The organism is Vibrio sp. S/42/10 (assembly GCF_029890535.1).
GTDB lineage: Bacteria > Pseudomonadota > Gammaproteobacteria > Enterobacterales > Vibrionaceae > Vibrio > Vibrio cyclitrophicus.
Genome location: NZ_JAKMZC010000009.1, coordinates 57672 through 114565 on the forward strand (window position 1 = coordinate 57672; position 56894 = coordinate 114565).

Here is a 56894-nt window from a genome sequence, read left to right on the forward strand (position 1 = left end):
ACGCTCCGCTGAGGTCAACTTGCTCATGCTTTAAAGCCTTTTCAATTAATCATGGTAGGGAATCTACACTTAGCGAAACAAATAGGAACTGCTGTGTGTGAGTCTAGCCTATTTGTGTGCTGGTGGCGCATCTTAGCACAGAGACTTGATGTTGCAGATACGCTATTCGAGGGATTAAACAAAACAGCCTACAATTTAATGTTGTAGGCTGTGGTTTTTGTAAGGACTGAATGGCGCTTGTTGACTTATAGGAATGTCAGATAAACTCTGTTGAACCTAAAATTGGGTTAATCAAATTTTCTCAATGTATAAGATCACTTCACCAACTTTGAAACCGAATTTGGACATTTCAGTTTTGTTAAATAAGCGTTTTTCGTCCATTAAGAACATCCAGTCATCCAAGACTACTTCATAAGTGCTGCCGTCTACTTCAATTTCTAAATCATATTTCCAATATAGAGCTGAACCTTGAGTTTCACCATAAGCGGTACCAACTACGTCATTGGCCGTTCCGGTATACGTGTTTTCTCCGGTCTTGATTAGGTTCCATACTCGAGTTGAACGCTCGCCATCAGCGAAAAAAAAACACTCTTTGATTACTCCGTTATTACCCTCCCAAGTGGCGATGAGTTTGACATCAAAGCGTCGCAATAAATCGCCCGAACGGTCGAGAACCATGCCATAGGCCTTAAGTTCACCGTTGAAAAAGGTTTCAAGCTTGAGCTCTGGAGTGGTGTTTGCGTGATTATCTAAACTCGCCGAACCGCAGCCGACTAGCCAAGTGAGTGACAAAATAGCTAGGGTGAATTTTAATATTTTTGTCTTTGGATTCATTTATTCAAACCTAAAAGTTGCTTGCGTAGAAGCGGCTCGGATGTGTTTTCAGAGAGCCAAATCGCCAGAAAGGCCTCGCCAAATTGTTTGTCTTGTATGGTGCCGATAGGTTGTTCATCGAAATAAAAACGGCTCACATTATCTTCAGCGACACGGATGGTTAGGGTGCTTCCTTCTTCAACGTTCGGCCACATTGCGTATAACGGTTTCAACCAACGCTGAATGTTACTGCTAGAGTAACCAAGTTTACTCCACTGATCTTTGGTTGCATTTACTAAGTCTTGACTATCAATAGATCGATAGTACTCAATTTTTAACGCCCGCTCCGAATTAGAGGGTGTGGTGTAGAACTCGGCCGAGTAAAGTGTCCAAAACAGGTAACTCATCTCGCCTTGACCACGCTTATTCAAATCATCGACGGCAGAAGCTTTCGAATTTCCGGTAAAAAGGAGTGCAGCGCAAACTAACGCTAAGGCGATTAAGCTGAGCAGTTTATTGTTAGTTTGCGGGTTTGACCGGTTTTGAGAGCTGGTTTGAGCAAACGAGCCTGGATGAATACGAACGCGACTGCTATCGCTCTCTGGTCTGAACGCTTGCGTCGGTTTGCGTGAATAAGCCATAAATCACCTCGTTGTTGCCATTTTAGGTTGGACCAAGTTGGAGTAGGCGGCCACCAGTAAGGGCAACAAAATCCCCCAACTTATTGCAAGGGCGGCAAGCACCCAAGCATCTGGCCAAGTAGTAATGAGGGCACCTGCTTTGATACCTCCCCAATAACTACTAGTACCTGCTACGAACCCTATGACAAACAAGATCACTTTCGAGCATTTTAAAAGCCAATTTAGGCTGTGATTGAAACTGATTAAAAACATGATCCACAGGCAAACAAGCCACACAGGAAACCAAGATTGATTAGCAATCTCTGAGTCGACTGCAAACACGCCGAAATGAAGTAAGAAGCTATCAAGCAACAGCCCTAACGGTAATAAAGCGAGTATTTTGAGGTCGCTTCTGCGGGTTGGAGAAAGAAGGAAGTGAACCACCACGATCAATGGGGTCACGAACGGGGCTTGCGCGGTAAAAAACGCACTACAAACCCAGGTCGCTTGAAACAGAACGAGATTAATAATCCAAAACCGTTTCATCTTTCGCTCCAAAGTAACGAGGTTTTCTTGCCACTAAATGGTGAGTGCTGATTACTCGCTCTTTGAATGCACCTTCACAGTAGCAGAAATAGAAGATCCACAAGCGCTTGAACTCTTCTGAATATCCGAGAGATTCAAGTTCGTCCCAGCTGTTTTCAAAGGCGATGTTCCAATCGCTTAGCGTTCGAGCGTAGTGCAAGCCAATATCATCGATCTCTTGAACCACAAGATCAGTGCTGGTGGCAAGATGCTGAGTCATGACTGAAACAGAGGGTAAGCAACCGCCAGGGAATATGTATTTCTGAATAAAGTCGACGCCTTTGCGATATTTTTCATAACGACTGTCGGCGATGGTAATCGCTTGAATTAACATTTTTCCCGAAGGCTTTAGCAGCGAAGAACACTTTTCAAAGAAAGTTTGCAGGTATTCATGACCAACGGCTTCGATCATTTCAATCGATACGAGTTTGTCGTATTCGCCAGAGAGGTTGCGGTAATCCTCTTTAAGTAGGGTGATTTTGTCCGTTAAACCGAGCGCTTTTACTCTCCGCTCCGCGAGCTCATGTTGCGCATCTGATATGGTGGTTGTAGTGACATGGCATCCGTAATGTTGAGCCATAAAAATAGCTAAGCCACCCCAGCCCGTACCAATCTCAACGACACTGTCGGATTCCGATAACTCTAACCGTTCACAAATGGTCTTCATTTTGTTCTGCTGAGCTTTAGATAAGGTCTCCGCTTCCTTGCTGTAGATAGCCGAAGAGTATTGCATTGAACTGTCTAAGAAGCGTTCATAGAGTTCGTTGCCGATATCGTAATGTGCGAGTATGTTTCTTTTAGAGCCTTGTTCAGTGTTCACATTCTTACGACGCAACAACAGGTTTTTGATGCGAGAGATCCACTGAGTTTTGTCGTCTAGTTCGTCAAGCTGCGCTTGGTTTCGAGCCATGATCTGAATAACGTGTGTGAGGTCAGGGCTTGTCCATTTACCGTCAATATAGGCTTCTGAAGCGCCGATACTACCGTTGATGACAACGTCTCTAAAAAAAGTAGCATCATGAATGACGATTTGACCTTTGAGGTCTGCTTCTCTGTCGCCGAACACTGAATGTTGGTCACGCTCAATCACTTCAAGAGTCGCAAATTGCAGACGCTCAAGAACTTTGAATATTAAAGCACGATATTTACAGTTGCTCGAAACAGCAACGGCTTTAGCTTGATGTTCAATATTGTTGTTTTGTTTTGCAAGCTGTTCCATGTCAACCTCGCTGAGAACTCATTCTAATTTTTCGGCCAACTAAAATTGAGTATTGCTCGTCGGTTTGAGATAACTCAGTTCTAATTGCCTTGTTGTCATTTAATTGCTTTTTAAGCGCTTAAGATGTTGAATCTGGGTGCGCTATAAACGGTACCTTTTTCAGGAATAGTTTGAGAGCCTGATAATAAATTCCCATCACGATCTTTATCGTCATTGCCGGAACTTTTAATAACGTCCGTCTAATATTTTTCTTCGTTACTGACTGTTTCGTCAGTGCTAGTGTTGCATCGAAAAGCTTATTGTCTCGGCGGCTTTCGATGTGTACTAATGTCCGTTTCGCGGGTGGCTTAATTTTCCAAAAGTAAGTCATGTCTAAATCCATGAACGGCGAAACGTGAAACTCTTTCTTAACTTTTAATTCTTGATGCATGTCGATGAGGTAATAATGTCGTTGTCGCCATGGTGTATTACTCACTTCGGCCAACATGTATTTGCAATCGCCAGTATCGTCATAACAGAAAAAACAGTTGATTGGACTGAAATAGATACCTAGACAACGGCACTGGGCTAACATCGTTACACGATTTGAATCTGACCAAACTCCACCAAGTTGTTGTACTTTGGAGGCTATACGTTGCTTGAGTGATTTTGGTTCATCATTCGTGAGATTTTCTTTTTTTTCAGCGAGATAATCCGATTCGACAAAGCGAATCAGGTTGTACCACTGAGTCCCAAACAGCGGACTGCGCGCTGTGGTTTGGGGCAATTCGTCAAGATCTAACCCCATCATGTAAAGCTGGTAGCTAAACTCGTGTGTGATATCACCAAAACGGCGATGTCTGACATTACCCCAATAGATACCGCTGAGCTCTTCACTCTTTTCGGATGCGATGCCCATTTCGGGTGTTAAGGTGTGAGTGTTCATAGTGTTGAACTCGTACTCAAATCTAAGCCAAAGCGTTTGGTTACATCGAGAGCACTGTGGACACCATCTTCGTGGAACCCGTTATACCAGTACGCGCCGGCGAAGTGAGTCTGGTTTTTGCCACAGATCTGTTCGCGCTTGTGCTGAGCTTCTACCGTGTTCGAGTTCAGTACCGGGTGATGATAAACAAAGCTGCGAATGATTTTTTCTGGGTCGATGGCTTCGCTTTGATTCAAGGTGACACAGAAGGTGTCTTGACTTTCGATACCTTGCAGAATATTCATGTTGTAAGTGACACAGGCTGGCCTTTTACTGTCGCCATCCAACATGTAGTTCCAACTTGCCCAAGCCAGTTTTCTGTCTGGCAATAAGCGAGTATCTGTGTGCAGAACTACTTCGTTACGGCTGTATGGGATCTCCCCTAGAACCTGTTGTTCTTGCTCTGTCGCATCGCCGAGTAAATGTAGCGCTTGATCTGAGTGACATGCAAATATCACTTCGTCGAAATTTTGAGTGCCGCCATCTTTGAATTCAATCGTTATACCTGATTCTTGGCGAGTCACTTGCTTAATCGATGTGTTCAAAGCGACGGGTTTGCTCAAGCGTGAAAGGATAATTTCCACGTAAGAGCGAGAACCCTTAGGAATCACATACCACTGAGGGCGATTCGCGATATCTAATAGTCCGTGGTTATAGAAAAATTGAATGAAGAACTTAAGCTCAAACTCTTCCATCTCTTTTAAGCTTGTGGACCAAATAGCGGCACCCATTGGAAGAATATAGTGCTGGCTGAAAAAATCTGAAAACTGGTTATCGCGTAGGAAAGTGCCAAGGGTTACATCAGGCGTGAATTTGTTACTTTCGAACTGAGCTTTACACAGCTTGTTGAACTTTAGAATGTCGGAGACTAAAGACCAGAACTGAGGTTTGAAAATGTTGCTTCTTTGAGCGAATAACGAATTAATGCTGTGGCCGTTGTATTCAAACTTAGTCGTCGTATTATGGACGCTAAAGCTCATCTCGGTTGGTTGTCTTTCTATGCCTAACTGCTCAAGCAGTTGGTTAAAGTTTGGATAGGTTCTGTCGTTAAAAACGATGAAACCAGTATCTATTGAAAACGCCGTGCCTTGATGTTCAATATCAACCGTGGCGGTGTGACCACCGACGTAGTCATTTTTTTCGAATACCGTTACGTCGTGGTGTTTATCTAATATGTGTGCGCAAGTCAGTCCAGAAATACCTGAACCTATAATGGCGATTTTCTTCATTGTTATACCATCCTTGAAGCGAGTTTTTGCCAAACTGAAGTTGGAAGCATTCTGAGTAGCTTCATCAACATAATGAATCGTCTTGGGAAATCAATTTCACTCTTTCCTTGAGCAATACCTTTTACAATTCTCTGAGTTGCAGCTTCGCTACTAATAATCATAGGCATAGAGAAAGAGTTTCGCTCGGTAAGTGGTGTCTCAACAAAGCCTGGATGCACAATTGAGACATGAATATTGTGTTTTGCTAGGTCAACCGACAGGGTTCTTCCTAAATACGTCAGTGCCGCCTTTGAAGCGCCATAAGCTTCTGCTCTGGGTAGAGGGAGAAAACTGGCGCTTGAGCTGACTAGTACCAAGCGACCACCAGGCTTAATGTTTTTTAACCACGACTTAAGCGCATAACCGATTGATATCAGATTAATATTGATAACACGTTCGAATAGCTCGGCATCAAAGTTAATTGGGTCATCAATGTATTCACAATCTCCGGCGTTCAAAATCAACAGGTCGAGAGGTTCATTTTGGTTGAGTTCTGGGAAATTATGGTAATCAGTTAAATCAAAACAGAGTGGCGTAATTGACGGATGGGACAGGTCTGTCTCGTGAGAATCAACGAGAGCCTGTAACTTTTCCGCGCTACGTCCGCAAGCGATGACTTGATGTCCTTGCTGAGCATAGTCCTTGGACAGTGATTGGCCGATACCTGAGGTCGCGCCAGTAATCATAATACGCATTAGCGGCTCGCTCTTTTCTTGATGGATTTGATCGCGCAGCCTAACACTGGGATATGTTCATATAGCATAGCGCCAACGTCGAGATAGTCTCTGTGATAGACCACTTGATCGTCGAGCATTTTCAGGTGGCTGTGCCCTTGCACTTCGATTGGTTTTTGACCGTTCAGCTGTTTGTGAGAAAACTGCATGGTCCAATATACTGACGCTTCATTATTTGCCTCAAAGGCGTGCTCGATATGAAAGTTACAGCTTGTCACTTGTGTATAAATGTTCTCAAAATAATGGGTTAGTTCATCAATTCCGCTGACGTGATGCAGCGGATCTTGGAATTCGACATCAGAGTGATAAACCGTTCTTAGTATGTCGAAACTGTCTGTTCCGAGTTCTTGATACATGTTGAGAAAGTTATTAAGCCAGAGAGAGTTATCCATAATCTACACTCTAATTATTTGAAAAAGGCTAAGGCTCTCAATCGTGCTTCTTTGTGTTCAACGATGGGTTGCCAGTATTCACTGTTTATTCCGTTTTTCTTGATGTAGTCATGCGGGAAGTGTACATGCTTATCCGGAATTTTTTGCAGCTCTGGTATGTACTTACGAATAAAAATTCCTTTTGGATCAAACTTTTCGCTTTGCGTGATTGGATTGAAAATTCGAAAGTAAGGTTGAGCATCACAACCAGTGCTCGAAGCCCACTGCCAGCCACCGTTGTTCGCACTAAAATCGCCATCGATAAGGTGCGACATAAAAAATCTCTCTCCCCAGCGCCAGTCAATCAACAGGTGTTTGGTAAGGAAGCTCGCCACCACCATTCTCAATCTGTTGTGCATCCAACCTGTCTCAACCAATTGACGCATTGCCGCATCAACCAATGGATAGCCAGTTTTACCTTCACACCAAGCTTTGAAACTTGGGTGATCTTGATACCAATCTAAGCCATTATATTTCTGTTGAAAGTTAGCACCTTTAACCAGTCTAGGATGGTGGAACATTAAATGCTTGTAAAAATCTCGCCAAATCAATTCATTGAGCCAAGAAAAAGCGGGCAGTTGAGTATCAAACAACAAATCGGGCTGTTGTTGAATCAGCTGAATCGCTAGCCAGCGCGGACTGACCGCACCAATCGTTAAGTATGGCGACAGGCCAGAGGTTCCTTTGATCGAAGGAATGTCTCTAAATTTGCCATAGTCGTTAACTTTGTTGGCTAAGAAGTTTGGGATCACGCTATTTAGTACATCTTGGCTTAGTGGCCAACGATCTGAATCAACACGCGGAAAGTCAAAGTCGTACTCATCAGAAAGCTTATGAGGAGTAAGATCGCCAGACAACTGGGTGTTAAGACGCTCGGTCTGTGTAGGCTCTGCTTGTATGATTGGAGCTGGGCTACACTGGATCCCTTTGACTTGCACTTCTTTTAACCAGGCGTTTTTGAATGGCGTGAAAACTTTGAACATCTCGCCTTGTTTATTCAAAACACTGCCCAAGGGAAGAATGGTGTCGCAGTCGGTCATTTTCAGTTTGATACCGCTAGCGATTAAACGTTTGTCACGTAACTGCTCGTCTACTTCAGGCTCAGAGTTAGTGTAAACACACTTGGCATCGAGCTCATTGTATAAACGAGTGAGTTGTGCGGCTTGGTCGTCAAAGTCGGTCGCTTTCAGATGCAGCAAAGTTATCCCAAATTCAGCAAGCTGCAATTCAAGTTGCTTGAGATGGCGATAAATAAAATCAGCTTTTATTGGTGCGAGATCATGTTGTTGCCATTGTTGCGGGGTTGAGATGAAAACGGCGTTAGTTACACCGTTTTCAACTGCCGCGACGAGCGCTGGGTTATCGTGAATCCGCAGATCTCGTCTTATCCATAGAATGTCGCTCAATATCCGTATCTCAGTTTAAGTTCTTGTGGATGAGGGTTCAGGTAAACCTGTGATTCTAAGTACTCGTTTGGGTATTCCATCAAGTAGTGGTTAATCAAGGTTAATGGGACTAACAGAGGAACTAGCCCTTCTCTGAATGATGAAATTTGATTGGTGAGTTCTTGTTTGTGAGCGCTGCTCAGCTGTTTTTTAAAGTAACCTTGCAAGTGATGCAAAGTATTAGCGTGGCTACCGCGATTCGCGTGATGAGATAATGCGGTCATCAACCCTTCAATGTATTGGTTTGCTAATTCATCAATTTCAAGTTCATTGCCAGCTAGCAATTTGCCAAGGCTCTTGTACCCTTCAACGTGGTGACACATCACCAAATACTTGTGCGCACTGTGGAATTGAATCAATTTGTGTTTGGTAACGCCCTCGTCGACAAGATCCAGCCACTTTTGATAAGTGAAAACTCGTGTCATGAAGTTTTCACGTAGAATTGGGTCGTTGAGGCGGCCATTCTCTTCAACAGGAAGTAAAGGGTTACCATCCATGATTTGTTGGGTGAACATGCCGACACCTGTCGATTCAGAACCGCGACCGTGGTGGTGATAAATCTTTACTCGCTCCATACCGCAGGTAGGACTTTTTTGGCAAACAATGAAACCAGCAATGTGCTGATTGGCCTTCGAGTAGTTTTGTCCGAACTCGATAAGTTCGTTGGTCACATCGCCTGAACCATCAGGACGAGAAACATGGATGACGTCATCTAACATTCTTGTTTGGCGAATAGTAGGACGAGGCGTTGGAAGGCCGATTGCCATTTCTGGGCATACAGGTTCTAACTCAACATAATCTGCAAGATCATCTGTACAAAAACGAGAGCGTTTATGACCAGTATCGAAGCGTACTTTGTGTCCTGCAACACATGCGCTGATACCTATTTTAATTTTCTTTTCCATTGGCCAACTCCTTTGCTCTTGCTCTGAGCTATTTATTATATTTCAACATTGCTAATCGTACTTACTGAGCCAAGTTGTTTTCAAGTCTCAATATTGTCGATGTTTTAATCCAGTGATATTAACGATTTACAGGATGGCTTAATGCCATCCTGTATATTTATAGCGTGCAACTGGATTAATAGATATACCTGCCGAGTGGATTGAATAACTGGCTTACACCTTTTGTGAAGTAAAGCGCATCACTCGAAACAGTCAAACAAACACAACCTTCTTTGGTCGCTGGTTGATGAGTATGATTACCGTCCAACCAGATGAAATCACCTTTGTTGTAGACGCCCATTTCATCTTCGAAGCTACCTTCTAAAAGTAGTGTGATCTCGAAGCCCTTATGAGTGTGGCAAGGTACCTTTCCATCTTTGTCGATGTGTAACAAACTCGTGTGGTGTGCCTCGTCATCAAAATCCAATCTCGCTCGCGAAATTTTTCCTAAATTCATCCAATCTTTTCTTGTCACCGAACTCAATGCTCTTGGAATAGTGAACGTGGTGTCGGCGATGGTTACTTTCTGCAGTTCAGGTGTCACCTCAACTGATTGAGATGGATCGGATGTTATCTGCGCTATAGCTTCGAAATCAAAATCACTATTTTCGGACAGGAATTTTTCTATATCCAAATCTATTTCTTCGTTAGAGAATGATTGATCTTCTGACAACACGCGTTGACCCGATTCTTCTGCATCAAAAACATTATTTGCCGCTTCTGCGGTCAATTGATTTACTTGTTGCTGGCAGTGTTCACACAGTTCAACGTGGCTTGATACGATCAAGGAAACTGAATCGGCTAGAGTGCCATCGACAAAGTCTTTCAACATTGCTGCGTTTGGATGATGTTTAATCATGACTTTGGTCCCCCATGTGAACCTTGAGTTTGGCTAAAGCGAGTCTTAGTCGCGATTTCACTGTTCCGAGCGGAACGCCGAGTTGTTGTGCGAGCTGTTCTTGAGATAGCTCCTGAAAATACACACCTTTGACAATCGTTTTTTGAGCTAGAGGCAGCTTCTCAATTTGAGTCATTACGTGACGACTCATCAAATGATCACCAAAAGGCAATTCTTCATTCTGAGACTCGGCCACCATCGCATCAATTGGCCAAATGTCGTCGGCGATCGTTTGTTCTGCTTTTGCTTTGACCTTTCTCAACATGTCGAAGGCAGCATTTCGCATCACGGTGTAAACCCAAGTGGTCGCTGCACCTTTCTCTTGGTTGTAAAGATGTGCTTTCTTCCACACATTGGTCATAGTGTCTTGAACTAGCTCGTTAGCCGCGGCTTCGCTACCTAACTTGTTAATGCCAAAACGTTTTATCTTCGGAGCGAAGAATTTGAACAAACAGGTAAAAGCCTGCTTGTCTCGGTCTGTACCAACCAAAATTAGCCAGCTTGAGAGCTCTGTAGGTACTTTGTTGTTGGTAGGTGAGTTATTGTCGGGAATAATGACTTGCTCCTTGCCTATCCCTAAACTTCTGCTTTCCACTTGCATAGCAAATTACCGCTGTTCGAATTTGATTGGCATTACGTGGTTAAAGAGGAGAGGGATCACTTTTAATTAAAATAATTTCTACTATACAAAATTATAGTGAATAAAAGTGTTTATTGCCCCGTAATGATTTGATTCAAAAAAGGAACTAGTGATGGAAAGCTGGTTGGCTCAGTGAATTTTGTTTTCTTTTCTATAGGGATAGGCATTATCTCAAGCAACCGAGCGCATATCCATTGTGAGCTCTCAAAATCAGGGGTCGGGTAGAGGTTTCTGATTGAGTCGTGGTCGCGAAACAGTTGCACCAAGAACGCTGTTACCACATTGGGGACTTTGTACTCAAGCTCAGGCCAGTGAGGCATTGAACTAAATCTACTCTTAATTAAACCGTCTTGAGAACGAAAAGACGAATGAAGTTGGACAAGCTCTTGTCCCTCGACATCGATTTCTAAAATTTGATCATCAGACATATTGAAATCGACAATAGAAACTTTTGTTCCCCAGTAACTATGGTGTTCTGAATTTGAATTGTCTTGAGTGGCGAGAATAAAACCATCCCCCTGTGCCGCTTGAGCGACCATGGCAAGGTACTTAGGCTCAAAAATGCGTAATCTTTGTCGGCCTCCAGGCAAAAGAAAGATGGGGAGAGGAAACACGGCGAGTTCTGGAGAAGACTTTACAGGTGTTTCTAATTCGTCTTTTGTCTGTGTGGTCTTGTTGAGTGAGTTCGGCACATAGTACTCCTTAGTTCAAATTTAATGTGAACAGATATACGGGGTATTTCTGGTGTTCGATCAATTTGTTGTAATGAGTACCTCTGAGCGTTTCTAGAATAGCTACTTTACTGAGGTCTGATCGATATCTCACGGAGGAGTGACTGAGTGAAAAATCGAACCCTATGTTTTTTGTTGCACCTGTTCATAAATTCATTGATTTAACCTTCTTTCATTGACGTCATTAGGTAATATATGAACAAATAGTAAGCGAGTGGATAGCAGCCAAGCGGTCCTTCTATCTAACGTTCTTCTTTACCTAACATCACATCAAAGGAATGGTCATGATTGTTATTTATGGTATCAAAGAGTGCTTAAATCCAATTAAGTTGCAGCTATCTAACGTGTTGCAGCAATGCTTAAACAGTGAGATGGGGTTGCCCGATGACAAGCGAGCCCATCGGTTTGTGCCGTTGGAAAGGGATGACTTCTTTTACCCAGAGGGTAGAACCGACGCATACACGGTTATCGAAATCAACATGATGGAAGGTCGGGCGGTAAATACTAAAAAGCGTCTGATTAAGAAAATATTCTCCGAAATAGAAAAGCAACTCTCTATCTCTCCTATTGATATCGAAATCACCATTAAAGAGCAGCCATCGCACTGTTGGGGGTTCCGAGGAATGACCGGTGATGAAGCTCAAGACCTTAAGTATAAAGTAAAAGTCTAGATTTAACCCTGTTTGATAGCGGCTTCAGAATTGGTTTCTAGGCCGCTCGCTTAACTCTAACTCTTTTGTAGAACTTTCGGCTTTTTGTCTCTTTAGGTCTTTAACTAACCCTCACTACTCTCTTTCAAATATTGATGCCAATTCGCGTTAATCACATCGAAGTGCTCCACGCAGAACTCTTTTCTATTTTTTAGGTAGTCATTTTCCACGTCATCGAGTAAGTTTTTATAAGCTTCAGGGTCGCTTCCATATACTAAACACAGAGTAGAGAAGTAACGTTGGAGATCAAAGCTGTGTTCATCAATGTATTCACCTAAATCGTAATATTCAGGACGGTCTTCTGACTCGAAAGCAAACATGTCAGCGGCACTAATTGCGGCATCTCCGCCGTGTTCTACATAGTTGAGCAACATGATGGTAGCGAGGTTATCAACGGCGTCCTCTTCCTTCCCCAAAATAGCAATTTTTTGATCTTCTATGTAAGCATGCCCAGCTTCGTGCAGTAGGGTGTGAAGTAAGGTATCGATAGCTCCAGTTTGTGCCGTTTTCCCGTACTCTTTTTCGTACTGATTCTTTTCAAAGTAAGTTAACGATTCAGCATAAAAGCTATAAGGGATGAGCACTTGATGCGTTTGTGGATCGTAGAGTGGACCGTCTTCGTTGCCATATTGAATGGTTAATGGGTTATTAAACATGAAGAGTTGATTGGATAGGTCAATCACGGTGTCGTTGACGCCACTAAGTTGAATCTCTTTTTTGATCTGTTGTTCTGCCTCAGTCTTAGGTGTCGAGTACTCAACAATAAGGTTATCAGGTAGCGTATTGACACGGGATGTTTCACTAGACACATAAGTTGTGGCGAACACAGAGCCAATGGCTAGGCTGTAGGTTAGTGCTCGTTTCTGCACGAGTTTAATGAATGTCATCGTAGATCCTTATGTGGTTGGCACTAAGTTCTTTTTGCCGTTGGATTTTTGGTGAGTGGCACAGACGAGTGAAACATCACTTATCGAGGGTTAATCTATTCTAGAATGATTATCGAGTGGTAATCAGTTTAGGTTATCTTTGATACGATTGGCTATTTGTCAGATAAATTTCGGTTCAGGTAAAGCCTTGTGCTATACTCCGCGCCCCAATCCGAATTGGCTTGTTTAATCTTAGGAAATTATTATGAGTGTTAAAAACGAACTTCAACAAATTAACAACCGTCTAGACAAGTGTCGCAACAAGTTAGCGGCTGCTAAAACTCGTAATGATCGTCCTGTTGTTCGTCAATTTGAAGATGAGATTAAGAAGCTAACTAAGAAAATTGCCCAGCTTAAACACAAAGAAAGCTTCGATGTGAATCAAGAGCGTAAGTCGCTGATTGATATGCCATTTAGCCGTGAAATTACAAAAGCTGAGCAAGCGGATATGGGCAAATTGAAAAAGTCTGTAAAAGGATTAGTGATTGTTCACCCAATGACGAAGATTGGTAAAGAGCTTCGCATTGAGGTTATGACAGGGTATGCCCCGAAAAAATTCTAATTACCAGCAATGGTAATAAAAAAGGAGCTAGCAATGGCTCCTTTTTGCTTTTTTAGGTATTCAAAAAGAGATTGAGCAGCAGTATCATTGCTGTCGATTTATACTTTTGGAGATTGATTGTTATCACAAAACCGTCGCTCTCTACTTAAAAGTTAACGTACTACTAACATGGTGCGGAGTGAACGCAGCAATGCGCTGGTTTTCTCATCCACAATTTCTTACCCATTCTCATAGCACAGGTAGAGCAGCACACATAATTACAGACAAAACCAGACTCATTAGGGAAGATGAGCACGCAAAACAATAGAGGTTATATGAATCAATTAATTTCAATAGGGCCACTAGAATCTTTCCTAATCGCAATTAGCGTTTTGTTTCTAGGTCATTTTGTAAATGCAAAGCTACCGGTTCTCAAAAAGTACAATATCCCTGAGCCCATCGTCGGCGGTTTGATCGTCGCTTTTGCTATTACTGCCCTACACTTCAACGGCGTTGACCTAGAGTTCTCTTTGCCATTGCAGAACACCTTCATGTTGATGTTCTTTGCGACTGTTGGCCTTGCTGCTAACTACACCCAGTTGATGAAAGGTGGTGCAAAGGTGTTTCTGTTCTTAGGGGTCGCTTCGATTTACATCATTATCCAAAATGGTGTAGGTGTGACATTAGCCACAGCCCTTGGTCTTGAACCTTTGATGGGCTTGATTGCAGGCTCTATTACGCTATCTGGCGGTCATGGTACCGGTGCAGCTTGGTCACAGACGTTTTCAGACACATTCGGTATTGCCAATACTCTAGAAATTGCGATGGCTTCAGCCACCTTTGGTTTGATTATTGGCGGCATCATCGGTAGCCCTGTGGCCCAAAAGTTGATTGATAAGAACCAACTTGAATCTGAATACGGTACTGGCACGCAAACGCACGAACGCTTCCCTGAACTCGTTACTTACAATGAGTACGAAGAAGACAAAGTGACCGCGAAGAAGGTGATCGAAGTATTGTTCATTCTTCTTATCTGTATCACGGGCGCGAAATACCTAGAGCAGTGGGTAGCGACCTTTGAAATTTCTTGGTTGATGATCCCTGACTTCGTTTATGCGTTGTTTATTGGTGTATTCATTACAAATGTTTTTGAAGTCACTAAGCTGCATAAAACCGATAGCGAAACGGTCGATATTCTGGGCACGGTGTCATTATCACTGTTCTTAGCTATGGCGCTAATGAGCCTTAAGCTTTGGAACATCTTTGACCTTGCGATTCCGTTCTTGGTTATCCTTGCGGTTCAGGCTGTGGTGTTGGGTATCTTCTCTTACTTTGTGACGTTCAAAGTAATGGGTTCTAACTACGACGCAGCGGTTATGGCGGGTGGTCACTGTGGTTTCGGCCTAGGTGCAACACCAACAGCGGTAATGAACATGGGTTCTTTGGTGAACCGATTCGGTCCGTCGCCACAAGCCTTCATGGTTGTGCCAATCGTTGGTGCCTTCTTTATCGATATCGTTAACCTGATCATCCTTCAAGGTTACATCTCGTTTATCGGTTAATGTTCGTCCTTGCTTAAATGCGATGAGCTAATCGCACCAAGATGAATACAAGAAAGCCAGTCGATTGACTGGCTTTTTTATTGTCTAGCATATACCGAACTTATAGATTTTATCTTATGTCGGTGAACTGGTCTGTAGTTCTTTAAGCAGAGGAAATGCTGCTTTAGTGTGTTCCCCTGTGACAATGAATCCGACGAGTTGGTTTGCCTCATTAAAACCTTTGGCGACAATCCCTTTTGGATCAAACCGAGTCTCCCAACTCTGAGCAGTTTGAATATCACGGCCTGCCAGCTGAATCGGATAACTAGGCGTTTTCACTTTAGTCATAATATGCGGCAAGCTTAGCTTTCCTTCACCCGTAGTGAGTTGTTTCGCCAATACGTTGGCCGCTAATATCGCGGGTTGCAGGTAAGCCATTACTCGTCCTTGAATTTCAGCACAATCCCCAATGGCATAGACATTTTTGATGTTAGTTCTCATTGCTTCATCAACGATGATACCTCTGTTCACTGCCATTCCTGTCTGTTGCGCGAGTGCTGTATTTGGCATTAACCCAGCTGCAGCGATGACCACATCGGTTTTGATTAATCGAGAAGAGGTCGTTTGTAACCTTACTCCGTCAGCGAGATAGGTGGCATGGCTTACCATTGCATCCGTCTCAACTGTCACACCGGCTTTACGAAGCTCTCGTTCCAGTTCTAGGGAGATAAAAGGTGGCACCAAACTACCTAATAGATAACTTGCTGGTTCAATGACCGTGACACTTTTCCCCGCCGTTTGAAGGTCGAAAGCTAACTCGACGCCAATGAGCCCGCCACCGATAACGGTGATTCGTTGCGCAGCGTCGATCTGAGCTTTGTGTTTTTCGAACTCTTCCAAGCTATTGAGAGTAATCGTTGCCTGAGCACTCAACCCCTCAGCAGCAGGTATGAAAGGCGCTGCCCCGGTTGCCAGCACTAGTTTTGAGTATGGGATGATATCATCGCCAGCGACAATAAACTGTTGCTCGGTGTTAATCTCGTTTACCCAAACGTTGGTTTTAATGACAACGTTATGCAGCTCAGCTAATTGTTGAGCAGTATTGATCGCAAGTTGCTGAGGTGTTTGAGCTTGACTGAATACATGCGAAAGATTCGGCTTACTGTATTCAATACCCGCATCAGCAGTGACTATTGTAATAGCGATATTTGGGTCAGTTTTACGGATCATCTTTATGGTTTGTAAAGCAGCGAAACCAGCGCCCACAAGAACAATGTTGTCCATATTACTTCTCCACAAACACTTCTTTGCCTAAATGGCATTCTGGGCAAAGGAAGTCATCCGGCACTTGTGCCCAAGGTGTTCCTGGTTCAATGCCTTGGTAGGGTTCGCCCAATTGTGGGTCGTACACCCATTCACAGACAGTGCAGCGCCAGCAAGTGCAATCTGCGCTGTGGTTTGGCTGGCCTTGAACTTGCTCGGGCTGTTTCTCAAGTTGTTTTTCGACGAGTTGTTGCTGATCGAATTGCTGCTGATCGAGTTGCAGCTCGTCTGTGTCATCGAGTGCGACTGGAGTGCTCGTTGGCGAAGGCGCGGTTTCAAGCGGTGTCACATTACGTGATACTTGCTTTGGTGCGCTGACTTCGTCTGGATTCACACGCCAAACCTCGGCCAGTGTCATACCATAATCAATACATTGACGAAGTGCGTCTGTATCTGGTTTCCAGTGGATATGCAGAGGTGCGCTCACTTCGAAGTTGGCTTCACGTAAGCGAGCATCGATGCGTTTTACTGCGCCGCCAGTCCACCCTGAAGAGCCAAATGCTGCGGCTCTTTTTTCTGCAAAGCGCAGGCCGTGTACTTCTTCAAGTAGTGCGGCGATTTGCGGCATCATCACATTGTTCATGGTCGATGATCCAACAAGTACGCCCTTTGAACGGAAGATATTGGCAAGGATGTCATTCTTATCGTGCTTAGAGATATTGTAGACTTTGATGGCTGTTTCTGGGCTGCCTTTACGAATACCCTTTGCGATCGCATCTGCCATCATGCGAGTGTTATTGGACATGGTGTCGTAGACAATGGTGATACGATCTTCTTTGTAGGCTTTTGACCACTCGTAATATTGCTCAACGATTTGAGTCGCATTGTCACGCCAAATACAGCCATGAGAAGTAGCAATAACATCGATTGGCACGCCTAAACTCAAGACTTCTTCTATCTTCGCTTTCACCAAAGGCGCGAAAGGCGTGAGGATGTTTGAGAAGTAACGCAGACATTGGTCATGTAGCTCTACTTGGTCTAGTTGGTCATTGAATAGGTTCTCGTCGCAGTAGTGTTGCCCGAAAGCATCGTTACTAAACAGGATTTCATCACCGGTTAGGTATGTCGCCATTGAGTCTGGCCAGTGCAGCATTTTCATCTCAACAAAGATGAGTTGCTTACCGTTACCGACATCGAGCGTGTCGCCTGTTTTAACGGTTCGGAAGTTCCAGTCAGGCTGGTGGTGATGGCCAACAATAGAGTTAACACCAGCTTCTGTGCAGTAGACGGGTGTGTTCGGAATTTTAGCCAGTAGCGCAGAGAGGGCGCCTGAGTGATCTTCTTCTGCATGCTGACAAATGATGTAGTCGATCTCGTTGATATCGATTTCCATCTCTAGGTTTGCAAGGAATTGTTCAGTAAAGCGATGATCGACAGTATCGACAAGCACCGTCTTCTCTTCACGGATCAGGTATGAGTTATAGCTCGTACCTTTGTTCATGTGGTATTCCTTACCGTGGAAGTGCTCGGTTTCCCAATCGTGGACGCCGACCCAATGAACATTTGATTTAACGTGAATAGTCATAATGATAATACCTTATTTAAATATCTGATCTCATCATTGCATTTGGTGTGCCATGTTTTTAAGTGATTGTTTTTAATTAGGTTAATTTAATGCTGGTAAGGATTTGTGTCATTATGACTTTTTTATATTTGTTGTCTTAATAATCCCTTAGTGTCATTTTAACTCACGCGAAATTGTTCTAGGTATTGGCATGCTTATGGATAAAGATAGATGAAACTGAGCCTCTATAAATATGACTAGCTGATTGGGAAAATCAGTAGCAGATACAAAAAAGGCCAGACAAGTGTCTGGCCAAAATATAAGGCAGTACGTTTAAGCATATTAAATGTAGTCATAACTAAAATTGGCGTTATAACTAATATTGGTTTTAAAGCTAAAATTGGTTTTCACACTAAACTAAATGAATGGTTCATTTAGCAAGGTTGTTCGTATCAACTAGAGAGTTGTTACAACTTGATCAACCGCTAGACGCGCTTTTGGTTTACCGTAGTTATAATCTTCGCCATCTTTGTGGTAACCAATCGCCAATGCAACATCAACAACATGACCATCTAACTCATCGGCAAATTCTTCACTGATCATTTTTGCGTCTACACCTTCCATCGGTGTTGAAGCGATGCCAAGACGAGCTAGCGTGTGCAGTGTATTACCAAGTGCGATGTAAACTTGAGATTTAGTCCAATTGCCGTTAAAGCCTTCTTCGTCTGTGTTCATTTCAGCGAATGCGTAAGCACCTAAGAACTGCTCGTACATTTCAGCGGGTAGGTGACCAGAACTGACTTCTGTGTCAGCACGTTTTGCGAATTTTTCTTTAGTGTACTTAGGGTCGTGAGCAAACAAGATCGTGTGTGACGCTTCTTTCGCATGTGGTTGGTTAAACTGGAACATGTTTTCGAAAGTATTGTGGAAGCGCTGTTTTGCTTCGTCACTCTCAATGATGATGAACTTCCAAGGCTGAGAGTTGATAGAAGAAGCTGACAAGCGAAGAGCTTCTTTGATTACTTCCATATCTTCTGCTGATACACGTTTGTCGGCATCGTATTTTTTAGCAGTGTAGCGAGTGTTCAAATCTGTGATGATTGGATGAGTCATGTTGGCTCCTAATATCTATAAGAATAAATGTTGTAGGGTTTAATGTTCAGTGACGTCAACAATAAACGGACAGCTCAGTTAAATCGAAACCTTTTATAAAGTCGTTTAAATGGCTATCGAACATGCCCCAAATACCGAATTACTGTAGTAGCTCGAGTCGATGGGAGTAAGATAATAGAAGAGTCGCTTGAGAAAAATAGCGAACATATCAAATCACTATGGTAGTTAAAGTCCATAATAAGCGAATTAATGTGATCTTGATTAGCTATGGTGTGCGAGTTTCAGTGACTTAATACGCCTTTATTCCATATTCACGCAATAATGGCGGTAATACCTTGTCGAGATTGGGAATATCTTCTGGGCAGATTTCGATTAAACCAAAACCATGCTCCTCGTAAATTTTCTTAGTGGCAATGCGCTGGTCTTGATCTATTGACCCATAATCCGTTCCCCAGAACTGAATGTACACCTTGCCAGTTGGCAGGTAGAAATCGCTCATGACTTCTTTTGCGATTGGGAGTGGACGTTCGTAGGCGTGGACTACTCCTGCCATATAGAGCCAGTTATCTATGATCAGCTCGCCTTTCGACCTAACATAGTGTCCGTCCAAGCTTCGGTGTTTTGCTTCGAACTTCTGACGAAAGCTAGAAAACGAAGCGTCGGTAGAATGGCTTTCGGCGTCGTGACCTAAAAATTCGACAACTGATTGCTTTAAGCGCTTATTACGCACCAAAGAGTCGTGCCACACCACAAACAAGTTTTTTGTTGCTTTATCTTCTCTCTGTTCACCACCGGCTTTTAAACCCGTAGAAGTCACATGCCAGCCATCTTCTTCTTTGGTTATCCAACCAAGCTCATTGAGTAGCAGGTTAATTTTCTTCGCGCTGAGTTGAAAAGCGTTGCCCAACTGAGTCGCGGTTAGCGTTTTACCAGAGAATGAATCTAAGTCGATGAGCAGATTCTCCGGCCATACAATAAAGACACCAAATTTTTTGTGCTCTACATATTCCCCTCCAAAACTTTCACCGCGCTCAGTGAGCACCCAACGTTCTTGCGATCGCACTATATAGCCAGCACTTTTTAGATCACTGAAGAGAGTTTTAGGTTCCACCCCTTTGTGTTTGGCGAGTGCTGATGTGGAGATTTTTTCTGGCATAGTTTTTCTCAAATAGCAGAGCAACCTGCTGGTTGGTGTTGAAGGGGAATTAAATAAATAGCATTTGAGTAGCTAAATACCATATCACATCCATCTAGTGTTCACTGCAGCGCTCTGGCCTGTAGTTTTAATAGTGCGCTATGTCTCATTTCATTTGAAGCTTAGGTTTTGTTTTTGTAATTAAATTACAAAGTCAAGTTTTTGGTTCGTACTGATGCATATGTATTGAGCATGATACGCTGTTATTTTGTTCACTAATTATAGATTTTAGATACCCTATTTTATTAAGTGTGATATTGATCACTATTTATTTTTAAGTATTACAAAACAAAATGTGATCAATATCACTCGATAATGAGTGTTATTCCCATTTAAATTGCTTTGTAATTTAAATTCATACCATTTTTGTGATCTAAGTGGCTATCGATAACCCGAAAGTGTTTTTTGTGTGTGACCACTGTCACTAAAATTGCCTCAAGGTGCATTTTCGAAATGTTGTGATACATTTTAATCGACTTTTGAATAAACACTTTCGGTCATTTGACCAACCAATACACTACGGGGTTCTACCTATGTTATCACCAGAAGCAAAGATTAAGGTTCAAAACTTTGGTCGTTTCTTATCCAATATGGTAATGCCAAACATCGGCGCATTTATTGCGTGGGGTTTCATTACTGCACTATTTATTCCAACAGGTTGGTGGCCTAACGAAACGTTAGCATCAATGGTTGGTCCTATGATCACATACCTACTACCGCTATTGATCGGTTACACCGGTGGTAAAATGGTTGGCGGCGACCGTGGAGCGGTTGTTGGTGCAATTACAACGATGGGTGTCATCGTTGGTACAGATATCCCTATGTTCATGGGTGCAATGATTGTTGGTCCACTAGGTGGTATCGCAATTAAGAAATTCGATGAAGCTGTTCACGGTAAGGTGAAGAGCGGTTTCGAAATGCTAGTGAACAACTTCTCTGCTGGTATCATCGGTATGATCTGCGCAATCATCGCGTTTGTCGTGATTGGTCCTGCAGTTAAGATTCTATCTGGTGGTCTTGCGGCCGGTGTTAACGCAATGGTTGAAGCAGGTGCTCTTCCTCTAGCTTCTATCTTTGTTGAACCTGCGAAAATTCTTTTCCTAAACAACGCAATTAACCACGGTATCTTCTCTCCACTAGGTATCCAGCAATCTGAAGAGATTGGTCGTTCAATCTTCTTCCTAATTGAAGCTAACCCAGGTCCTGGTTTTGGTCTTCTACTTGCTTACATGGTATTTGGTAAAGGTAGCGCGAAACAGTCTGCTGCTGGTGCATCTATCATCCACTTCCTAGGTGGTATCCACGAGATTTACTTCCCGTACGTACTGATGAACCCACGTCTAATTCTTGCTGTAATCGCAGGTGGTATGACGGGTGTATTCACTAACGTAATGTTTGATTCTGGTCTTATCTCTCCAGCATCTCCAGGTTCTATCTTCGCAGTTTTACTGATGACGCCAAAAGGTTCTTACCTAGGTGTTGTACTTTCAGTAATCGCTTCAACCGCTGTGTCTTTCATCGTAGCTTCAATCCTACTTAAGACTTCAGCTCAAGGTGACGACGAAGATTCACTAGAAAAAGCATCAGCACAAATGAAAGACATGAAAGCGTCTTCTAAAGGTGCGGTATCAGGTGCAAACGTGAACCTAGCTAATGTAGAAGCTGTGTACGTAGCGTGTGATGCGGGTATGGGTTCAAGCGCAATGGGTGCTGGTCTACTACGTAAAAAAGTAGAAACAGCAGGCCTGAACATTGTGGTAACTAACTATGCAATCAACAACCTACCAGCTGATTCGCAAATTGTTATTACACACAAAGACCTAACAGACCGTGCACGTAAAACCGTACCAGGTGCAATGCACATGTCTCTTAACAATTTCCTAGATGGCGCTGTATATGACCAGTTGGTTGTAGACCTTGTAGAAGCACAAAGCGGTGAAGCGAAAGTAGCAGCACCTGCGGCAGCGGCTCCAGCACAAGAAGGCAACAAACTTGCTCTGACTAACGACAGCATCTTCCTTGGTCTAAAAGCGACTCAGAAAAAAGACGCGATTAAGTTTGCTGGTGACCAATTAGTAAAACTTGGCAATGTGTCACCTGAATACGTAGAAGGTATGTTTGCTCGTGAAGAGCTTGTGTCTACTTACTTAGGCGAGTCTATCGCGGTACCACACGGCACAATCGAAGCGAAACAGTACGTACAAAAAACCGGCATCGTTTTCTGTCAATACCCTGAAGGCATTCAGTGGGGTGAAGATGAAGATGATATTGCGAAGATGGTTATCGGTATTGCAGCACAAGGCGATGAACACAACATGGTGTTGATGGCTATTACCAATTCACTTGATGACGAAGAAGCAGTGGAATGCTTACAGAACACAACTAACCCAGATGATGTTCTACGTATTCTAAACGGAAATTAATACGCTCTAGTCAAGCTCCTGAGTGAAGGAGGCCGGTGTCCCCCCACTGGCCTCATTTTCGGTCTTACTCTTTATCGGTTTAATAAAGATTCAGTCTGTATAGCTTACTGTTTAATGCCTAGAACCTAATTGGAAAGGGCATGTTGTTGAGTAGTTAGCTATCTAGATTCAAATATTTATAAGGTCTAAAATTATGAAAGCGTTACATTTTGGTGCAGGTAATATCGGTCGTGGTTTCATTGGTAAGCTTCTTTCTGATGCTGGTATGAAGGTTACGTTTGCAGACGTAAATGAAACGGTTGTTAATGCGTTAATTGAGCGTAAAGAATACCCAGTAAAGATTGTTGGAGAAGAGTGTGTTGTTGAGATCGTTAAAAACGTAACAGCAGTGAACTCAGCGACAAGCGCTGTGGTGGATTGCATTGCTGAATCGGATCTTATTACAACAGCGGTAGGCCCAACGGTTCTCAAGATTATCTCTAAATCTATCGCGCAAGGCATTGAAAAACGTGCTGCTGCTGGTAACACTGCACCAATGAACGTAATCGCGGCAGAGAACATGGTTCGTGGTACTAGCCAACTTAAAGCTGCAGTATTAGAGCACCTTTCTGATGAAATGAAAGCCTTCACTGAAGAGCACATTGGTTTCGTTGATTCAGCGGTTGACCGTATTGTTCCACCGGCAGAAGCTGGCGAGACAGACCCTCTAGCAGTAACGGTTGAAACGTTCAGCGAATGGATTGTAGATCAAACACAATTTAAGGGTGATATCCCAAACATCCCAGGAATGGAATGCACTGATAACTTAATGGCTTTCGTTGAGCGTAAACTGTTTACTCTTAACACTGGTCACCTAGTAACGGCATACCTTGGCGTTCTTGCGGGTCATGAGACAATCAAAGACTCTATTGAAGACGACGTAATCCGTGCTGAAGTAACAGCAACAATGGAAGAGAGTGGTGCTGTACTTATTAAGCGTTACGGTTTTGATCCTGAAGCTCACGCTGCATACATCCAAAAAATCCTTGGTCGTTTTGCAAACCCATTCCTACGTGATGAAGTAGATCGTGTTGGTCGTCAACCAATTCGTAAGCTGAGCCCACAAGATCGCTTGGTTAAGCCACTGAACGGCACATTAGAATACGGCCTTCCAAACGCTCACCTAGTAAAAGCGATTGCGGCAGCGTTCCATTATAAGAACGAAGATGACCCTCAAGCGGTTGAACTTCAGGCAATGTTTGCAGAAAAAGGCTTTGCAGAGACATTAGCATATTATTCTGAGCTGAATAGTGACTCAGAAGTTGTTAAACTAGCGGAACAAGCTTATCTAGCATTGAAATGATAAACCACCAAAGTGCCACTCCTGTGGCACTTTCTTATTGCCGAGCCGTTATGCCAATACAAACTAATCATGAAACAGAATTACTCGAAGCACTTTCCGAGGCTGAGAGTGCTGGCGCTTGCCTGATGGCCGCTTATGATGCATTGGATGATACGGTAGATTCGGTTTTAAAAAATATTTTCAAGAAAGACGATACTGCGATTAAGTTCGTTGTAGAACCTCTTCTCAATAGTGGCGGGCCGCTAGGGGAAATAATGATACGCGGAAAGTTGCTTCTGGGGCTTGGCGTGATCAGTAAAGAGCTTTATGACGACTTAGAGATTTTCGTGACCTTAAAAGAATGGGCGAAAATACAGGGTGATGACACCAGTTTTACTGAAGTGGATATCATCTTTGAGCTAAACAAAGTACATGCTATTCAGCGTATTATGCCTATTGAATACGACCCTGATATGGTGAAAACCATGTCTGGTCCAATGTTAGAAATGTTCTTGGGTCGACATAACCAGAAAGTGAAATCCACGATCGTTTTGGCTATTACAGACATCATTAACACCTTGTGCCGAGATAACGCGCTGAGTTCTTAGTTTTTGCTATTGAGTTCATAGCTTGAAGCTTTCGCTTGAGCTTACACCTAAAGTGTTTATTTAGCTTATCTAGCTTTAATTCGTTTTATCCATCTTAGAATATACCGTCATTGCGGTTTCTCTTGTTTGAGAAATCGCTTTTTTGTTTCTGCAGCCTGTTTAAACGAGCTTGTCGCTCTATTATCGATCCTGTTACTCACCTCCTCAAATTGCAGATACAAAAAAAGCCACATTCTGTGGCTTTCTCTATTCAAGACGCTCTTTCTATTAAAAACGCCTTTTTATTCAAGACAATCGATTATAGGTCTTGGATGTTTTCAGCTTCTAGCTCTTGGAAGTAGCGTAGAGTCTTAACTTTTAGCTCTTGTTGAGCTGGCTCATCAGCAACGATGATAGCTTTACGGTGCATCTGTAGAGCGGTAACAGTCCACATGTGGTTTACAGAACCTTCGATAGCCATTTGAAGTGCTTGCGCTTTGTTGTGTCCTAGAGAAAGGATCATTACTTCTTCAGCATCTAGAAGAGTCGCAACACCGATAGTTAGTGCGTATTTAGGCACTTGGTTAATGTCGCCATCGAAGAAACGAGAGTTCGCGATACGAGTGTCTTCAGTTAGCGTTTTGATACGCGTGCGTGAAGACAGAGAAGAACCTGGCTCATTGAATGCGATGTGACCGTCGATGCCTACGCCGCCCATGAATAGGTTGATTTTACCGTATGAGCGGATTTTCTCTTCGTACGCTGCACAGTGTGCATCTATGTCGTCAGCTTTGCCATCAAGAAGGTTGATGTTTTCAGCTTGGATATCAACGTGGTTGAAGAAGTTCTCGTGCATGAATGTGCGGTAAGACTCTGGGTGGTTAGGGTCGATGCCAACGTACTCATCCATATTGAATGTTACAACGTGCTTAAAGCTTACTTCACCAGCTTTGTAAAGTTCAATTAGCGCAGCGTAAGTAGTTAGAGGTGTGCTACCAGTAGGAAGGCCTAATACAAATGGACGCTCGGCAGTCGGAGCGAATTTGTTGATAGAATCTGCGATATGACGAGCAGCCCATTTACCTACTTTTGCTTTGTTGCTTAATGGAATAAGTCTCATTGATTTTGCCCCTAGAAATTAAATTTTATAGTGTTCTGAAACATTAATTCGCATTATAAAATAAGTTGTCATGTTCTGCTATTGTTTTAGGTCAATATTTTACTTTTTTCATTGTATTTGTGACTAGATCTCTCAGAATTGCATAATTATTGTATGGATATTTGGTGGCGTTAAACAAGATTAATACGTTTGTCATATAGCATAATATTGATTCAATTCAGCGTCTGAAAGGGTCGATAAGCTTGATTTGTTTGTGTACTTCGATGCATTAACAGGCCGCTAGAATAGAGTTCAGGCAGAAAAATAAGGGGGGTAATGTAGAGTGATATTGATTAAAGAAGGGGGGAAGGAGAGAAACGTAAATTCTACAGTGATGCAAGTACCGTTGAGGTTATGCCTGAGTCGAGGTGTCTCGGTGCTATCGTTATGAATTATTTATATATATTGGTAAAACCAGCCGGGTTAGCTAAACTTAACTGTTGCGAAGATAAAGTGTGTTGAAGGCAAAAAAAAGCCCAAAGTGATGAGGTATCACTTTGAGCTATTTTACTAATCTTCTAACACTAACTCACTTTCGTATTCTTCCCTAGGCACTTCACCGCGTTTGCAGCCGTTTAGGGTATGAAAGCGACGGCGTCCACGAGCTAGTTGAATGTACTTCAACCAAACACGCTCTAACTTGGACTTAGCCTTATGAGGGTGAGATAGCACTTTAATGAAGTGTTTTTCTTCAGCATTGGTTGGTGTGAGTTCACCAGTTTCAAGTGCAAGCATAGTGTCACCAAACAAGGTTAGGATTTCCTCTTCTGAAAGAGTAAAATCACCTGACTTAGCGAACCCTCGTGGGAATTTAATGGTGTCATAAAAACGTTTTTTTCCGTGTCGGAATTCGGTCTCAGACATATCAGCCTCAGTAATGTGGTTAGATAGAAATTAGTGTTTATTGTTCACGCGAAAATATTGTTAAAAGGCAAAAATAGAAAACAAAACGTTTTTGCCTTTACGATAAACAATCCTAGATCGGCTAGTTAGCAGATTTATTACAGAGATGTATTTGATGGATGTGAAAGTATTTAGAACCTTTCTTGAGGTTGCAAGGGTGCGCCATTTTGGGCGTGCAGCAGAAAATTTGTATCTGACACAGGCGGCGGTGAGTGCGCGTATCAAACAGCTAGAAGGCTATTTTGATACTCAGCTCTTCATTCGTGATCGCAATAACATCAAGCTCACCTCTTCCGGTGAGCGTTTGATTGGTTATGCGGAAGTGATGGTGTCTACCTTACAACAAGCTAAATTTGAGCTGTCGTTGGAGAGTGGTAAAGCTTTGCAGTTAACACTGGGTGGTACACCGAATATTTGGGATGCGTATCTGCAAAATTGTTTGAGTGTAGTAACCGATTCTTTTGGTGGTTATGGCTTTATGGCCGAGGTGATGGGGCGTGAGCAACTCAACCGAAATTTACTTGAACGCACCTTAGATATGGCTTTCGCTTTCGATCAGATCAAAGCGGAAGAGTTGAACTGTAAAAAAGTCGCTGATTTGGTTTTGGTGTTGGTATCAACGCAACAAGATGATCTGGAATCTGTATTCCAACATAAATATGTTTATGTCGACTGGGGAACGCGTTTTGGTTCTGAACACGCCGAGCGTCACCCAAAAGTGCCCGCGCCGTATCTACGTACCTCTACGGCTCGTATTGCCCTTGACTTCATTTTGGAGAAAGGGGGGAGTGCCTACCTACCTGTATCTCTGGTTGAACCTTTTATTGCTTCGGGTCAGTTACACAAGGTTAAAGGGGTTGAAGACTGGTATCGCCCTATTTACTTGAGCTATCGTAAAAGCAGTACTTCAGTTGACGCTATCATGCAGGTTGAGCAATTGGTTAATGAGATTGACCCATCAACGGCGTATACGCTTCAACAAGCAGCTGAGCAAGCTCCAAACGCTTAGTTTTAATTTCACGATGTTTTCATAAAAAAATGGCTCCTTGTTAAAGGAGCCATTTTTGTTTTTAAACCAGCGAGAACTTTATTTTTAAATCCGAGATCATCCCATTCTTTAAAACATAAATATTTTCTAAATCAAAGATAAGCTCTAAACCAAATCAAAAGTCAGTTCTAACCCACATAAAAGAAGTTAAGCCTGGTCAATGTGCCTTATTTGGCGGAACTATAAGTTCATTAGATTCTCGATTGACTCTTCAAGAGAGCGAGACATGTACGAATGGATTTGATTTCCATCGGTAGCATCAATTTCGATCATAGAAATTCCGATGTCGGCTTGATCCTCAAGGTAACTGAGAGATTGCTCGACTGATTGACTGGTGAGAATTTGTTGGTTTGATAACACAATTCGACACGTATGAAGATCCATAGCCTTTTTCCTTTTTATCCAATAGGTCTCTGCATCTTAATGTGCTAAGTACCAGTTGTTGACGTTGTTAGAAGTATCCCTTCTACCTATTAAAAATAGCTGAATTGAGTGAAAATAAAACTGTTTTTGTGATTTATTTAACCTTCACTTCCGAAAGTGGCTAGCGGCAATGGCGGTTCGCGGTAGACTTTTAGTTATTGGAAAAAGAGCAGCCGTTAATTAGAAGAGTATGACATGTTAAAAAATATCAATAACAACAGTGTCTTAACGACTGAGCAGTGTAGTTTGGCTCGCTACTCTCGAGATGCTCGGTTTGACGGCATGTTTTTTACCGCAGTAAAAACGACAGGTATCTTTTGTCGACCTATTTGCCCGGCAAGCCCGCCCAAAGAAGAAAATGTCGAATACTTTTCTCATCAAGCTCAGGCTTTGAAAGCGGGTTATCGTCCTTGTTTACGATGTCGCCCTGATAGCGCACCATTCTCACCCGCGTGGAAAGGCGTCGAAACAACGTTTTTGCGTGCTTTACAATTGATCGATAACGGTGCTTTGAATTCAGGCTCAATCGTAGAACTTGCGGCTCGTTTGGGTATCTCAGACCGCTATTTACGAACCTTATTCGACAATTACATCGGTGTGTCACCAAAGCAATACAGCCTATATAGCCAGTTAATGTTTGCGAAGCAGTTACTGCACACCAGTAGCATGAGCATTACTGATGTCGGTTTTGCGAGCGGCTTTAACAGTATACGCCGTTTCAATGATGCCTTTTTAAAAGAGCTGAAGCTCTCACCAAGCCAAATCCGACGCTCTAAACCCAGCAACTACCTGAGTAACCATATCCAACTTTCTTTTCATGGCCCTTTAGATTGGGAGCACCTGTTGGGTTTTTATCGACGAAGAATGATTGAAGGTCTGGAGGGCATCGGTGAAAACTATTATCAACGCACGGTGAATGTGAATGGTTCTAAAGGCTGGTTCAAGGCCACCTTAGTAAAAGAAAACCGCTTAGATATTGAATTTGAGTTGGACGATATAAGCCAATTAAGAAGTTTGATTGCTAACATTCGACGTATGTTCGACCTTGATGTCGATATTGCCAAGGTTGAGGCTTTTTTTATGACCATTGATCCTAACTTGGTTGCCAAGAGTGGTATCCGTATTCCTGGCGTTTGGAGTGCTTGGGAGGCTGGTGTAAGAGCGATTCTAGGGCAGCAAGTCTCAGTAACAGCAGCGATCGGCCAACTCAACTTACTGGTGCGAGAGATTTCTGGTACGCATCAAGCTTCTGTTTTACAAGAGTTGGCTAATTCCCAAGAGTGCTCTGAATTACAACAAATTGCTTATGCATCTGAGAAAGCGTATTTCCCAACACCTAAACAAATAGCTGATGCTGATGTGAGCTTTTTAAGAATGCCGGGAAGTCGTAAGGAAACTTTAAAGCGTTTTGCCGAATACATGGTCGACAACGAAGCCGAACACCCTTCTAAGTGGATTGACCTAAAGGGCATTGGGCCTTGGACGATTCAGTACGCGCTGCTCAGAGGGCTAAGTGAGCCTAACCACCTGTTGATTAGCGATTTGGTGGTGAAGAAGTTCATTGAGCATCGCTCTACGATTAATACAGAGAGTGTTTCGCCTTGGGGAAGCTACGCCACGTTCCACTGCTGGAATCAGTCTTAAAATAAAGAGTGCTCACAAATATCTACAATACACAAACATCTGTAGTACTAGGCTAGGAGATATTATGGCTAACCGTTTTACTTATTATGAGAGCCCACTGGGAACCGTGACTTTACAGGGGAACGATGAAGGGCTGCTCGGTCTTTGGTTTGAAACATACACAACCAAGCCAGATCAGTTAGGCGTTCGAGATGATGACTTTCCGATCTTTGAATTGGTTGCCGACCAGCTCAATCGATATTTTTCTGGCGAAGCCATTCAATTTACTGTGCCGATCTCAGCCAAGGGTACACCGTTTCAGCAGTCGGTGTGGCAAGCTCTCACGACGATTCCATACGGTGAAACCTGGAGCTATGCACAATTGGCTGATGCGATTGGCAATCCGAAAGCGGTGCGTGCTGTTGGTCTAGCGAATGGCAAAAATCCGGTGTCAGTGATTGTGCCGTGTCACCGTGTGATTGGTAAAAATGGCAAGCTGACCGGGTATGCAGGTGGTGTCGAACGAAAGCAACGCTTATTGGTTATCGAAGGAAGGGAACAGGAGTAGATAGGTTCTGTAGAGAATGTTGATTGGGCTTTATCGAGAGTGCATTGCTTTTCATGGTGCACAAATTGATATTGAGTACTAATGCCATTCATTGATGTATCGATTTATGGTTAAAAACTCATGGGCTAGGGACGTAAAGAGTGACTTTACAATAAAATTGGCGCTTTCTGGAAAATACTAGTTTAGTTGCATACTATTTAACTATATTCTCCAAGCAAGGATGCTCAAATGAATAGCCGTTATTCACTTATATTCTGCTGCAGTAGCGCATTATTGCTAACTGGCTGCTTAACCGACACGAGTCGCCCCTTCGAAGTACCACAGCTTGTTTTGTTCAAAGGCATGTATGAGAACGCTGAGAATGGCAGCTATTTAGTGTTCGAATCGGGGCAAGTGACTTATCAAACTATGGGTAATACCGTTACCCGCACGTATCGTGTCGAAGATGATTTGATCAACATTAAATTAAATTCCGCAAATAGTCGAGTTGACCCTGGATTGGTAATGCGGATTCAACATCAAGGTGCGGTACTCACCTGCAACCGCTGCCCAGCGATGCAACTAAGCAATGTCTGGACAAGGGTTGAGAAGCCTTTGGGCGAGTTGTCTAATTAGAAAAGAGCGCTGTTAAGCCATAAGTGAGCGACGATACTGACGGCATAACCTATCATGATCACTGGCATCCATTTTAAGTGCCCAAAGAAGGTGTATTTCCCATGCGCTGCCCCCATCAACGCCACGCCTGCTGCACTACCAATAGACAACAAGCTGCCCCCAACACCTGCAGTTAAGGTAATCAATAGCCAGTTACCTATTGACATCTGTGGCTCCATGGACAGCACCGCAAACATCACCGGAATGTTATCGACAATAGCAGACAAGATCCCGACCATGATGTTGGCCCAAATTGGGTCCCATTGGTTGTACATCACACCAGAGGCAAGCTCTAAGTAACCTAACAAACTCAAGCCGCCCACGCACATTACGACACCGTAGAAGAACAATAACGTGTCCCACTCGGCATGAGATACCCTACGAAATACATCAAATGGCACGACTGAACCTAATCTCTTAAGCGCGCCTTCGTCTTTGTTAGCAATCGCCACCGCTTTTTTCTTAGCGAGCGAATTGGGCAAGGTCTGGCGTAGGTAATACCCAAAGAACTGGAGGTAGGCGAGCCCCATCATCATGCCCATTACAGGAGGGAAGTGAAGCACGGCGTGGAAAGCGACCGCGGTACCGATTGTCATGATGAACAAGAAGACGATTCGCCTTGCGCCACGTTTTAACTCGATGTGTTGGTGCACAGTATCGGGCTGAGTGGTTGGAACAAAGTAAGACATGATCAGTGCTGGAACCAAGTAGTTCATCACTGAAGGAATAAATAACGGAATGAATTCGGTAAAACTGACATGTCCAGCCTGCCAAACCATTAGTGTCGTGATATCCCCAAACGGACTGAATGCGCCGCCGGCATTGGCAGCTATCACGATATTCACACACGCGAGGTTAACGAATTTTGGATTAGAGCCTGCGACCTTAAGAACCACAGCACACATCAATAGAGCCGTGGTGAGGTTATCGGCAATGGGGGAAATGAAGAATGCAAGAATACCTGTTAACCAAAATAGAGACCGGAAATTGAACCCTTTGCCTACCATCCACGCTTGCAATGCATCAAATAACCTCCTCTCTTCCATGGCACTGATGTACGTCATGGCCACGAGTAGGAACAGCAGTAGTTCAGCGTATTCTAGTAAGTTATGTTCAAGGGCTTGTTTGGCCACTTCGACAAGGTTGTGTTCTTGGTAAGTGAAACCAATGATAATCCAGATTAAGCCAGCTGCCAGTAACACGGGCTTTGACTTTCTGAGCTTTAGGTATTCTTCCATCATCACCACTATGTAGGCGACAACGAAAATGGTCAGCGACAGGTAGCCAGCAAACGAGTTGGTTAGACTGAGCGATTCCTCTAGCTGAGAAGTGGAAGCAGCTGCTACCGTTGAAAAGAAGAATAGAGAGAGAACAGCTGAAAGCTGGATACCTAGCATGGATTACGCTCCGAAGTTAATAAGTTATTAACACGGGTAAAAGCGTAGACCTAAATAAGCATGTGGGGTGTGATAGATATCTTAATAATTCAATAGATTATAGTGAAAAAGAAAGACGGTGGCGAAAGTATTAGCTTTGATGGATACTCCTGGCAACTCAGGCTTAGCATTGATTGCGTCGCTTCAAAGTACTGATGCTGGCGCGGGGCGATCGTTAACTTCTTCTCTTCAGGTACAGTACTGTTCACCCTTCCAGTTATGGATGGTTATTTGGCGGTAACTTCGTCAATTGGCCTAGCGGTTGCTGTGATGTTTATCTTCAAGTTTGTTGGTGCATACATGGGACCAATTGGTATTGAAGGTCGCTATATTCCAGTGATGATCGCGATTTCAGTATTGAATGCGTTTGGTGCGATGTTCTTGATGAATATTATTCTATAACTTTTGTAGAATGACAGTTCTCGAAACTTTTTAGGGTTTATGGTAAATGAATTGCCAATGAGACTTTTCAAACGCTAAAAAAAAAGGAAACCCCGTTTGGCTTTCACCAAACGGGGTTTATTCTTTTTGTAGCCATCCTGCTACTGCGCGTTACTAATTTTTCAATAGGTAACTGGTGCTCCCTGCATCATTCCTTGACGTGGCTAAATCCTTTAACCTATCCAATTCGTCGCCTTCCTAGCGGTGTCCTTGCTAACTCGTCATCCTGGCGAGTGGCTCTATCCTAGAGGAAAACTTCCATGCTGATCACTCATCCTAAGTCATCAAATCTTCGTCCTGAAGATACCTAATCCGTTAGGCTTTTTCCTGTTCCTGCCAACTCCCTGTCGACCTGTGTATTAAACACTTTGGAGGCTTTGCTCGCAATTGATGGTAAGAAATAAATGAATACGCTAACTGAAATAAATATGCGTAGATTCATACAAAACAAAGGGTTGGGTTTGTTTTTTAGGTGTTTTCTGCGAAGCTTAATTGTGATCTCTTACGTTACATGTAAGAGATCTCTTACATATTTTCGGGCTCAAATATCATTTTGCATTGACTGCACCAATGAATTGATGGGTAATGTATGACGAATTAACACCAAGTGATAGGGAAACATAATGGTTACAGCACTTTACGCAGCCTTGCTGACGGTCGTCATGATCTGGTTAGCGATCGAAGTTATTAAGCAGAGGCGAGCGAACCTGGTCGCTTACGCCGATGGCGGTGTTGAGTCGTTGCAGATAGCACGCTCGGCACAAAGCAACGCAATGGATTATATCCCCATTACAATTATCTTGATGGGGTTCTTAGAGATGAACGGAGCCAATGTTTGGTTTATTCATGTACTGGGCGTGGCTTTTCTTTTGGGACGTGTGATTCATGCTAAAGGAATTCTAGCGGAAAATTTTAAGGGTCGAAAAGTGGGTATGGTGTTAACGCTTATCTGCATGATCTCTTTGATTGTCCTAAACTTAGCTTACCTACCTTTTGATAAAATGTTCTAGGGAGCATTATGGTATTACGCCTTCCTCCTGCTTGGGCAATTGTCCTTGCAGGTCTGATACTCAACATCATGGCGATTGTTATGTCGAGCTTGGTGTTAGATAAACTTGAAGCGGAAAAAGCGGAATACAACGATCGCAAATACGGCAATGTATATTCGATACAACTAGCCTGGAATACGATCGAAACCCTAGAACGCAAGCGTGAAGCCATTCTAATTCACCTTGATAAACGACCAACAGAAGTGGCTCAACCTGCGACAGTTCTCAATGAAGCGTTGCGCGGCCAGCTCAGGCGCTGGGTGAGTGATGAAGTGCCAACGATTTCGTTGGCTAATTTACCCGAGATTATGGTGTTGATAAACCGTGCTCAAGAAGCACAACGAACACGAATCGACGATTACTATTTGGATAACCTAACCTTGGTTGAGTTAATACAAAGGCTCGATGAGAAAATGGCTTTCTACAAGAATATCGCGCTTTTTCTTCAGGTATTTGGTTTAGCACTGATCTTAGCTCGAGATCTGGCAAGAAGGCCTTAGTGGTTTGCTTTCCACTATTGGCAGTTATATAGCTAGCGAGACTCGCTTGGCAGGTGAGGGTGTTGCTGGCCTTGGTATTTTGGTAGCTGCTCTTTCAACCCTTTAAACGTACTCAGTGCGCTGCCGATCGATAACTTGTTCATCAACCAATTTGGTAATATCCCACCCGCGTTCGCATACGCAGTATAGGTAATGTAGGTATTGCCATTGGTAAGTGGTTGCAATGTCCAAAGTGCGTCCACATCGTAGATTCGAATATACCCTGATTCTTTTGCCAAATAGTTCGAAGCATCCTTAATCGATAAAACAAACTGTCCATCTTCGACGCTGTACTGGGAGTAGGTCACCATATCTCGATTTCTAGCAGGCCAAGGTGCTTTAAACTGGGTGTAGACGATGTTTTCAGTTTCAGAAATTTGCATTAACACTTGGCTTGCAGATACATTGTCTATCCAGTTCGGCACATTGTCGCTATCTTCCAGCAATAACAAAAAACCAGAATAACTGGTCGGTGTTTGCATTTTCGCTCGTATTTCTACCAAGCCTTCACTATGTGGCCTCTTATCAATGACGATTCCATCTTCGCTTTTCACAAATTGCCATGGGGCGGCATAGGTGAGTGTTGATAGAGTGTAAAGCCCGAGTGCAACAATCCTAGCTAATATCATTATTCTTCCTGAAAAAGAAAAGCTTATCTGTCAGAAGTATAGAGTAAAAATGAATTTGATTCGTGCTGAGGGCTTTATGCTTTTCTCTGATTTGAGTGTCACATCGTTGTTTATTGTGGTGTCACCATTAGTTGACTACTTATCCATGGTTAAATCGTCGACATGAAAACGGAAGCGTTCGGTCGCTTCCGTTTTTATTAATGGGCAATGGATAAACGTTGAAGGCTAAAATGAGTAGTGGACAAATTTATAGGCTAAAACTTGTCGACTAGAGCTTATCGACTAGAGTTTATAAGCTTCGACAGTTTTGATCGTCGTCCAGTTACTGTTGGCATCTTGGATAAATTCTTGTGTATCTTCCAACCATCGTTTTTGTACAGATTTGTCCAAGTTCAGATATAGCTTTCCATCTTCGACTTTCCATGCATTAGGGTCGGTCTCAAACTTCTTGCCCATAGCTACACCAAAGGCACAATAGCCACCGTATTGAGGCGCATAAGCTTCAGGGTTAGTACGAAACTGATCTCGGTTTTCACTGCTTGCGAACTGATAAATAGCGTTCTTATAAGTTGCTGTGAATTTTGATGAGCCTTGAACGGCGCCCGAATCAGTAAAGTAAGCTACTGGGTCATAGCCTTTGATCGCTATGTCATTGCTATCAACGCTCATGTCGATATCTGCTGCCATTAGCGAGAAGCTGGTACCTAGTAACGCTACCATTAGAGTGAGTTTTTTATTGGCTGGTTTGATGTATGACATAACAATTTCCTTGTCTTCTTTGGTTATCTTGTTTGAATAAATTAGCCCACTAGTCCGGTCTATAGAGGGACAAAAGAACTAAAAAGTAAGCGAATCGTTCGGAGGATGCATGGATCTGCTGTCACAACTAATGGAACATTTCTCGATACGTACTGGTGTTTTTTACTCTGGAAATCTGTGTGGTGTATCGTCATTCAAGCCACGACAGGGTAAGGAAGGGCATCTTCATGTGTTGAGCGCGGGGAAGCTGACCTTATCTCGTGCTCACAAGGAAAGTAAGCAACTTTCACAGCCTTGCATGGTGTATTTGCCTAACAGCACGCCACATGCGATTGAAGGGGTGGGGGAGGGGGCAGAGTTGGTGTGCGCGAATGTGGAATATCGAGCAGGGCAGATGAATCCTTTGTTGTCTGCTCTTCCTGATGTGATAGTGATTCCGTTTGATGAAGCACCTAACTTAATTCCAGTGATCGAAGTGTTGTTTCGGGAGTCGAGCCAAGAATCGTCAGGCCAACAATACTTAATGGATAAATTTAGTGATGCATTAATGGCTTTAATTTTCCGTCATCTCATTGAACAACAGAAAATTGATAAAGGGCTATTTTCAGCTCTTGCCCATACTCGACTCGCTCCTGTAATGAACGCTATCCACAGATTGCCTGCTCGTCATTTGTCGGTTGCGGAAATGGCATCATTGGCTGCGATGTCTCGCACTCAATTTATCGAGGCATTTAAGAGAGAGGTCGGTGAAACGCCCGGAGATTACGTACAAAAGTGGCGTATCTCAGTGGCTCAGTCTTTACTGTTACAAAGTAAGCCAATTAATTGGGTGTCTGATGAGGTTGGTTACAGCAGTTACTCTGGCTTCTCTCGTGCGTTTCAACATGTCTCTGGTATATCACCACGTCAATGGCTAAAAGAGATCGAGGGATAACGGTGAGTATCAAATGAAGGTTGTCGATATTTATCTTAGGTTTGTGTAAATATTGAGGTTTGTGTAAATACTTATGATTGTGTAGATATTTAGATGGATGTCGATACTTGAGTTAAGTAAAAACTGCCAGTGACCATGGGTTAGTGTTTTCACTGGCAGATAAATATTGGGAAGAGAGTTTAACGTTTCCGGTGAGATGGCTGTTAGCGAAGCAACCAGCGTTGCAGAGGTGTCTTTTCGATACCCGAAACCAACATAAAGCTCAGGATAAAGGTGCCGAAGAATACAGTGATATCTTTACCGATCTCTGTGATACCTAATATTCCACAAACATTGAACAGCACGATAATAACTAACAAATGGCTGACGTAGATGCCCAACATTCGGTTTGAAATAGAACGAACCCATGCGTAGTTGCCGATATTTGGATTGGCCAGAAGCCACATAAATACACCTACGCCCCATAATGTGGTTCCAAACAAGAAATCATTCATGTTAAACCCGACATCAAAGTTGGTTAGCCATGCAGCTTCGGCAAAGTGGATGAACATGCCTATCGCTAAGAACCCCAAGGCCTTTGTTGACGACACCTTCCATTGATGTTGGCGAATCAGGAAGCCTAAAGTCACCATCAGTGTGCTAAAGAATGGGCCGTTACGAGTGAAGAACGGTGCACTGAGGTCGGTTAAGCTTGTGTAACTGCCTGCCAACACACCATATACGTAAAGTAGAATAGCCGTTGGTAATAGCAGTTTATCGAGTTTCATCTCAACCATTAAGGCGATGATCAAAACAGCGAACATTAGAGCAGGAAGGAACCATAAGTGAACTAGTCCGCCCTCTAAGAAAGAGTTGAGCGGGGTGTTCATTAGGAAGCCCCAGTAACCTTGGCGTTCGCCTAAGTAACCCAATTCTTCAACCTTAGCGAGGTTGAATGGCATGACCAGACAGATGATGCTCCATACCAACCAAACTTTGAGTAGTGGTTTGGAGTAGTTGATGAAGGTTGTCCAAGGCGACGCTGTGAGTTTAGGTTGGATCAGATAGCCGGAAATAAGAAAGAATAGCGGCACGGCGAAGCGCGCGGCTTGGTTAAGAACATAACCAATCCATGGCACTTCATTGATTTGCCAATAAGTCAGTGCCATTTGGCCATGTAAACCAATGATCGCCAATATAGCAATCACTCGGCCCAACTCGATACTGGCAATGCGTTGTGCAGGCGTATGTTGAACGGAAGACATATCAGATCTCTAAGAAAAATTTCGTAAAATCTAACAGTCTTTATGGCGAATACGTTAGTCCTAAATCAAGGCTTGCGGCCTTAGTTTTAAGGCTTGTGTTGATTATTTGAAGCCTGTCGCAGCTATATTAAATTCATTGCAGTGAGTGCGAATATACCAAGCGTGCAAGTGATAAGAGAAACGACAGTCGTTAGAGCGATAATATTGGCGGCTAAGGTAGAGTTTCCCCCCATCGCTCGCGCCATTACGTAACTTGCGGCAGCGGTTGGCGCGGCGCTCATCAAGAAAATAAGACCAAGATCTAATCCTCTAAAATCGAAGAATATAGCAACTGAAGTAATTAGCAGCGGAGCCAAGACCAGCTTGTATCCCGTAGAGAACCAGGTGGGGCCCTTATCTTTTTTCAGAGATCGTATGTCAAGCGACCCTCCAGTGCATAAAAGAGCCAGTGGTAAGGTCATATTGGCAAAATATTGTCCTGCATCCGACACCATTTTCGGCACTGGAATCGACAGTAAGTAAAACAAGACCCCCATTGCGATAGAGATAATCAGAGGGTTTTTGGTCAGTGTTTTAATAATCACTTGAACGGCTTTATCACCAGACTCTTGACCCTTCGGAGTGAGTGCGATAACCGCCTGAATGTTGTAGAGAACGGTCAGTGATGCGACATAAAGAGCTGCGAGCGCAACGCCGTCGTTGCCGTAGATGTTTGCAACATAGGCGAGTCCAATAATGGCGGTATTAGCTCGAAAGCCACCTTGCACTATTACGCCTTGGTCTTCTGGTTTTTTAAAGGCTATTTTCGTGCTTACCGTGGTAAATATGAAGAACACAAGGTTCGCCACCAAGCCAAAAATAACGAGCTTGCCGCTAGCCGAAAAATCGTGGTTAGACTGAACAATACTCAAAAATAGCATTGCTGGTAGAGTGACCTGAAAGACGACCTTTGATGCGACATCGATGAAGTTGTCATTGATCAAGCCGATTCGCTTGAGCATCACACCAAGAAACAGCATTAGACAGATGGGGCCTGTTACTGACGCCGAAAACGCAAACTGTTCCCAAAGTGTGTTCATTATTTTTCCTTTGTTGTTTAATTGAGTCGTTACTTTTTGAATAACTGAATAACTGAATAACTGAATAACGGCTTAACTTGGCGCTGCTTCGCTCAATATCCTTTGAATACTGTCGCATTTTTCCACAATTCTTTAATAAGAGAAATTAAATCCCTGCGGTTAAGCAAAAAACTTTGAAAAAAAGTACGAACGTGCTAAAAATAATCATCAGATTTATCATTGGTGAATAATGAGCAAAGGAAAGATAACCAAAGAGTATATTTTGAGCCATGCATTCGCGCTTGCGAGTGAAAATGGTCTCGAGAGTTTAACGATTGGCGAATTAGCCAAGCAGTGTGGTATGTCTAAGAGTGGATTGTTCGCGCACTTCAACTCTAAAGAGAACCTACAACTCTCTGTGCTCGAGTATTCCAACGCCATATTCACTGAAAGAGTCATCACGCCTGCAAGAGAGTTGGGAGATGGTGACATTGAAGCGAAATTGAAACAGCTGCTCGATAATTGGCTGGGTTGGAATCACTCGTTTCAAGGTAGCTGCATGTTTATTGATGCATGGAAAGATGCAGGCAGCGAAACGTCTGTGATTCAGAAGGCACTGCAGAAAACCATTTCAGTGTGGATTGATTACTTGACCATTCAGGTCGCTAAAGCGATCGAGAGCAAGCAGTTTAGAGTTGATTTAGAACCTAAACAGGCAACTTTTGAGTTATATGGGCTTTATTTGAGTGCTAACTTGTTTTACTCCTTACGAGGTCAGCAAGCGAGTCACACTCATTTCTGGAGTGGCGTAGAACGTTTAGTAGAGAGTTGGAAAGCGGTTTAGATTGCTGACAAGTTTTACTCGAAAATCATTTTATTCGTAAAAAACGTAAGTTTTGCTTTAGTAAGGCTGACCACAATTTTATAGAAGTGGCGGTAAGTGATAATAAATTACCGTCATTTTTTAGATAAACAAATAGCACGGTCGTTCGATTTCTGGGGCCGAGCTCTATCCGCCAAGTTGTATGGCGAAACAAGGACAGGTCATGAGTGACAAAATCTATTTTAATACATCGAACAAATTCAGTTTTAAGCGCAGCTTAATTGGTGCCACGACAAACCTTCACTATATTCTAGCGCCTAGCCATGCGAAGAAAACAGCACGTAAATTGCTGCTGACTCCAATGCGCACCGAGCAAAAGAATGCCGATCCAAAAGGTTTGATTAAAAGTGAGATCAAAGGTCGTGACGGTGTATTGAAGACATACTCTCTGGGTACTGGACCGGTTTGGGTGCTTACTCATGGTTGGTCGGGGACAGCGAGTCAGTTTTTCCCTCTCATGGAACACATCGCAGCCAAAGGCTTTACGGCTTTGGCTTACGATCACCCTGCTCATGGTGGCAGTGATGGTGTACATGGTCATATTCCAGCGTTTGTGAACGGTTTAGAGGCCATTCTAGATTCGGTTGGTGAAGTGGCAGGTTTGGTTGGCCACAGCATGGGCACTGCTTCTGCGTTGGAGTGCAAGCACGTTAAATTGGAAAACAAGCCAATGTTGCTGATCGCGCCTGTGTTGGATTACCTAGAAAACCTATTTGGCAGTGTGGCACGTTCTGGTTACTCAATGAAGCTGTTTGAGGCGGTTGTAGGTGAAGTGGAAGAGCAGTTTAACTACCCAATTCAATCAGTGGATCCTTATGGTAAATTAGCGCTTCGCGAATCGCAGACGATCATTGTTCATGATGAGAAAGACAAGTTCACTAAGTTTGATGTCTCTCAACGTGCTGCCAATGAAATGGATCGCGTCACCTTGATTGCCACTCGAGGCCAAGGTCACGGACGAGTGATGAAGTGCCCGCAAGTATTTGAGAGCTTTGATAACTTAATTGGCTAAACCCAACGAGCATACTTAAAAAGGTCATCAGTATAAAGATCGTTAGCTCAAGGCTAAGAAAATATAAATAAAAAGGCCAATCAGACATTCTCTGATTGGCCTTTGCTTTTAGGGGGTTAGTGGGTGCTTAGCTCGTGTTGAGCTAAATCCCATTTTAGTTAGCACAGCTCGCAGGGCCGATCTCTTTCCAGACGCCCCATTGGCCTGTCGTTGTTGGATCTTCACCGGTTGTCCACCATTTTGCTTCCCAAACCTTACCAGCTTGAGTCACTTGGTCGCCGCCAGTGTAGACTGCACTTGAATCCCAAGCGTTAGTACACGTACCGCCACCTGTGGTTTTCTTAAGAACGTTCACTGAAGTAGCCGCTACCGATGTATCAGTGCCATCGCTGACCGTTACAGAGAAGTTCAGCGTCGTATCTTGCGTGTATTCCGCCGCGACAAAGCTCACTGAAGAACCTTGAACCGTAGCATCAATACCAGCAGGCACATCCCACGTGAAGGTCAATGTATCTTGGTCAGCATCGCTCGAAGCCGAAGCATCAACCACCACTACGTCACCCGCATTAACTTCAGCTGGAGCTGAAACAATCGCAACTGGTGCTGTATTAACTGGACCTGTGTCCTTAGGGGTTACTGTTACAACAATGGTGTCAGTTGCAGTCGCACCTTCGTTATCAGTTACCGTTAGGCTGAACGTGAGTAATTCTTGTTGAGCGACTTCGACCACATCGAAGCTTGCAACTGCAGCATTCGCGTTGGCCAGAGTTACGGCTGTTCCGCTTACTTGTGACCAAGCGTAGCTTGCAATCGTGCCGTCGCTGTCTTTTGAAGCGCTACCGTCTAGAGAAACAGAAGCTGGGCCTTCAACCGATAGATCTGCGCCCGCTGCTGCGGTTGGTTTACGGTTTACAGGATCAGTAGTTCCACCTGCAAGACCTTCATGCATCGCGTTCAGGATATCGCCGTTATCCGCATCAATTTCCCAAGAGAATAGACCCGCAAGGCCAAGGCTACGAACGTATGCGCCTTTTGCTTTTACTGAGCGATCATCATCAAATGTGATTAGCTGACCTGAAGTACGGTTCCAAACGTAAGGTGCTTCTGCCATTTCGTCGTAGCCATATTCAAAGCCGTTGATGCCTTGGTTGTTTGCACCAAGCATGTTCGCTTTAATGCCTTTGTAATCGATAACGCCATCTTCCCATACACCCTGAGCAGAGCTGCCAGTCAGTTTGCCATTACCTACGCCAGTCATTGGGTCGCTTGGATCTGAAAGTGATGATGGTAATACGCCTTCCCAACCACGACCGTACATCGCTGTACCAACCACAAGTTTGTTCGCTGGAACACCTTGCTCAAGCAGCAATTGGATGCCGTTGTCTGTGGTGTAAGCAGGGCCAGTGTACTGTTCGCCATTTTCATCAAGGCCTGTGCCATCACATTGACCAGGGCGCATGAAGTTACCGCAGTTGAGTGCTGTTTGGTGACCTAACACGTTGTTCCAACCGCCGTAGAAGTCGTAAGTCATCGCGAAGATGTAATCCATGTATTGGATAGCATCGCCGTAGTTCACGTCTTCAATCTTGTCGTGACCAACACCGATCGCTGATGTTAGCTCGTAAGTACGATCGTTTTCAGCTTCTAGCTCATCTAGCATAGCGCGCAGCTCTGCCATTAATGCAATATAAGCCGGGCCATCATTTACAGGGTCACCGAGATCGGGCGCAGCACCGCCTCCACCGGGGAATTCCCAGTCAATATCGACACCGTCATAGAATTTCCATGTGTTGAGGAATGTTTTAACCGATGCGACGAACGTGTCTCGGTTCGCTTTGGTTGTGAAATCGAAGAACGGGTCAGATAGCGTCCAACCACCAATCGATGGAATGATTTTTAAGTCTGGATTGCGCTGTTTTAGCGCCATCATCATTGCGTAGTTACCCTTGATAGGTGAGCTGTATTCGTGCCCTGCTTGAGGGAAACTCTTCTGGAAAGCCGCCCAAGGGTCATGAATCACCACTTCGTAATCGTTAACGCCCTGACAGGCTGTCATGAGTGCGTTGTAGCTGTTACCGCCTACTGATTTCACTGATTCATTAGGGCCACAAATTGGGATGAAGCCATAAAGGATGTGGGTCAAGTTATCAGCGGGTAGGTTATCGACTGTGTAATCACGGCCATAGATGCCCCACTCAACAAAGTAAGTACCTACTACCGTGTTTGGATCTGTGTTGTATGACTTGTTGTTCGGGTCCACATTCATCGAAAGTGGCGCTAAGTGTGAGCCATCGGTATCTGCGATTGTGATCTGAGCGGGTGCACTCTTAGCACAGCCTGTTTCGTCACACGCTTCGATTTCCATCTGAAATAAGCCGCCTTGGCCGTATTCGAATGAAGCTGTCGTTTGGCTGCCAGTTATAGGGCCAGTGGCCACTTTAACGCCATCAAAGTAGATGTTGTAAGTGTTTCCTGACGTTCCGCTCCATTGGTTAAATTTAACGTCGACCTTTGCTTTGTCGTGATATTTAACCATCTGGTTATAACCAGAAGTCGTTTCCATCGCGAGTTCAATTTTAGAAAACTGCAGGTTGTTGGAACCGTACATGTCGATGCTAGGTGCTGTTGGAGCGGCTAATGCTGTACCAGATAGCGCTAGAGCAATGCTCGCAGCACAGGTATTTATACGAATCATACTTTTTCTCTCATTCCTTGAAGGTTACGAGAACCAAATGGCCCCATAAACGGCTCCAGTCAGTTTTGAAGGAGCTTCCCAGTCAGTATTCGAGAGAGTTTTAATTTTATAACTGAAAATAAATCCGTTTTCGATGGACAACTAAAAAATAGTATCTCGTTACAATTCTGTTGCTTAATGAGTGAGAGGCTGAGTCCATGTTTTATAAAACAAAACAATGTTCAGTATGAAAATCTCACAAGTGAAAATACACAACATGAAGTTATGAAAATATGCGACAAACTATGGGAAAATATCGTGAATTGAAGCGGCATCACAGAACGAAACGTGTTGGGTGTGAGGCTGATACGTGGAAGATAGTGCTAATACTTGGGAATGCAAAGAGTGTTGCTAAGGGTAGTATCACTAAGAATGCATTACCTTAGAGGATACCGTTGTAGAACTTATCTTTTGAATTGCTCAGCTAATGAAGCGCGTCGTTGTTGCATCACACTATGGGTGTCACCTGCTGCTGTATCTTCGTAGCCTTCTTTAATGAATTGTTGAGATGGCACACTGGGAAACAGTCGCTTTAATCGAGGCGAATCATAAGTACCACTGATGGTGTAAATTGTTGGCCCAGATCCTGTGTTGATGGTGACAACTTTGCCATCAAAATCAAATGAGGTAGTAATGAGGCGATGGTTCATCGTGACGCCATTATCGGAAAGCGTAAGGATATCGGTATTGTAGGGTGGAGCCCCGATCTCTATCCAAGTGCCATGGACATTGCTTGGGCTGACTGACTGTTGGTGAGTTTGATAAGCAAAATACCCTGCCGTGAGGGCAACCATCAAGCCGGCTAATAGAAAGCCGTAGAACAATAATTTGGCAAATATATCTCTGCTTTTCGTGGGATTTTTTGCCATTATCTCTTCATTGATCTTCACGCACCGTCGGTCAGTTTATAAACTAAAATCTTAGTTTGCAAAGATTCTTATGATAGTTAGAAGCAGGATCGAATGTTCTAGTAAATTTGGTTGCGTTCGCTATTTTTGGCATATTTACGTCATCAATGAAAATGGTTCTCAAAAAAGCTTAAGCTATGCGTATTTATTTCTTGTGCGAAAGTCATGAATTGGTTAAAACAATTACCACATAAACTTACGTATAGGCTTATTTGTTGAGCCCAATGCATGCAATTTGAAGATAACAAGGAAGTACGATGATTAAAGAAAACACATATTTTGACGGCGGCGTTAAGTCGTTAGCGTTTAACCAATCTGGTGCGGACGTTAGTGTTGGAGTGATGGCTGTTGGTGAATACACGTTTGGTACAGCGGCTCCAGAAAAGATGACCGTTGTTAAAGGTGCATTGATTGTTAAGCGTGTTGGTGATGATGATTGGACGACATACCAGTCTGGTGAGTCTTTTGACGTTGCTGGCGACTCTTCCTTCGACCTTCAGGTAAAAGAAGCGACAGCTTACTTGTGTGAATACTTGTAACTAGGTCTAAATTCGTTCAATCAGGGTATCATTTGTTTCTGCTTGGACAGAAAAAAACCACGCTCTAAGAGCGTGGTTAAATAAGTGATAGTAACCGGCAGTGGATAGTGTCACTTGTTTCGCAGTCATCAAATGGACGACCAAAATTCGTTGTTTGTTGCAAAACCTCTTCAACATCTTTCTCAAAGCTCAAAGCTCAAAGCTCAAAATCAGTAAGTCTCAAATACGCCGTTGTTGTAGTCCTGAATTGTCTGTTCAATTTCTTCCATCGAGTTCATGACAAATGGGCCATAATGCACAACCGGCTCATTAATCGGTTCACCAGAAAAAATCAGGACACCAGAATCTTCTAAGCTATCCAAAGACAGCAATTCAGCTTTGGTGAGCAGTGCAAGTTGGCCTTGGTTGACGACTTTGTTATCGATCTTAATACTGCCTCGGTACACGTATGTCATGGCATTATGGTTAACATCCGTCCTTAACGTCACTTTTTGTCCTGAATGCGCTCGCCAATCCACAACGCTTAATGGCACGCCTGTCGTTTGTAATGGACCTTGTGTTTGTATAGTTTCTGCGTCAGCTGGGTCATGCAGTTTAAACCCACCGGAAATAACTCTCAGTAAGCCGATTTGTTCGTTTTGATATTCTGCAATGCTGTCACTTTGAAAGTCATGGTATTGCGCTGGCTGCATTTTGTGTGTTGCTGGTTGGTTTATCCAAATCTGAAAACCGTGCAACGCGCCTTCTTCCATCATTGGCATTTCACTGTGAATCACACCACGACCCGCGGCCATCCATTGTGCGCCACCGCTGCGAAGCTCACCGACATTACCCAGGTGGTCTTTGTGTTGGAAATGACCTTGAAGCATATAAGTGAGCGTTTCTATACCACGGTGAGGATGTGGAGGAAAGCCGCCAACGTAGTCTTTGCTTTCATCCGATTTAAGTTCATCAATCATCAAAAATGGAGAGAAACGTGTGTTATTAAAACCAGCGAGTCTTTGGATTTTGACACCATCTCCATCTGAAGTCGCATGTGCTGAAATGACATGGTCTACTACTCTTACACTCGTCATTTTGATACCCTCATAAACTTGAATAGCTGTAGTTTATGTAATCTGATTGAAAAAGAAGATGGCATAGCGTTGAGTGACTTATTCGAAAATTTTGAACAGGTAAGAAGGTGAAATTATGTCTATACTTGAATAGGGTAGACCGCCAAGGAGGCCGCTATGGCAATACAACCAAAGCATGGCGATAGGCAAGGTCGGATGGACTTTGAAAATGATTTTACAACAGAGCAGAGCCACCGCTTTACAGCTGTCGCAAACAGTGCGTTTAAACGTCGTGTGAAAAAACGCGAGATTGAAGCGCCGTTTATGCAGTCGGCCAAGCAAGCTGCCTTTAAATCGGTAGTGAGGCCCAGAGGTAATAACCCGAACCGAACTCGACAAGTCGTATGGATCATTGTGATTGGATTAGTGAGCCTTTGGCTTATGTATATGGCAGGCTAATACATTTAGCAGTATGCGATATTAACGGTTAATGTTGATGCGTTTTTAGCAGAGTAACGTTGTTCCCTTCCACCTTCGCTTCAAGACAGTCTTCAAGCTTGGATTCTTCAGATTCTGAGCAGACTAATTTCGTCGAGAATTCTTCTATCAAGTTTGAAACCGGGTTGTCGTGATAATAAGCATATCGGTTTTTCCCTGAGTGTTTAGCAACGTACATCGCCTTATCCGCACATCGAGTTAATTCATGTAAATCGGTAGCATCTTGAGGGTATAAAGAAACGCCTACGCTAAGAGTGAGTTCTTTGATTCTCTCATTGGTTTGGCAACCGCTCTCAAACAGTCCGCATATCCGCTCTAGAATGCCATCAAGATCTTTTCGAGTTGGAATATCATAGAGCATCAAAACAAACTCATCGCCAGCAAACCGAGCGATGGAATAATCGTATTCATGATTCTTTCTATCTCGAGTGCGTAGGTTGTTGCTCAAACGATTCGCAAAATGCTGCAGGACACTGTCACCAACATCATGCCCATAGTTATCGTTGATGCCTTTAAAATCATCAATATCGAGAAAAACCAAGGCGGTAAGTGAATGTTTACTATCAATAGTCGCAAGCTTTTCACTTGCCCAACGTTCAAAACTCCAACGGTTGGCTAAGCCCGTGAGTTGATCTCTGTAGGCTAAGTCCTCTATCCCTTCTTTGTATAAGCGCTGAATGTAGTTTACCGCTTGTGTGTAGTAATAAGCGGAAGTATGGCAAACCAAACTCATGGTAAATAAGCTAAGAATAAAGCGATGAGTGCTATTAAATGGCAAAGAAAAATTGCCCGGCAAGGCGGTAATTAAAGTGCTAATAAACACGCAAAATGAGGTGCTGAATATGATGCCAATTCTGAAATCATTAATAAAAATCACTGCAGCCAAAATAGGGTACAACCAAAGAATTCGATCAGGGATGGCATTGCTGTACAAGAATAAGATAATGCCTTGAACCAACAGTACACAGCTCAATATCAACTCTGAATATTGAGGATTGTTAATCTTTCTTACATAAATGGCGTTTGATACAGCGATAAAAGCAAAACACAGTTCGAAAATCGACAGTACGTAATGCTGACCTTGGAAATAAGCCCAAGTATAAAAGATGAATAGAGACGCAGCAGTCAGTGAAAATGAATGGACAATTTTTTGTTTGCGGGTGGATCGTATGTCCGCCATTTCTTCTAGGTGTCTTCCGACTGGCCTGTTCATGTGATTTGTGCCACGAATTTTGATGATGGTACTAATACTAGGTTAAATAATAGGCTTGGCGGAGCTTAGGAAGTCTATTTAATGTGATTACTATCAAGGTTTTATCTTAAAAGTGAATCAAGCCAATATAAAAAGTGATGTATATCACTAACGGTGCAGAATAACCTTGTCGAGAACCATTCAAAGAGCAAGCTGGTGGTTGCACTGGATTATTACGTGCTTGCTTTCTAATGCTTTACTCAACATAGTTTATAGATAGCTAAATGTTTATATAACCCTAAATTTGATAGAGGATCATTATGTTAATTACCTTTAGTTGCAAGGCTCATGCTAGCGTCACGATGTTTGGGGAGGTAGGCCTTCAGTTCATTAACATGCTTGGACACAGTGGCACGATACCTGGTGCTATTGAGGCTTCAGAAGTCCCTCAAGCATTGAATAATTTACGTATTGCTATCGCCGAAGAGCAAAGTAAGCCGGTAGAGCAAGATAATACTGATGACGACAATGAAGAAGAGATTGTTGAAGCTCCTGTCAATATCGGCAGTCGAGCTTTTCCGTTGGTCGAACTATTGAAAGCTGCAATCAAAGAAGAGTGCGAAGTGATGTGGGAAGACGGCAGCGGTAAGCTTTTGTAGGATGATTTAATACTGAAAAGGTAGAGTTTAATATCATTGAAGTTTTAATTTATATTGCATAGTTGAACATAGGTTGACTAATGAAAGTAAACTGAAACAATAAGTTATATTTATAAACGCATCTTGAACTGAAGGGTATTTGATGGGCTTCTATTTCCGAGCACGTAGCTACACTAGTTTAGTTGGCTCTCTTTCGTTGGCCGTTGTTTCAACGCCGAGTATGGCTGATATATCAACAACTCCCGTCATTAGTGGTGTGTTTAGCTCCAGTGAAGTGCTAAAAAATCAGGTGCTTTCAAGCCTAAGTTACTCTGCCAAACTCACTCGTGATGCGGCTCTTTTCACGATTGGTGGCGTTACATTAGATGCGTATATTCTCGCTCTCCCTTTAGATGTCAAAACAAAAGCCAGAGTCGTTGCTCAGTTATCTAACCCGACGTACTCAATTCCTTTGGGTTATTTTCTCTATAGTTATTACGACCGCTATTCAGGCTTGGGCAGTGAAGATGTGTTCAAATCTTACTTGTCGACGGTTTATGATAAGCAGGCGCTAAAGGGCTTTGAACATAGCCTCTATCATGTTGGAGATAAGCCAACCTCAGAGCATCATGAGCCAGATACCTCGACTGAAGCAACGGGACATCATGAAGGTATTCGTATCGATGAACAGTTCATTGCCAACATGGTGGTTATCTACGATGCGTTATTCGAAATTGGTGTTTGGCAGGATATGGACACGCTCCCTGCGAATTACACCTACTTAACCAATAGCCATGAAGATCTAGCGATCATCGCTCAGATTCAACCGATCATCGTTGATTTGATCGATAAAGCGGCATTGGGAATGGATGACGGCGATATGAAGTCTGCAATGTTGGCGATTGCAGAAGATGGTAAACCAGAAAACGCTGATAAGCCGAATAACAAAGCACAAGCTCTTACCATCACGCTTATTGATTTTGTGCGCTTAAACTTGCTGAAAGCCTACCGCCAATTTGTGTTTAAAGAAGAACGTGCAGCAGCGCTCGATGATTGGATGCAGCAAGCGTTTAGTGACCAGCCTGATGCGCTCATTCAGTTCTTAGAATCCCAACAGAACAAGCGCTTTGCGGTCCAAGTGACCGTCGATGGTTTACAGCAAGGGTTGATTGAGGGGTTGGTCGATGAAAGCGCGCCATTCATCTCGGTTGCTTACCAAAATCATAAAAACCGAACGCAATACAAACCTAAGTTAGAAACGGTGATTGAGCCTGAGCATCAACAGCAGGTGAGGTTCATGGAAGTTTTGTCTGAACAAACCTACCGTGATCCGAATTATCTTCCGTTCTTCAAAAAACTCTATCAAGAACATCTAGACAATATTAGCCGAGTGGGTATCTCTTCAACTCCCACAATCAGCGTACGTAACCTACCGATCATTAAAACGGGCGCGAAAGTATCAGGGCAAGGTGGCACTGGTATCCCTAATTTCCACTTTGTTGACCGAGAGATCGACCGAGCGTATTACTTCTTTGGTAATGATGCCCTGCAGTTGGATGTGTTGATGGCAAACAACAAGGTGCAGACCATGTTTGATCGCCTTGATTATCTGAAAACGTTGAACTGCAACGCCCAATACGATTGGAATGCTCACACGACTTACGACGGGCTAGTAAACCTAGGTTTGGGTGAGTCACTGCGTGATTATGGTGAGAAACGCTGCGTTAAAGAGCTTCAAGAACGTTCAGAAGTCGAAGTGGTTTTGCAAGAAAAGCGTCAAGCCTTGATTGAAGATATTGAGGCGTATCAGTCTATATCTGGCTTTGATTTTTTCACCAAGTTTTCAAAGAGAGCTCAGGTTAAACAGTCGATCACTCAGTTTGCCGAGTTAGATGGAAAAGGGATGCCGGATTACACCTTGGTTTATAACCCATGGCCGGATCACTTCGCGCACTTTACCGGTCCTTTTAGTGACGAAATTCTGATGCCGACTGGAGAGCTTAACCGACTGGACTATTGGATTCGCCAGATTGAAGCGACCTACCGCAGTGCAGGCGTTTACGATAAAACGCTATGGGGCATGGCTGGGGATCATGGTTTAACGCCGGTGTTCTACGCGCTCAATCCCGAAAAGCAGGTATTTGAAGGCTTACAAGCAGAGCTAGAGTATCCAATTGTGGTGAAGAAGATATCTTCAGACGAGGGTGAAGGGCCTAAAATCACCAATGCTCTAAGCTACCCAAGCTCGAAGGAATTGGATGTGGTGGTCGCCTCGACTGCCGGTGGTAACTTCATGATGGACTTCTTTAATTCGGCTCAAGGGTGGCAGGTTCAGCCTGTTTACCAAGAACTCACGCAGTGGTCTCCGATTGCAGCGCCACCTGGTCAGAATATCAACATCATTAATCAGATATCGCAACGCTTACCTGAAACTCTTGATTATATGGTCGTAAGAGAAAGCACATGTGACCAACAACGTTGTGCGGTTCGTGTGATTGGTAACCGAGATTTAAAACGAGTCGACGAATTGATTACTCGCGAAGGTGACAAGCTTTTCTACGAGTCGCTAGAAGCAAATCGAGCGCCAGTTTTACTTAACACACAAGAGCTTAATCCTTATCTCAAGAGACCGAATCAATCTGATTTCGCGCTCTACTCTCAATTAGTTGAAAAGTGTATTAACCGAGCGATGAAGGTGGATGTCACTACATGGTGCAGCAGTGCGCAGTGGACAGAGTTAACCCAATTGACTCCTAGACCAGATTCTGTCAATCAACTAGCCAATATCTACCTTGAAGATAGAGCGGGCACGGTTAACCTGTTCCCGAAAGCTGGAATTGGTTACAACACCAAGGTACCGGGTCGTCATGCTGGTGAAGACTATTTAGAGAAGGACGCATTCATCGGTTTCTGGGGCTCGCCAATTGGTGAAAACTCACAGCCATTAAAGATCGAATCCAATGGCTCGTTAGCGCCGACGCTTTTTGAATATTTAACCGGAGAGGCTGTAGTCGAAGGTGAGAATGGTTGGGGGTATCCGTCGTTGATTGAGAAGTTAGATATTTCAAGCGCGCACTAAAGTAAACGCTCTCTACCTACTCGCTATCTGTATTTTCTCTATGGTTAGCGAGACTGAGAGTTAGCTAGGTTGAGAGCCATCCCCACAAAATCTTCATCACTATCATCAATAACCTGATAGCCAAGTGACTGATAAAAGCGAATGGCGCGGGTGTTATTTCTAAAGCTCGACAGAGTGACTTGGTTTCGTTGCTCTTGATGGGCTTTTTCGTGGATGAGTGACATGACTTTTTTACCAAGAGATTGATCTTGGTATTGAGGGGAAATGATCAGCAGATGAATATGGTATGCGTTGTCATAAGGCTTAAAACACACAAGTCCAATCTTCTCTTTTCCTCGGTATACCCAATGAAACCAAGAAGGTTGGTAGTCGTTTAATAGGCGGTTATGTTGAAATTCGTCATCCCAGCCAAACACATTGTCGACGTGTATGAAAAGCCCTTGCTTAACACACGCAAACAGTTCTTCGAATTCGAGATTTGAAATGAGCTGGAATTGCATATTCTCTTCTTTTATTGTCACTCAGCTTCCTTATTAAACGCTTTTGAATAAGCCGAATTAGCTTAGATTTTCGATGTTATGAAATCAAAAAGCCATGCGTAATGCATGGCTTAAAATCTGGCAGTAAGAACGTTGTGATTTAAACGATCTTAAGCGCGTGATGTCGAGTAAGTTGCTTATGTAGCGAGTCTTTTAATGCCATGCGTTCTACTTTGAGGTTATGCATGCTGTCGTCATCGATTGGGCTGCCAGAAATTTCTAGTTGGCGGATGTCGTAGTCGAGTTGGTGGTATTTCTGCATGTCTGCTTTGAATTTTTCGTCGTCGTGGTTGAGCTGAACAATGTCTAATTTAAGATCTGGGAAATCTAAGATAAAGGCATGGTTTTCATTGAGCATTGTCACTTCCTCTCTAGTCGTATTACTAACAGTATAGAAGCAATTTATCGAAAGAAATGTGGTTCAAAACACAAAGCAGTAAAGCGATCAGAAAAGGGCTCAAACTCGTGGAATGGTCCGCGAATTTGTGCCCTTTTTAATATCTATCGTTATACGTTTATAACTTTAGGCCTATCGTATGAGGCTTACTTCGCTTGCTTGCCAGAACGTTGCTGTTCTTTGAGCGCCAGCTTTTCTTTCTTACGCTGCTCAATAAGATGAGCGGCTTCGCCACCTACGTGGGTTTCGCCACGGGCGTTAGAAAGTTGAACTTGCTTTTCACGTTCGCGGAAACGGGCTTTCTGCTCGTCGCTGTGCTTATCAATACACTTAGGGCAGCTTACGCCTTTCTCAAAGTGCTCAGACGCTTTGTCTTCATCTGTGATTGGCAGGCGACAAGCGTTACACACGTCGTAACCGCTCTTCTCTAGCTTGTGGTTTACCGCAACACGACCATCAAATACGTAGCAGTCGCCTTCCCACATGCTCTCTTCTTCTGGCACTTCTTCTAAGTACTTCAGAATGCCGCCTTCAAGGTGGTATACCTCATCAAAACCTTGCTCTTTCATGTAGGCTGTTGATTTTTCACAACGAATACCACCCGTACAGAACATCGCGACTTTTTTGTGTTTCTTAGGGTCGAGGTTATCTGCCACGTATTGAGGGAATTCACGGAAGGTTTCTGTGTTTGGGTTTACAGCATTTTTGAATGTACCGATATCGACTTCGTAGTCGTTACGAGTATCAACCAGAATCACATCAGGATCAGAAATCAGAGCGTTCCACTCGTTTGGTTTCACGTAAGTACCGACAACATGGCGAGGGTCGATACCTTCAACGCCCATGGTTACGATCTCTTTCTTGAGTTTCACCTTGGTACGGTTGAATGGCTGTTCTTCGTTGAATGATTCTTTATAAACAACGTCCGCTAAGCGAGTGTCTTGCTTGAACCATTGAAGAAGTGCATCGATAGATTCGCGTTTACCTGCAACAGTACCGTTGATGCCTTCACTCGCAAGTAGCAAAGTACCGCGAATTTTGTTGGCTTCTAGCACTTCAGTTAGTGGCTGGCGAATTTCTTGGTAATCATCAAGTGCAACGAATTTATACAGAGCACATACAACATATTGAGACATGGTTTTTCCTTTCTGCGAGCTGGAACGTAAATCCAGAGCGTTTACCTGTTATTCGCCATAAATGTCGATAGAGCGACGTTGTGTCGTTCTCAGTCTACAACGGTAGGCTTATTAAAATCAGGCGCAGTATAACCAAGGCGGTGTAGGACAAAAACCAACCAAATGTAGGGCTATTTAGCATTGCTTATTGTGTGGAATTGCGGGTGTTGAAAGGATATTTATTTAATTGGCTTGAGGTATTTGAGGTTCATTGAACGTTACGCTTTGAATTTATGTAGTACCTCATTTCTATGAGTTGGTGTTCTCCAACGATTTCTACTTCACGGATAAACTCAAAGCCAAATTTTTCGTAGTAATTCTTTAAGTATTGATGGGCGTGAATTTCAATGACTTTGGCACCCTGTTGAGTCGCATGTTCTAGAAGTGCGGCTACCATTTTAGAAGCAATACCTAAACCTCGATACGATTGCAAGACGGCAACACGAGCCATAATGGCGTGTCCGCAGTCATCAATATATAAGCGAGCGGTTGCTACCAGATTTTCAGCATCGGTGACTAAGACGTGATGCGATATTGGATCTAGGCCATCGAGGTCTAAAACTTCAGGGATAGCTTGCTCTACAACAAATACTTGATTGCGAATGAATTGCGCCTTACGTATGAGATCTGGGCTGTTGCCAACGGTCACTTCCATTTGATTTTTCCATTTTGCCTAACGAATGTGATTAAACATAACATATTGAGGACCAGCAGCCCCTCCAAGATAGAGTACTTCCGAATCTTGGAACCCACCTTTCTGATAACAAACCTTGGCCGCTGGATTCTTACAGTTTACGGTAAGATAAATAGAGTGGTAGCCGCTGTAGTGTATGGCGATGTACAGTACTAATGCTCGCACAGCGCGTGTACCAATCCCTTTTCCTTGTTGGCTTTGGTCTATGACAAAAGTTCTTAGGCCGATGGCGGTGTTCGGGCAAAAGTCATAGTTAGATGCGTAATCCGTGTCGATTTTGAAAAAGCCGACGATGTCATTGTCTAATCTGATGACATGTAGGTGGGTAGTATCGCTAGCTTCTGCTAAAAACTCTTCCGCTGTACCTGCAAACTTAACTTGTTCTGGAGCTAGTTGAATCGATTTTATTGCCTCGATATGTCTGTCGGCTAATTTTTCAATTCTAATCATCTTGGGTCCTTATTCCTATACGAAATCAGCCAGTGTTAAGTCTCTGAGTTGAGAATTAACACTGGCTGAATCGTTATTGCTTGAACCGTAATAAGCTTATCAATCAATAATCCAAGCTGTCTGTACAATCAAGATCATGCTTGGTTAAGTACTTCTGCTAAGCGTTTCACCGCTTCGGTTAATTCTTCTGGATTTGCATTGGTGAAGTTTAGGCGTAGCGCTGCTTTTGCTTCATCGGCCTTTGGATAGAATACTGGGCTTGGCACAACTGCCACGCCATTCGAAAGCAGAGTTTTAGCCAGTTCGAAGGTGTCGCAGTCTGGGATTTCAACCCAAATGAACATCCCGCCATCTACGGCTTTTAACACGCAATCTGCAGGCAGTTTTTTTTCTAGTTCTGAAAATAACACTTCATAACGAGACTTGTACAGTGTGCGAATGTTTTCCATATGTACGTTGAAGTCTTCATGTTTCAGAAGACCGACAAGCAGCGCTTGCATAGGTACACTTGAGTGTAAGTCAGCGCCTTGTTTCACTTTGATCAGTGGCTCAAGGTAGCTGCGCTTACCTGTTACCGCACCAATACGTAAACCTGGCGATGCAATTTTAGAGAATGAACGAAGAACGATAGAGTTGTCAGGGCAGAACGAAGAAACTAACGGCAGTTCTGTACCTGTGAAACGTAGCTCACGGTATGGTGCATCTTCAATGAATGCCACGTTGTATTTGATACACAGCTCAGCTACTTTTTGACGAGTTTCTGTTGCCCAGCACACCCCTGTTGGGTTGTGGAAATCAGGCACAGCATAGAACATCTTGGGTGATTGCTGTGCAAAGCACGTTTCCAGTTCGTCTAGGTTCGGGCCAAATTCTGTTTGAGACACGGTCGCAATTTTTGCTTGAACGAGGCCAAACACCTGCATCGCACCTAAGTAGCTTGGCGCTTCCATCACAACCACATCACCTGGGTCGACATACGCACGCGCAATCAAATCCAAACCTTGCTGAGAGCCAGTACAAATCATTGCCGTGTGTGACTCTGGCAATTGGTAGCTTTGCGTTAGGTGCTCAAGCAAAGGGCCATAACCAGCAGTCGACCCATATTGGAAAACTTCCGGCATGTTCGCTAGGTCTTCTAACGTTGGCTTCATTAAATCAATAGGGAACGTTTTCTCATCTGGCAAACCACCGGCCAATGAAATGACATTTGGATCGCTTGCGGCCGCGAGAATTTCTCGGATGTAAGAAGACTGAATTTGTTGCAGTGATTGTGCGATTTCCATTTGTTGTGTCTCGTCATTTTCGTTTTTATTTTATGGTTTGATATTACACGGCAATTGTAAAAAACAGCGTGTCCATTTATGCTTATAAACATGTCCATTTATGCTATTTAAACGATGTCGCGACAACACATATCTAGAATCAATGATGTTCTGTTCTATATTCACCAAGACATCAGTCAGCCTTTGTCGGCCAAAGCGCTCTCTGAGATCGCAGCTTATTCCGAACAGCATTTTCATCGTACTTTCAAAAGTGTTGTGGGGGAGTCGCTGCACCAATACATTCGACGTACCCGAATGGAGTATGCGGCTAATCAATTGATGTTTGATACCACGTCGTCAGTGGTAGAAATTGCCAACAAGTGTGGCTTTAGTTCGGTGTCTTCGTTCAGTCGAGCATTTAAGGCGACTTTTAATATGTCGCCGGGTGAATGGCGTAAACACGACTTACAAATAGCTGAAAAACCCTATCTGAAAGATCCTGAAGTGGCGGCGGGCTATTTGAATGTGGCGCAGAGAGTGTTACCTGAACCGAAGATCGTTGAAGTGCCTGAGCGCATGGCTGCCTACGTTCGACATATGGGCTACAACCGCTCTATTCGCAATGCTTGGTTGATACTGAAAGCGTGGGCGAACTCTGAACAGCGTGATTTTTCGAGTCAGTTCGGCTTGCATCACTCTAACCCTGCCTGGGTCGAAATGGATCAGTGTCGTTATGTGGCATGTATTACGATCGATGAACCGATTAAGTATCGCAGTGTTGTGAATCAGATGGTGATTCCAGGTGGTTTGCATGCCGTTTTTCGACTTAATGGCCGCTATGGTGAACTGCTACCACAGATTAGTATGGTGTTAGAAAAGTGGCTACCTACGTCTGG

General features: G+C 43.5%; 57 protein-coding genes and 1 pseudogene (2 of these 58 cut by a window edge). 21 read left to right on the top strand and 37 right to left on the bottom strand.

Annotated features, from left to right (window positions below; genetic code table 11):
• From L8S15_RS11710 to L8S15_RS11775, 14 genes are all read right to left on the bottom strand, one after another.
• A protein-coding gene (locus tag L8S15_RS11710) for a hypothetical protein (protein ID WP_010432418.1) crosses the window boundary here: on the bottom strand, positions 1-27 show its start. It extends 237 nt beyond the left edge of the window; only the first 27 of its 264 coding nucleotides appear in the window; the start codon lies at positions 25-27; its stop codon lies off the left edge, out of view.
• Positions 28-291: 264 nt separating this feature from the next.
• The gene (locus tag L8S15_RS11715) at positions 292-834 is read right to left on the bottom strand and encodes a DUF3833 domain-containing protein (RefSeq protein ID WP_280573176.1); all 543 of its coding nucleotides are present in this window, start codon (positions 832-834) and stop codon (positions 292-294) included.
• A complete protein-coding gene (locus L8S15_RS11720; RefSeq protein ID WP_016787504.1) occupies positions 831-1454 on the bottom strand; it encodes a chalcone isomerase family protein in 624 nt (207 codons plus the stop codon). Before L8S15_RS11720 ends, L8S15_RS11715 begins: the two co-directional genes overlap by 4 nt.
• 3 nt (positions 1455-1457) lie before the next feature.
• The gene (locus L8S15_RS11725) at positions 1458-1979 is read right to left on the bottom strand and encodes a DUF2878 domain-containing protein (protein WP_016790498.1); all 522 of its coding nucleotides are present in this window, start codon (positions 1977-1979) and stop codon (positions 1458-1460) included.
• Entirely contained in the window at positions 1957-3237 is a 1281-nt protein-coding gene (locus L8S15_RS11730) for a cyclopropane-fatty-acyl-phospholipid synthase family protein (protein WP_010432426.1), read from the bottom strand. Before L8S15_RS11730 ends, L8S15_RS11725 begins: the two co-directional genes overlap by 23 nt.
• 118 nt (positions 3238-3355) lie before the next feature.
• Positions 3356-4162 carry a DUF1365 domain-containing protein gene (locus L8S15_RS11735; RefSeq protein ID WP_280573181.1) on the bottom strand — a complete coding sequence of 269 codons (807 nt, stop codon included), beginning with the start codon at positions 4160-4162 and terminating at the stop codon, positions 3356-3358.
• A complete protein-coding gene (locus L8S15_RS11740) occupies positions 4159-5430 on the bottom strand; it encodes an FAD-dependent oxidoreductase (RefSeq protein ID WP_010432429.1) in 1272 nt (423 codons plus the stop codon). Before L8S15_RS11740 ends, L8S15_RS11735 begins: the two co-directional genes overlap by 4 nt.
• Before the next feature lie 2 nt (positions 5431-5432).
• Entirely contained in the window at positions 5433-6164 is a 732-nt protein-coding gene (locus L8S15_RS11745; RefSeq protein ID WP_010432430.1) for an SDR family NAD(P)-dependent oxidoreductase, read from the bottom strand.
• Positions 6164-6595, bottom strand: coding sequence for a nuclear transport factor 2 family protein (locus L8S15_RS11750; RefSeq protein WP_016766898.1), 432 nt, complete (start codon positions 6593-6595; stop codon positions 6164-6166). The genes L8S15_RS11745 and L8S15_RS11750 overlap by 1 nt, the downstream gene beginning before the upstream one ends.
• 14 nt (positions 6596-6609) lie before the next feature.
• Positions 6610-8040: a deoxyribodipyrimidine photo-lyase gene (gene phrB, locus L8S15_RS11755; RefSeq protein WP_016790495.1), complete on the bottom strand. Its 1431-nt coding sequence runs from the start codon at positions 8038-8040 to the stop codon at positions 6610-6612.
• Complete coding sequence (locus tag L8S15_RS11760) at positions 8037-8984, bottom strand: DUF523 and DUF1722 domain-containing protein (protein ID WP_010432435.1); 948 nt, start codon at positions 8982-8984, stop codon at positions 8037-8039. The genes phrB and L8S15_RS11760 overlap by 4 nt, the downstream gene beginning before the upstream one ends.
• Before the next feature lie 175 nt (positions 8985-9159).
• Entirely contained in the window at positions 9160-9882 is a 723-nt protein-coding gene (locus tag L8S15_RS11765; protein WP_010432438.1) for a ChrR family anti-sigma-E factor, read from the bottom strand.
• Positions 9875-10522 carry a sigma-70 family RNA polymerase sigma factor gene (locus tag L8S15_RS11770; RefSeq protein ID WP_010432441.1) on the bottom strand — a complete coding sequence of 216 codons (648 nt, stop codon included), beginning with the start codon at positions 10520-10522 and terminating at the stop codon, positions 9875-9877. The genes L8S15_RS11765 and L8S15_RS11770 overlap by 8 nt, the downstream gene beginning before the upstream one ends.
• A 110-nt stretch (positions 10523-10632) precedes the next feature.
• Complete coding sequence (locus L8S15_RS11775; RefSeq protein ID WP_010432444.1) at positions 10633-11253, bottom strand: LON peptidase substrate-binding domain-containing protein; 621 nt, start codon at positions 11251-11253, stop codon at positions 10633-10635.
• Between the two features lie 323 nt (positions 11254-11576).
• On the opposite strand from L8S15_RS11775, the gene L8S15_RS11780 reads away from it, so the two are divergent.
• Positions 11577-11963 carry a tautomerase family protein gene (locus L8S15_RS11780; protein WP_010432446.1) on the top strand — a complete coding sequence of 129 codons (387 nt, stop codon included), beginning with the start codon at positions 11577-11579 and terminating at the stop codon, positions 11961-11963.
• 104 nt (positions 11964-12067) lie between these two features.
• Here the strand turns inward: L8S15_RS11780 and L8S15_RS11785 are convergent, their stop codons facing one another.
• Positions 12068-12889 (bottom strand): DUF4344 domain-containing metallopeptidase, encoded by an 822-nt coding sequence (locus tag L8S15_RS11785; protein WP_010432449.1) that lies wholly within the window; start codon positions 12887-12889, stop codon positions 12068-12070.
• A gap of 244 nt (positions 12890-13133) precedes the next feature.
• On the opposite strand from L8S15_RS11785, the gene L8S15_RS11790 reads away from it, so the two are divergent.
• Together L8S15_RS11790 and gltS are read left to right on the top strand one after the other, a co-directional pair.
• Positions 13134-13490 carry a YibL family ribosome-associated protein gene (locus L8S15_RS11790; RefSeq protein ID WP_010432454.1) on the top strand — a complete coding sequence of 119 codons (357 nt, stop codon included), beginning with the start codon at positions 13134-13136 and terminating at the stop codon, positions 13488-13490.
• 314 nt (positions 13491-13804) lie between these two features.
• Positions 13805-15031, top strand: coding sequence for a sodium/glutamate symporter (gene gltS, locus L8S15_RS11795; protein WP_010432457.1), 1227 nt, complete (start codon positions 13805-13807; stop codon positions 15029-15031).
• A gap of 114 nt (positions 15032-15145) precedes the next feature.
• Here gltS and norW read toward each other — a convergent pair whose 3' ends face one another.
• The 4 genes from norW to L8S15_RS11815 all read right to left on the bottom strand — a co-directional run bounded on the left by norW (position 15146) and on the right by L8S15_RS11815 (position 20106).
• Entirely contained in the window at positions 15146-16294 is a 1149-nt protein-coding gene (gene norW, locus L8S15_RS11800; protein ID WP_016766900.1) for an NADH:flavorubredoxin reductase NorW, read from the bottom strand.
• Between the two features lies 1 nt (position 16295).
• Positions 16296-17858, bottom strand: a complete 1563-nt coding sequence (gene norV / locus L8S15_RS11805; protein ID WP_280573195.1) for an anaerobic nitric oxide reductase flavorubredoxin — start codon at positions 17856-17858, stop codon at positions 16296-16298.
• 435 nt (positions 17859-18293) lie between these two features.
• Entirely contained in the window at positions 18294-18950 is a 657-nt protein-coding gene (locus L8S15_RS11810; protein WP_010432463.1) for a nitroreductase family protein, read from the bottom strand.
• A 289-nt stretch (positions 18951-19239) separates the two neighbouring features.
• Positions 19240-20106 carry a hypothetical protein gene (locus tag L8S15_RS11815; protein WP_016793154.1) on the bottom strand — a complete coding sequence of 289 codons (867 nt, stop codon included), beginning with the start codon at positions 20104-20106 and terminating at the stop codon, positions 19240-19242.
• 572 nt (positions 20107-20678) lie between these two features.
• Here L8S15_RS11815 and L8S15_RS11820 point away from each other — a divergent pair.
• The 3 genes from L8S15_RS11820 to L8S15_RS11830 all read left to right on the top strand — a co-directional run bounded on the left by L8S15_RS11820 (position 20679) and on the right by L8S15_RS11830 (position 24497).
• Positions 20679-22568 carry a PTS mannitol transporter subunit IICBA gene (locus tag L8S15_RS11820; RefSeq protein ID WP_010432466.1) on the top strand — a complete coding sequence of 630 codons (1890 nt, stop codon included), beginning with the start codon at positions 20679-20681 and terminating at the stop codon, positions 22566-22568.
• Between the two features lie 193 nt (positions 22569-22761).
• Positions 22762-23910: a mannitol-1-phosphate 5-dehydrogenase gene (locus L8S15_RS11825; protein WP_010432469.1), complete on the top strand. Its 1149-nt coding sequence runs from the start codon at positions 22762-22764 to the stop codon at positions 23908-23910.
• Positions 23911-23960: 50 nt separating this feature from the next.
• Positions 23961-24497 carry an MltR family transcriptional regulator gene (locus L8S15_RS11830; protein WP_193846163.1) on the top strand — a complete coding sequence of 179 codons (537 nt, stop codon included), beginning with the start codon at positions 23961-23963 and terminating at the stop codon, positions 24495-24497.
• Between the two features lie 298 nt (positions 24498-24795).
• Here the strand turns inward: L8S15_RS11830 and nagB are convergent, their stop codons facing one another.
• Together nagB and L8S15_RS11840 are read right to left on the bottom strand one after the other, a co-directional pair.
• Positions 24796-25596, bottom strand: coding sequence for a glucosamine-6-phosphate deaminase (gene nagB / locus L8S15_RS11835; protein ID WP_010432474.1), 801 nt, complete (start codon positions 25594-25596; stop codon positions 24796-24798).
• Between the two features lie 549 nt (positions 25597-26145).
• Entirely contained in the window at positions 26146-26499 is a 354-nt protein-coding gene (locus L8S15_RS11840; RefSeq protein ID WP_010432477.1) for a DUF413 domain-containing protein, read from the bottom strand.
• Between the two features lie 154 nt (positions 26500-26653).
• Between L8S15_RS11840 and L8S15_RS11845 the strand changes: the two genes are divergently transcribed.
• Positions 26654-27547 carry a LysR family transcriptional regulator gene (locus L8S15_RS11845; RefSeq protein WP_010432478.1) on the top strand — a complete coding sequence of 298 codons (894 nt, stop codon included), beginning with the start codon at positions 26654-26656 and terminating at the stop codon, positions 27545-27547.
• Positions 27548-27766: 219 nt separating this feature from the next.
• Here L8S15_RS11845 and L8S15_RS11850 read toward each other — a convergent pair whose 3' ends face one another.
• Positions 27767-27970 (bottom strand): hypothetical protein, encoded by a 204-nt coding sequence (locus L8S15_RS11850; RefSeq protein WP_010432480.1) that lies wholly within the window; start codon positions 27968-27970, stop codon positions 27767-27769.
• Between the two features lie 234 nt (positions 27971-28204).
• Here L8S15_RS11850 and L8S15_RS11855 point away from each other — a divergent pair, with 234 nt between their 5' ends.
• The 3 genes from L8S15_RS11855 to L8S15_RS11865 all read left to right on the top strand — a co-directional run bounded on the left by L8S15_RS11855 (position 28205) and on the right by L8S15_RS11865 (position 30815).
• A complete protein-coding gene (locus tag L8S15_RS11855) occupies positions 28205-29653 on the top strand; it encodes an AlkA N-terminal domain-containing protein (RefSeq protein ID WP_016790012.1) in 1449 nt (482 codons plus the stop codon).
• A 64-nt stretch (positions 29654-29717) separates the two neighbouring features.
• Entirely contained in the window at positions 29718-30200 is a 483-nt protein-coding gene (locus L8S15_RS11860) for a methylated-DNA--[protein]-cysteine S-methyltransferase (RefSeq protein WP_016785485.1), read from the top strand.
• Positions 30201-30428: 228 nt separating this feature from the next.
• A complete protein-coding gene (locus tag L8S15_RS11865; protein WP_016766905.1) occupies positions 30429-30815 on the top strand; it encodes a hypothetical protein in 387 nt (128 codons plus the stop codon).
• Here L8S15_RS11865 and nhaD read toward each other — a convergent pair.
• Complete coding sequence (gene nhaD, locus L8S15_RS11870; RefSeq protein ID WP_016766906.1) at positions 30812-32251, bottom strand: sodium:proton antiporter NhaD; 1440 nt, start codon at positions 32249-32251, stop codon at positions 30812-30814. The genes L8S15_RS11865 and nhaD overlap by 4 nt on opposite strands.
• 109 nt (positions 32252-32360) lie before the next feature.
• Here nhaD and L8S15_RS21845 point away from each other — a divergent pair.
• The 3 genes and pseudogenes from L8S15_RS21845 to L8S15_RS11885 all read left to right on the top strand — a co-directional run.
• Positions 32361-32593: pseudogene (locus L8S15_RS21845) on the top strand (YjiH family protein); the annotation flags it as partial.
• 761 nt (positions 32594-33354) lie between these two features.
• The gene (locus tag L8S15_RS11880) at positions 33355-33741 is read left to right on the top strand and encodes an MAPEG family protein (protein WP_010432496.1); all 387 of its coding nucleotides are present in this window, start codon (positions 33355-33357) and stop codon (positions 33739-33741) included.
• Between the two features lie 8 nt (positions 33742-33749).
• The gene (locus L8S15_RS11885) at positions 33750-34280 is read left to right on the top strand and encodes a hypothetical protein (protein ID WP_010432498.1); all 531 of its coding nucleotides are present in this window, start codon (positions 33750-33752) and stop codon (positions 34278-34280) included.
• Between the two features lie 32 nt (positions 34281-34312).
• Here the strand turns inward: L8S15_RS11885 and L8S15_RS11890 are convergent, their stop codons facing one another.
• Positions 34313-34948 carry an START domain-containing protein gene (locus L8S15_RS11890; RefSeq protein WP_016766908.1) on the bottom strand — a complete coding sequence of 212 codons (636 nt, stop codon included), beginning with the start codon at positions 34946-34948 and terminating at the stop codon, positions 34313-34315.
• A gap of 282 nt (positions 34949-35230) precedes the next feature.
• Positions 35231-35707 carry a YHS domain-containing (seleno)protein gene (locus L8S15_RS11895; RefSeq protein WP_010432507.1) on the bottom strand — a complete coding sequence of 159 codons (477 nt, stop codon included), beginning with the start codon at positions 35705-35707 and terminating at the stop codon, positions 35231-35233.
• A 109-nt stretch (positions 35708-35816) separates the two neighbouring features.
• Here L8S15_RS11895 and L8S15_RS11900 point away from each other — a divergent pair, with 109 nt between their 5' ends.
• Entirely contained in the window at positions 35817-36641 is an 825-nt protein-coding gene (locus tag L8S15_RS11900) for an AraC family transcriptional regulator (RefSeq protein WP_016766909.1), read from the top strand.
• A 203-nt stretch (positions 36642-36844) separates the two neighbouring features.
• Here the strand turns inward: L8S15_RS11900 and L8S15_RS11905 are convergent, their stop codons facing one another.
• Entirely contained in the window at positions 36845-37885 is a 1041-nt protein-coding gene (locus tag L8S15_RS11905) for an acyltransferase family protein (protein ID WP_016766910.1), read from the bottom strand.
• A gap of 122 nt (positions 37886-38007) precedes the next feature.
• Positions 38008-38964, bottom strand: coding sequence for an AEC family transporter (locus L8S15_RS11910; protein ID WP_016766911.1), 957 nt, complete (start codon positions 38962-38964; stop codon positions 38008-38010).
• Positions 38965-39193: 229 nt separating this feature from the next.
• Between L8S15_RS11910 and L8S15_RS11915 the strand changes: the two genes are divergently transcribed.
• A complete protein-coding gene (locus tag L8S15_RS11915; protein WP_010432517.1) occupies positions 39194-39787 on the top strand; it encodes a TetR/AcrR family transcriptional regulator in 594 nt (197 codons plus the stop codon).
• A gap of 202 nt (positions 39788-39989) precedes the next feature.
• On the top strand, positions 39990-40838 hold the full coding sequence (locus L8S15_RS11920; RefSeq protein WP_010432519.1) for an alpha/beta hydrolase: 849 nt from the start codon (positions 39990-39992) through the stop codon (positions 40836-40838).
• A gap of 154 nt (positions 40839-40992) precedes the next feature.
• Here L8S15_RS11920 and L8S15_RS11925 read toward each other — a convergent pair whose 3' ends face one another.
• Together L8S15_RS11925 and L8S15_RS11930 are read right to left on the bottom strand one after the other, a co-directional pair.
• Positions 40993-43533, bottom strand: coding sequence for a glycosyl hydrolase family 18 protein (locus L8S15_RS11925; RefSeq protein ID WP_280573211.1), 2541 nt, complete (start codon positions 43531-43533; stop codon positions 40993-40995).
• A gap of 443 nt (positions 43534-43976) precedes the next feature.
• Entirely contained in the window at positions 43977-44441 is a 465-nt protein-coding gene (locus tag L8S15_RS11930) for a DUF2850 domain-containing protein (protein ID WP_016766913.1), read from the bottom strand.
• A 296-nt stretch (positions 44442-44737) separates the two neighbouring features.
• Here L8S15_RS11930 and L8S15_RS11935 point away from each other — a divergent pair, with 296 nt between their 5' ends.
• Positions 44738-45019: a pyrimidine/purine nucleoside phosphorylase gene (locus L8S15_RS11935; protein ID WP_016799195.1), complete on the top strand. Its 282-nt coding sequence runs from the start codon at positions 44738-44740 to the stop codon at positions 45017-45019.
• Between the two features lie 209 nt (positions 45020-45228).
• On the opposite strand, the gene L8S15_RS11940 is transcribed toward L8S15_RS11935, so the two are convergent.
• The gene (locus tag L8S15_RS11940) at positions 45229-46095 is read right to left on the bottom strand and encodes a pirin family protein (RefSeq protein WP_010432537.1); all 867 of its coding nucleotides are present in this window, start codon (positions 46093-46095) and stop codon (positions 45229-45231) included.
• Positions 46096-46251: 156 nt separating this feature from the next.
• Here L8S15_RS11940 and L8S15_RS11945 point away from each other — a divergent pair, with 156 nt between their 5' ends.
• Positions 46252-46533 carry a hypothetical protein gene (locus tag L8S15_RS11945; protein ID WP_010432539.1) on the top strand — a complete coding sequence of 94 codons (282 nt, stop codon included), beginning with the start codon at positions 46252-46254 and terminating at the stop codon, positions 46531-46533.
• 28 nt (positions 46534-46561) lie between these two features.
• On the opposite strand, the gene L8S15_RS11950 is transcribed toward L8S15_RS11945, so the two are convergent.
• Positions 46562-47752, bottom strand: coding sequence for a GGDEF domain-containing protein (locus L8S15_RS11950; protein ID WP_016799194.1), 1191 nt, complete (start codon positions 47750-47752; stop codon positions 46562-46564).
• A gap of 332 nt (positions 47753-48084) precedes the next feature.
• Between L8S15_RS11950 and L8S15_RS11955 the strand changes: the two genes are divergently transcribed.
• Together L8S15_RS11955 and L8S15_RS11960 are read left to right on the top strand one after the other, a co-directional pair.
• Complete coding sequence (locus L8S15_RS11955; RefSeq protein WP_016766915.1) at positions 48085-48423, top strand: DUF1840 domain-containing protein; 339 nt, start codon at positions 48085-48087, stop codon at positions 48421-48423.
• 142 nt (positions 48424-48565) lie between these two features.
• Positions 48566-51481, top strand: coding sequence for an alkaline phosphatase family protein (locus L8S15_RS11960; RefSeq protein WP_280573217.1), 2916 nt, complete (start codon positions 48566-48568; stop codon positions 51479-51481).
• A 44-nt stretch (positions 51482-51525) separates the two neighbouring features.
• On the opposite strand, the gene L8S15_RS11965 is transcribed toward L8S15_RS11960, so the two are convergent.
• The 6 genes from L8S15_RS11965 to L8S15_RS11990 all read right to left on the bottom strand — a co-directional run bounded on the left by L8S15_RS11965 (position 51526) and on the right by L8S15_RS11990 (position 56019).
• Positions 51526-51981 (bottom strand): GNAT family N-acetyltransferase, encoded by a 456-nt coding sequence (locus L8S15_RS11965; protein ID WP_016785488.1) that lies wholly within the window; start codon positions 51979-51981, stop codon positions 51526-51528.
• Between the two features lie 139 nt (positions 51982-52120).
• Positions 52121-52378 (bottom strand): YdcH family protein, encoded by a 258-nt coding sequence (locus L8S15_RS11970; protein WP_010432560.1) that lies wholly within the window; start codon positions 52376-52378, stop codon positions 52121-52123.
• A gap of 185 nt (positions 52379-52563) precedes the next feature.
• Positions 52564-53553, bottom strand: coding sequence for a rhodanese-related sulfurtransferase (locus L8S15_RS11975; protein ID WP_016793160.1), 990 nt, complete (start codon positions 53551-53553; stop codon positions 52564-52566).
• Between the two features lie 247 nt (positions 53554-53800).
• Positions 53801-54247 (bottom strand): GNAT family N-acetyltransferase, encoded by a 447-nt coding sequence (locus L8S15_RS11980; protein ID WP_016766922.1) that lies wholly within the window; start codon positions 54245-54247, stop codon positions 53801-53803.
• An 18-nt stretch (positions 54248-54265) separates the two neighbouring features.
• A complete protein-coding gene (locus L8S15_RS11985; protein ID WP_016790022.1) occupies positions 54266-54736 on the bottom strand; it encodes a GNAT family N-acetyltransferase in 471 nt (156 codons plus the stop codon).
• A 134-nt stretch (positions 54737-54870) separates the two neighbouring features.
• Positions 54871-56019 (bottom strand): PLP-dependent aminotransferase family protein, encoded by a 1149-nt coding sequence (locus L8S15_RS11990; RefSeq protein WP_016787522.1) that lies wholly within the window; start codon positions 56017-56019, stop codon positions 54871-54873.
• A gap of 114 nt (positions 56020-56133) precedes the next feature.
• On the opposite strand from L8S15_RS11990, the gene L8S15_RS11995 reads away from it, so the two are divergent.
• On the top strand, positions 56134-56894 hold the 5' portion of the coding sequence (locus L8S15_RS11995; RefSeq protein WP_016766925.1) for an AraC family transcriptional regulator. 109 nt of this gene lie beyond the right edge of the window; 761 of the gene's 870 nt are visible here — the first part of the coding sequence; it begins with the start codon at positions 56134-56136; the stop codon falls past the right edge of the window.

Excerpts from the sequence above, each read along its gene's own strand:
- L8S15_RS11750 (WP_016766898.1), bottom strand. The coding sequence starts at position 6,595 with ATGGATAACTCTCTCTGGCTTAATAACTTTCTCAACATGTATCAAGAA.
- L8S15_RS11935 (WP_016799195.1), top strand. The coding sequence starts at position 44,738 with ATGATTAAAGAAAACACATATTTTGACGGCGGCGTTAAGTCGTTAGCG.
- L8S15_RS11950 (WP_016799194.1), bottom strand. The coding sequence starts at position 47,752 with ATGGCGGACATACGATCCACCCGCAAACAAAAAATTGTCCATTCATTT.
- L8S15_RS11985 (WP_016790022.1), bottom strand. The coding sequence starts at position 54,736 with ATGATTAGAATTGAAAAATTAGCCGACAGACATATCGAGGCAATAAAA.
- L8S15_RS11790 (WP_010432454.1), top strand. The coding sequence starts at position 13,134 with ATGAGTGTTAAAAACGAACTTCAACAAATTAACAACCGTCTAGACAAG.
- L8S15_RS11900 (WP_016766909.1), top strand. The coding sequence starts at position 35,817 with ATGGATCTGCTGTCACAACTAATGGAACATTTCTCGATACGTACTGGT.
- L8S15_RS11825 (WP_010432469.1), top strand. The coding sequence starts at position 22,762 with ATGAAAGCGTTACATTTTGGTGCAGGTAATATCGGTCGTGGTTTCATT.
- L8S15_RS11955 (WP_016766915.1), top strand. The coding sequence starts at position 48,085 with ATGTTAATTACCTTTAGTTGCAAGGCTCATGCTAGCGTCACGATGTTT.
- L8S15_RS11820 (WP_010432466.1), top strand. The coding sequence starts at position 20,679 with ATGTTATCACCAGAAGCAAAGATTAAGGTTCAAAACTTTGGTCGTTTC.
- L8S15_RS11725 (WP_016790498.1), bottom strand. The coding sequence starts at position 1,979 with ATGAAACGGTTTTGGATTATTAATCTCGTTCTGTTTCAAGCGACCTGG.
- L8S15_RS11865 (WP_016766905.1), top strand. The coding sequence starts at position 30,429 with ATGAATAGCCGTTATTCACTTATATTCTGCTGCAGTAGCGCATTATTG.
- L8S15_RS11815 (WP_016793154.1), bottom strand. The coding sequence starts at position 20,106 with ATGCCAGAAAAAATCTCCACATCAGCACTCGCCAAACACAAAGGGGTG.
- L8S15_RS11880 (WP_010432496.1), top strand. The coding sequence starts at position 33,355 with ATGGTTACAGCACTTTACGCAGCCTTGCTGACGGTCGTCATGATCTGG.
- L8S15_RS11905 (WP_016766910.1), bottom strand. The coding sequence starts at position 37,885 with ATGTCTTCCGTTCAACATACGCCTGCACAACGCATTGCCAGTATCGAG.
- norV (WP_280573195.1), bottom strand. The coding sequence starts at position 17,858 with ATGACTATTCACGTTAAATCAAATGTTCATTGGGTCGGCGTCCACGAT.
- L8S15_RS11780 (WP_010432446.1), top strand. The coding sequence starts at position 11,577 with ATGATTGTTATTTATGGTATCAAAGAGTGCTTAAATCCAATTAAGTTG.
- L8S15_RS11970 (WP_010432560.1), bottom strand. The coding sequence starts at position 52,378 with ATGCTCAATGAAAACCATGCCTTTATCTTAGATTTCCCAGATCTTAAA.
- L8S15_RS11940 (WP_010432537.1), bottom strand. The coding sequence starts at position 46,095 with ATGACGAGTGTAAGAGTAGTAGACCATGTCATTTCAGCACATGCGACT.
- L8S15_RS11930 (WP_016766913.1), bottom strand. The coding sequence starts at position 44,441 with ATGGCAAAAAATCCCACGAAAAGCAGAGATATATTTGCCAAATTATTG.
- L8S15_RS11850 (WP_010432480.1), bottom strand. The coding sequence starts at position 27,970 with ATGGATCTTCATACGTGTCGAATTGTGTTATCAAACCAACAAATTCTC.
- L8S15_RS11860 (WP_016785485.1), top strand. The coding sequence starts at position 29,718 with ATGGCTAACCGTTTTACTTATTATGAGAGCCCACTGGGAACCGTGACT.
- L8S15_RS11980 (WP_016766922.1), bottom strand. The coding sequence starts at position 54,247 with ATGGAAGTGACCGTTGGCAACAGCCCAGATCTCATACGTAAGGCGCAA.
- L8S15_RS11715 (WP_280573176.1), bottom strand. The coding sequence starts at position 834 with ATGAATCCAAAGACAAAAATATTAAAATTCACCCTAGCTATTTTGTCA.
- L8S15_RS11770 (WP_010432441.1), bottom strand. The coding sequence starts at position 10,522 with ATGCAAGTGGAAAGCAGAAGTTTAGGGATAGGCAAGGAGCAAGTCATT.
- L8S15_RS11810 (WP_010432463.1), bottom strand. The coding sequence starts at position 18,950 with ATGACTCATCCAATCATCACAGATTTGAACACTCGCTACACTGCTAAA.
- L8S15_RS11745 (WP_010432430.1), bottom strand. The coding sequence starts at position 6,164 with ATGCGTATTATGATTACTGGCGCGACCTCAGGTATCGGCCAATCACTG.
- L8S15_RS11975 (WP_016793160.1), bottom strand. The coding sequence starts at position 53,553 with ATGTCTCAATATGTTGTATGTGCTCTGTATAAATTCGTTGCACTTGAT.
- nhaD (WP_016766906.1), bottom strand. The coding sequence starts at position 32,251 with ATGCTAGGTATCCAGCTTTCAGCTGTTCTCTCTCTATTCTTCTTTTCA.
- L8S15_RS11915 (WP_010432517.1), top strand. The coding sequence starts at position 39,194 with ATGAGCAAAGGAAAGATAACCAAAGAGTATATTTTGAGCCATGCATTC.
- L8S15_RS11760 (WP_010432435.1), bottom strand. The coding sequence starts at position 8,984 with ATGGAAAAGAAAATTAAAATAGGTATCAGCGCATGTGTTGCAGGACAC.
- nagB (WP_010432474.1), bottom strand. The coding sequence starts at position 25,596 with ATGAGACTTATTCCATTAAGCAACAAAGCAAAAGTAGGTAAATGGGCT.
- L8S15_RS11830 (WP_193846163.1), top strand. The coding sequence starts at position 23,961 with ATGCCAATACAAACTAATCATGAAACAGAATTACTCGAAGCACTTTCC.
- L8S15_RS11720 (WP_016787504.1), bottom strand. The coding sequence starts at position 1,454 with ATGGCTTATTCACGCAAACCGACGCAAGCGTTCAGACCAGAGAGCGAT.
- L8S15_RS11965 (WP_016785488.1), bottom strand. The coding sequence starts at position 51,981 with ATGCAATTCCAGCTCATTTCAAATCTCGAATTCGAAGAACTGTTTGCG.
- L8S15_RS11765 (WP_010432438.1), bottom strand. The coding sequence starts at position 9,882 with ATGATTAAACATCATCCAAACGCAGCAATGTTGAAAGACTTTGTCGAT.
- L8S15_RS11945 (WP_010432539.1), top strand. The coding sequence starts at position 46,252 with ATGGCAATACAACCAAAGCATGGCGATAGGCAAGGTCGGATGGACTTT.
- L8S15_RS11910 (WP_016766911.1), bottom strand. The coding sequence starts at position 38,964 with ATGAACACACTTTGGGAACAGTTTGCGTTTTCGGCGTCAGTAACAGGC.
- L8S15_RS11885 (WP_010432498.1), top strand. The coding sequence starts at position 33,750 with ATGGTATTACGCCTTCCTCCTGCTTGGGCAATTGTCCTTGCAGGTCTG.
- gltS (WP_010432457.1), top strand. The coding sequence starts at position 13,805 with ATGAATCAATTAATTTCAATAGGGCCACTAGAATCTTTCCTAATCGCA.
- L8S15_RS11990 (WP_016787522.1), bottom strand. The coding sequence starts at position 56,019 with ATGGAAATCGCACAATCACTGCAACAAATTCAGTCTTCTTACATCCGA.
- L8S15_RS11845 (WP_010432478.1), top strand. The coding sequence starts at position 26,654 with ATGGATGTGAAAGTATTTAGAACCTTTCTTGAGGTTGCAAGGGTGCGC.
- L8S15_RS11735 (WP_280573181.1), bottom strand. The coding sequence starts at position 4,162 with ATGAACACTCACACCTTAACACCCGAAATGGGCATCGCATCCGAAAAG.
- L8S15_RS11960 (WP_280573217.1), top strand. The coding sequence starts at position 48,566 with ATGGGCTTCTATTTCCGAGCACGTAGCTACACTAGTTTAGTTGGCTCT.
- L8S15_RS11925 (WP_280573211.1), bottom strand. The coding sequence starts at position 43,533 with ATGATTCGTATAAATACCTGTGCTGCGAGCATTGCTCTAGCGCTATCT.
- L8S15_RS11895 (WP_010432507.1), bottom strand. The coding sequence starts at position 35,707 with ATGTCATACATCAAACCAGCCAATAAAAAACTCACTCTAATGGTAGCG.
- L8S15_RS11890 (WP_016766908.1), bottom strand. The coding sequence starts at position 34,948 with ATGATATTAGCTAGGATTGTTGCACTCGGGCTTTACACTCTATCAACA.
- L8S15_RS11730 (WP_010432426.1), bottom strand. The coding sequence starts at position 3,237 with ATGGAACAGCTTGCAAAACAAAACAACAATATTGAACATCAAGCTAAA.
- L8S15_RS11840 (WP_010432477.1), bottom strand. The coding sequence starts at position 26,499 with ATGTCTGAGACCGAATTCCGACACGGAAAAAAACGTTTTTATGACACC.
- L8S15_RS11740 (WP_010432429.1), bottom strand. The coding sequence starts at position 5,430 with ATGAAGAAAATCGCCATTATAGGTTCAGGTATTTCTGGACTGACTTGC.
- norW (WP_016766900.1), bottom strand. The coding sequence starts at position 16,294 with ATGGACAACATTGTTCTTGTGGGCGCTGGTTTCGCTGCTTTACAAACC.
- L8S15_RS11785 (WP_010432449.1), bottom strand. The coding sequence starts at position 12,889 with ATGACATTCATTAAACTCGTGCAGAAACGAGCACTAACCTACAGCCTA.
- L8S15_RS11920 (WP_010432519.1), top strand. The coding sequence starts at position 39,990 with ATGAGTGACAAAATCTATTTTAATACATCGAACAAATTCAGTTTTAAG.
- L8S15_RS11855 (WP_016790012.1), top strand. The coding sequence starts at position 28,205 with ATGTTAAAAAATATCAATAACAACAGTGTCTTAACGACTGAGCAGTGT.